Consider the following 57,267-nt stretch of genomic DNA (forward strand, 5'->3'; position numbering starts at 1 on the left):
AGTTGCGGCACTTCCAGACCTTGACGCCCTCGCGCGAGAAGACCTCGCCCTTCTCCACGCGCTCGGCCAGCTTGAGATAGCGCTCCTCGTGGTGCTTCTCGACCTCTCCCACCAAGGCGAACTTGGTGGCGATCTCGTCGAAGCCCTCCTCGCGGGCGGTGGCGGCAAAGCCGGCGTACATGTCGGTCCACTCGTAGTTCTCGCCGGCCGCGGCGTCGCGCAGGTTGGTCAGCGTGTCGGGCACGCCGCCGTCGTGCAGGTACTTGAACCACATCTTGGCGTGCTCGCGCTCGTTGCCGGAGGTCTCGGCAAAGATGGCAGAGATCTGCTCGTAGCCCTCCTTCTTGGCCTTGGAGGCGTAGTAGGAGTACTTGTTGGTTGCCTGGGACTCGCCGGCAAAGGCGGCCTCGAGGTTCTTCTTGGTCTGTGAGCTCTCAAAATCGACGGACATGGCCTCTCCTCTTCTCTTGCCTCCCGGTTGGCGGGAGGACGCGGGCGACGGCCGGTCGGCCGCCGAAGCGCCGGGCTAGGCCCGCCAGATGCCGCCCTCCTGCCGGCAGAACCCCTCTGCGGCAAGCTCAAGCAGCAACGCGCGGGCGTCCTTGGCGCCTATGGCTGTTCTACCCGCTTTTTGCTCCAACTGCGAGAGCTCTTTGGCCAGCGCGTCCTCGGGCGCGCCCCCGGCCGGGTCCGCGCGGTGGGTCAGCAGGAGGCGGACCATCTCGGCGCGCTTCTGGCGGTGCGACCCCTCAAAGCGCGACTGTCGCGCGTGGGCCTTGGCGCGCCGCGACGGGTTGGGGACGGTCCGCTTGAGGTAGGCGCCGTAGTCCAGCATGGCGTAGTACCAGGTGCGGGGGTCGTCGGGCTGCTCGGCAGAGGCGCCGGCAATGGCGTCGGCAACGTCAAAAGTTGACAAAGGGACTGTCCCTTTGTCAACTCCGTCGGGCGGGCAGGTGAGGTCGGCCAGGGCGGAGAGCTCGCGGTCAGTCACGCCGTCGCGGTCGGCGAGGAGCTCGTGGAGAAGGACGGTGCGGACGTTGGTCTCCAGGTAGACGCCGTGGAGGTTGAAGGCAAACGCGCGGATGCCGGCTGCCGTGGCAGGTCCTATGCCGGGCAGGGCCACGAGGTCGCGCTCGGCCACGGGCATCTGGCCGCCGGCCTCGCAGACGGCCTGCGCGGCACGGTGCACCGCCAGGGCACGACGGTTGTAGCCCAGGCCCTGCCACTCGTCCAGGACGTCGGCGGGCTCGGCGGCGGCCAGCGCGGCCGGGGTGGGAAAGCGCTCCAGCCAGCGCTGCCAGCGGTCGTCCACGCGGCTGACCTGCGTCTGCTGCAGCATGACCTCAGAGATCCAGATGGCGTACGGATCGCGCGTGCGCCGCCAGGGCAGGTCGCGGTAGAGCTCGCGACCGCGCTCCCTCACGGTGGCGCGGAAGGCGAGAAGCTCCTCGGGCGTGGGCGCAGTGGGAGTGGCGTCAGGCATGGGAGTCCTTCTCGTCGGGGGCACCGGCGGCACCCGGGACGGTGCTGCCCTCCTGCGGGCGGAGCAGCTCGAAGCCACCAGTGAACCGCGGGACGCAGCCCTCCTCCACCACCTGCCACAGCGTGACGGAGCCAAAGAAGGAGCGCAGCATGGCCTCAGCGTTGCACCAGATGGGGTTGAAGCCGCAGGCGCCGCGGCGCTCGCAGGGGCCGCCGTCCGCACCGGCAGCGTCACAGCCGCAGAGGGCGAGCGGGCCCTGGACGGCCTCCAGCAGGCGCAGGAGCGTGACCTCGCGCGGGTCAACGGCCAAGCGCATGCCCCCGTTGGCTCCGCGGCTATTCTCCACGATGCCAGCCAGGGCCAGGTCATGCTGGATGGAGCGGGCAAAGGAGTAGGGCACGCCGTTGGCGCGGGCGACCTCGCGGACGGAGACCACGCCTGCGGGGTCCGTGGCCAGCGTTGCAAGCATGCGCAGCGCGTAGTCCGTCTTTCGGGCTATCTCCATACGGCTATTCGTCCCAGTCCAGGATTTGCCAGCCACGCTTCTTGGCAATGGGGCGCAGCGTGGAGCCGGGGCAGACGGCAAAGGCCTCCTTGGCGCGGGACAGCAGGTCCACGTCGCTGTGGTGGTCGCCGTAGGCGTAGGCGAGCTCCCAGGCTCCCTGGCCGAGGTTCTTGTCGCACCACGCGGAGGCCGCGGCGTACTTCTGCGGGCCGGCAATGACGTCTCCCTGGACGCGGCCGGTGTAGCGGCCCTGGGCGTCCTTCTCCATCAGGGTGGCCACGGCGGCGTCCATGCCAAGCGTGCGGGCGGCCACGTCGGCCATGGCCTTGAACGTGGCCGAGACCAGCAGGGTCACGCAGCCCTCCTCACGGCGACGGTCGACCTCCTCGCGGGCCTGGCGGCGGTAGCGAGGCAGGAGGACCTCGTCGTGGAAGCGGTGCATGACCTCATCCACCGTGGAGGGGTCAAGGTCGGCCAGGGCGCCAAAGACCAGCTCGCGAGCCTCGCTCTGGCGATACGGCAGGTGCAGCTTGTAGCGCAGGCCCCACCAGCCCAGGTGGAGGGCGCGCGGGAGCCTCATGATGCCGTGGCGCAGCAGGTAGGTGGTGAACAGCGCACCGGACTGGCCGTCGACGATGGTGCCGTCGAAGTCAAAGATGGCGACCTTGCGCGGTGTCATATCGGTGGCCTGCTGCATGCCCGACCTTGTCTCTTGAGGGTGATGCCTCGTGCCGAAGCCCAAACGTTCTTATCATACCGCGCTGCGTGGGAGGGCGTTCTTCTCGGCGGCACGAGTTGACGGACCGGCCGCACTTTGCATGTGCTTGTGGACGGTGAGGCAACGGCCAGCGACCAAAGTCACATGCAAACGGCGGGACAGGCAGCGAGAAGGACGTCGCGGCAAAGAAAAAGGCTCCCATTTCTGGGAGCCTCAAACTGTGCAATGGCGGGATGTAAGGGACTCGAACCCTCGACCTCCGACGTGACAGGCCGGCGCTCTAACCAGCTGAGCTAACACCCCGTGCGCCTTGCGCAAGAGATATATTGCCAAAGACCGGGTACCCTTGTCCAGTACTTTTTTAAAAAAAGTTTCCGCTGTCAGAAGCATCTTCAAAAGCCGCAGGTAAACAGCCTAAAAGCGGTAAGAACAACTTCCCGCTAGCCCAGCGCCACGCTCGTGGTGGCGCCCGTGGAGTCCGTCACCTTGAGCGCGCTACCGTCCAGCGTGGCGCTCTGGATGTCTCCGGAGCCACCGGCCGCGTTGCCGTCGGCACCCATTACGTAGGCCGGCACGGAGCCGTCCGCGATCATGTAGCTCACCACGTCCCAGCCGCCGTCGCGATTCTCAGGCACCACGAGGGAGCCGTTGTAGAGCACCAGGCCGGTGGGCGTACCCTCGAGGTTGAAGACCACGGCGCCGTCGCGCGTGACGGAGTACGTGCCGCCGTCCTGCGAGATGGAGAAGGACTGGCCTTGGAAGGTGACGCTCTCCCCCACCGAGACCTCGACCTGCTGCTGCTCGTTGGCAATCTGCTCGGCCTGCGTGGGCTCGGCGTCCGGGCGGGCCGCCTGCTGCCGGTCGGACTCCTGGCCGCCGGTCAGAAGGCCGGTGATGAGCCTGACCAGCAGGGCAACAACCAGCAGGACGCCAATGGCCAGCAGGACGACCTTGAGGATGTTCTTGCCCGTGCGCTCCGGGCCCTCGGCAGCGTGCGACGCGTGGCTGCCGCCGTCGCGGCGGGCGCCGTTGGCCACGGCGGTGAGCTGCGGCGAGGAGTGGCGCTTGGCAAAGCGCCTCTGCGCGTTTGCGCGGGCGGCGTCGGCCGCCTCGGAGGCGTTCTCCCTGGTGGTAATGCGAGCGCCCTGGCCGGCGTGGATGGTGGTCAGGCGCTGGCCGTCCGCCGCGCTGGGCGCGTGGCCGGCCGACGGGCGCCCGGCCGCGGAGTGCGCCGCGTGTGAGGGCGCGCCGTGCCTGCCAAACTGGTTGATTGCCATGATGGAACTTCCTTCTCTCTCGCCGGTCTTGGCCGGGCTAGACCTCGCGGCGGGCCTCGATGGCGCGGCCGAGGGTCACCTCGTCAGCGTACTCCAGGTCTCCGCCAACGGGTAGGCCACTGGCGAGCCTGGTCACGCGCACGCCGAGGGGCCGGATGACGCGCGAGAGGTACGTTGCGGTGGTCTCTCCCTCGACGTCGGGGTTGGTGGCCAGAATGACCTCCTTGACCTCGCCGTCCGCCAGGCGCTGGAGCAGCTCGCGGACGTGGAGCTGCTCGGGGCCGATCTTGTCCATGGGGCTGATGACGCCGCCCAGCACGTGATAGAGGCCATGGTAGCTGCCCGTGCGCTCAATGGCCTGCACGTCGCGCGGCTCGGAGACCACGCAGATGGAGGCGCGGTCGCGCGAGGAGTCCGAGCAGACGTCGCACGTCTCGCGCGTGGCGTAGCTGAAGCAGACGGGGCAGAAGTGGACCTGCTGCTTGACCTCGAGGATGGCCTGCACCAGGCGGCGGGCCTCCTCGGCATCGGCCTCAAGCAGGTAGTACGCAATGCGCTGGGCAGACTTGGGGCCAATGCCCGGCAGCCTGCCCAGCTCGTCCAGCAGCCGCTGGAGCGCACGCCCGTCGTTTGGGGAGGGGCTCATCCTAGAAGAGCCCCGGGATGTTGAGACCGCCGGTCACGGCGCTCATCTGCTGGCCAGCCATGGTCTCGGCGGAGTCCAGGGCGTCGTTGACGGCGGCCAGGATCATGTCCTGGAGCATCTCAACGTCGTCCGGGTCGATGGCGGACGGGTCGATGGTGAGGGACTTGATGCGCATGTCTCCCGCGGCGGTGACCTTGACGGCGCCGCCGCCCGCGGTGGAGCTGACCTCAGTCTCGGCAGCCTTCTGCTGGGCCGCGAGCAGCTGCTCCTGCATCTTTCGGGCCTGCTGCATCATCTGGTTGCGGTTCATGCCGCCCATGTTGAATCCCTTGGACATGGCGTGGTTCCTTTCGTCTTTTTGACCGGCCGCGTGGCTGGCCGGCTGGTTGCTAGTCTTCCGCGTCAGCGTCGTCTTCGGGCTCGTCGGCAAAGCCGGGGTCCTCGTCCGCGCCGTTGTCATCATAGGAGAGCTCGGCCGCCGCGTCATCATCAGAGGTGGTCACCGCGGGCTCGACGCTTATGGACAGCGGCGCGCCAAACGCCTCGGTGAGCATGGAGGCAATGTCCGAGAACTCCGGGTGGGAGCTCACGTCCTCCACGACGCCGGCTGCGGGCTCGGGCTGATCGGACGGCGAGAAGGGCGCGGGCGTCGCGGCCGACGCTCCGCCGGAGGGACTTCCCTCAGCTGCTCGGCGCTCGGCGCTACGCGCCTCGCTCGCTTCGCGACTCGCGCCGAGGGAAGTCCCTCCGGCGGAGCTGACGGGTTGCGGGGCCGCAGCTACCGGCATGCCCGAGACCGCAGGCGGGGCCGTGGGGGACGCGGGCTGCCCGGCGTCCTCGGGGGCATACGCGGCGGCGTCATTGTCGGTGTAGGGGGGCACGTCGTCCCAGGGGGCGTCGTAGGTCGGGGCGGCAGGCTGGGGTGCCGCGGGGGCCGGGGCCTGGGCGGAAGCGGGCCTGGGTGCGGGCGGAGCGGGCGCCGGAGCCGGGGCGGGAGCGGCCGGACGGGGCGCAGGAGCCGCGGCGGCGCGGTCGGCGTTGGCAATGGTCTTGTTTGCCATGCTGGACTCAACAAAGACCAGCTGGCGATAGCCAAATGCCACGCGAACGCAGCCGTCCACGGTCTCGCGGACGTCGGCGCGCTCGAGCATCTTCGCTGCAAAGCGCGAGCCCTTGGGCAGCGAGACCACGAGCTTCTCGCCATCGTCAGAGACCGGACTGGAGCTCATGAGGAGCGAGCCCTTGGACGGCGCCTCGTGCACCAGGTTGTCGACGACGCGCTTCCAGGTGCGCTGCAGCTCCGCGGGGTCGGTCATGGCCGGACGGGCGGGTGCGGCGGCAGGCGCGCTCGCGCTTGCCGGCCTCTGGGGGCTTCCCCCAGCCGCTCGGCGCTCCGCGCTACGCGCTCCGCTCGCTGCGCGACTCGCGCTGGGGGAAGCCCCCAGAGGCCTGTCGGCAACGGAGATCGCAGCGGGTGCGGCCGGCTGCGGGGCTACCGCCTGCGGGACTGCGGCAGGCTGGACGGGCGCCGCAGGAGCAGGTGCGCTCGGAGCCGTCGCCGGGGCGGTCGCGGGGGTGCCTTGGTTGACCTGGGGGGTTGGCGCGGGCTGGGAGGGGGCCGCCACGGGCAGGCCGCTCTTCTTCAGGGTCTCCAGCTCGTGCTCGAGGTAGGCCACGCGGTCGGCGAGGGCGTCGAGGGTGAGGTCGGCCTCGGGGCGGGCAATGCGGGTGAAGGCGATCTCCAAGACCAGGCGCTGGTTGGTTGCGGTTCTCATCTCGCTGGAGGCGTCGCCCAGGACGGTGAGGATGCGGGAGAGCCGGTCTACGGAGCCGAAGGCGGCGGCCTCGGAGCGTAGGGCCTCAAAGTCCGCGCCGCGGGCGCTGACCACGTCGGTCGCGCAGGGCACGGCCGCCACGACGTAGACGTCCCTCATGCGGGCGGCGAGCTCCTTGGTGAACTGCAGGAGGTCGCGGCCGGAGCTCATGAGCTTCTCGACCTCGCCGAAGAGGGCAGGCACGTCTCGCTTGGCCAGAGCGTTGACCACGCCACCGAGGACCGAGCCGGAGACCTCGCCGAGGAAGTCCTGGGCCGCTGCCACGGAGATATTGCCGTTGCCAAAGACCGAGAGCTGCTCCAGGGAGGTCAGAGCGTCTCGCATGCCGCCGCGGGCGTGGCGAACGACCAGCTCGAGGGCCGCGTCGTCGTAGGTGAAGCCCTCCTCGCCGCAGACGTAGGCAAGGTGGGCCTGCATCTCGTCGTTGCCGATGCTGTGGAAGTCAAAGCGCTGCACGCGCGAGAGGATGGTCGCGAGGATCTTCTGCGGATCGGTGGTGCACATGATGAACACCACGTGCTCGGGCGGCTCCTCGAGGGTCTTGAGCAGGGCGTTGAAGGCCGCCGGGGTCAGCATGTGGACCTCGTCGATGATGTAGACCTTGCAGCGGCCCATGGTCGGCGCGTAGTTCACGCGGGAGAGGATCTCCTCGCGGACGTTGTCCACGCCAGTGCGGGAGGCGGCGTCCAGCTCGGCCACGTCCGGGTGCTCGCCGGCGGCGATGAGGCGGCACTGGTCGCAGGTGCCGTCCGGAAGCTGGCCGGGGCCTTTCTCGCACATGAGGGCCTTGGCGAGCAGGCGCGCCATGGTAGTCTTGCCCGTGCCGCGCGGGCCGCAGAAGAGGTAGGCGTGGCTGGTACGGCCCTCGACGACGGCGCGCTTGAGCGTCTCCACGACGTGCTTCTGACCAACTACCTGCTCAAACGTCTGCGGGCGGTACTTTGTGTAGAGCGATTCCATGCGGCCTCCAGGCGGTCTGTCTGCTGGAGAACCAGTATACCCGCGGGCGCGCGGCAGGCGGGAACGTCCACGCAGGCCGCACGAGGCCGGCGGGTGGCAGCGCAAAGGCGCGCGGGGGAACGTAAATCAATGGCAATTCGCTTTCGTGCGGACTCGCGGAGTGCGCGGGACGTCGTCAAGGCCCCAAACTTAGTGCAGAACGCAGCTTCGTGTGAGTAGTTTGGGCAAGGCCGGTGCAGAAGTGGGCTTCGTGCGAGCGCCTTTCCGGGGAGCGGTGACGCCCGTCGCGAAAGTTATGCATCCCAACCAACGCCCACCTGCGGTTTCCCGCCCGAAATATTCATTGCTTTCTTGATATAGCTTCCAAGGAGCGAAAAAGGCCTCGCACGAAGCGGACTTCCGCACCGGCAGAGCAAAATCACTCACACGAAGGTGACTTCTGCACCGGCCAGGCCGCAAGAAACGGGCCGGGGCCCCATCCGGAGCCCCGGCCCACCGGCAAGAGTCGCCGTCGTTCGAGGTCGAACGTCCTACTCCCGCTCCACCCTCTCGGCACGACGCTTGACGTGGTTGCGCCAACCGGTGAAGCCGATGAGGCCCAGGCCCACAAGGCTCACGCCCGTGCCGATCCAGCGAACGTAGTCGAGCTTCTGCGGGCCGTCCACCCACACGCTGCCGTGCATGGCACCGTTCATCACGTGGCTGTTTGCCGTGGTGTAGAGCAGCTTGTGTACCGCCTCGCGGGCGTAGTGGTACTCGGCGGGGTCGTTCTGGTCAAAGCTCCACTTGGCCAGGCTCTCCGCCTGCGCGAGCTTGGAGACGCCGCCGGCCTCGATCATCTGGCTCGCGTCCATGTAGGATCCGGCGCTGGAGGCAGAGTCGGTCACAATCCAGCCGCGGAAGCCCCACTCGTTGGCGAGCACGCCCGTGAGCAGCGCGTAGTTGCCGCCCGTCCACGTGGCGCCGATGCGGTTGAAGGCGCTCATCACGGCGGTGCACGCGGGGACCTCGCGCGTGGCGGTCTTGTAGGTGTCGCCGTCCTTCTGCAGGTAGCTCATCTCAACGTCGTCGACCTTGGTGCACATCTCAAACGGCGTGAGGTAGACCTCGCGGATGGCCTGCTCGTTTGCCCAGGTAGCCATGGACTTCTGACCAGCTGTATCGCCGCGGTGGTTCTCCTGGTCATTGAGGGCGAAGTGTTTGATGGTGGCGTAGAGGCCCTTGCTCGCCGCGCCGCGCACCTCAAGCGAGCCCACGACGCCAGAGAGGAAGCCATCCTCGGAGTAGTACTCGCCGTTGCGGCCGGTAAACGGCGTGCGGTGGATGTTCATCGAGGGGGCATACCAGCCGGCGGCGCCGCCAAGAATCGCCTCGTTGCCGACCATCTCGCCATAGCGCGAGTAGATGTCCTGGTTGTAGGTCATGGCAACGGTAACCGGCGTGCAGTACATCACGGAATCGCCCGAGACCATGCTGCCCGCGCCGCCGTAGATGAGGCCCGCGGCGGTGTCGGCGTCCACGTTGAACGGCTTCTGGACGCTCTTGAGGCCAGCGGTGCCGTAGCCGCCCACGCCAACGCTCAGGAAGTAGTCCTCGGGCGTGAGCTCGTCAAGAAGGTCGCTCCACTTGGGGTCGTCGTAGTCCAGGCCGCGCATGTCGATGAGCTCCAGGCCGTTCTTGGCGCCATAGACGGGCTTGTCGGTGATGCTCGCGCGGTCCACGGGGCTGCCGGACTCGGTGGAGTCAAGCTTGGCGAGAAGATCTGCGCTTGCCGTCTTGGTGTAGAGGAGCGCGGCGGGGTTGCCGTCGGCGTCAACGCCGTTGATCTCGTTGCCCCAAGTAGAGATCTGGCCGGCCATGGGCGTACCGTCGTGCGTGGGGAAGGTGCCCTCCCAGTCAGCACGGGTGAGGTAGGTCGCGTCGCCTGCGGCGGCGTCGAACTGGTTGGTGATGGCGACACCGGTCTTGGAGTCCATGGCGTAGGTGGTCACGTCGACGTCGGCGTTATCCGGGACGTAGGTCGCGACCAGCGCGGCATTGCCGCCGGCCTCGGCGCCCGCAGCGACGCCGCGAGCGGCCAGAATGTTGTTCTCGGCGGCGTGTGCGTTGGCGCCTGCGGCGATGTAGTAGGTGCCCGCGTCAAGGATGTAGGTCTTGGCACCGTTGGTGTCATAGGACTTGAGCTGCTCGCGGTCGAACTCGATGGTGAGGGTCTGGCTCTCGCCGGGCTCCAGGAGCTTGGTCTTGCCAAAGCCCACGAGCTCGACGGCGGCCTTCTCAACGCCGTTGGCGCGGTCGTAGTCGGTGTAGGGACTCTGGGCGTAGAGCTCCACGACGTCCTTGCCCGCACGGTCGCCGGTGTTCTTGACGGTCACCGTGGCGGTGCACTTCTCGCCGTTCCATGAGGTGGCAAAGTCGCTCCACTCAAAGGTGGTGTAGGAGAGGCCAAAGCCAAAGGGGTGCGTGACCTCGGCATCGTAGTCAAAGTCGCCAGCATTGCCCTGGCCGAGGACGGCGTCCTCGTAGCGGGTCTCGTAGTACTTGTAGCCGACGTAGATGCCCTCCTCGTAGGTGGCGTAGTTGTAGCCGGTGAGGTTGCCGGACTCGTCCACATACTCGTAGTCACCGTAGTTCTGTGCGGCAGGAGAGCCCAGCGGGTTGCCCGAGAAAGTGTCCGCCGTGCGACCGGACGGGTTGACGTCGCCCGCCAGGATGCCGGCGAAGGAGTCCATGCCGTAGGTGCCCAGCGACGGCACGAAGAGCACGGACTTGATGTTGGGCATGTTGCGCAGGAAGTCCAGGTCAAGCGCGGAGGCGGTGTTCACCACGAGCACCGTGTTGTCATAGTTGTCGTTGAGGTACTGCAAGATCTCCAGCTCGGTAGTGTCGGGCTCGAGGTAGGTCTTGGCCTGGTCGACGGGATTGCTCGCGTGGTTGTACATGGAGCGCGGCATGTCTCGGCCCTCGCCGGCCACGCGGCGAAGGACAAAGATGGGCGTGGTGCCCTGGGCGCCATCCAGCATACCGTTGTCGCCCAGGACGGAGAGCGGGCACTCGTTGATGGAGAAGTCTTCAGAGACGCCGAAGCTCTGGGAGCCGGAGCCCAGCTTGTAGTCCTTGCCGGCCCCCGTGGTATAGAAGTCAAGAAGCTCCTGGTTGACGTCCAGCCCATGGGCCTTGAGGGCGTCGGCGAGCTTGCTCAAGTCATCGCCACCCGAGCTCATAACCTGGCTCAGCATGCTTTGCGAGGACGCGAGGCTCTTGACGGACTCGCCAAAGAAGCTGAGCTTGGTGCCCTGAGCGAGCGGCAGGCTCTGGTCGTCGTTCTGGAGCATCGTGATGCCCTCGGCCGCAATTTGCTGGTCCAGCTCCTTCTGGGCGTCCTTGATGGTGTCCTTGGTGTAGTCGGCCTTGTTGTACTGCAGGTCAAGACCGTCGTCTGCGGCCTTGGAGTTGTCCCAATGCTGCTCGTAGCCGAGGATGTTATTGGCCATGCGGCCTACGGAGCTCATCGTACCCGGCAGCACGACGTTCATGACCACAAGCACGGCCACCAGCGCCACGGCCACCACAATCTTGACGGCACTCTTTATCACCCGCCCCACCTTGCGAGCGGTACTTATCTGCTTTGCCACTAGCCCTCCTTCCTTCACGGGCTTCTCGCCCAACTTATCGCTACGCTCAGGCTACGTTCAGGTGACAGCCGACGGGTGGCGGTGACAGAATCGGTAGCGGAGTCGGACAGAATCGGGGAGCCATGTTCAAGGTCTTGATAGTCGAGGACACGCCCGCCGAGGCAGACGTTCTTCGGGGCTTTCTTGCGCGCTATGCAGCCGAGAAGCGCCTGGAGCTTAACGTGGAGACCCTCGGCAGCGCGTTGGAGTTCATCGAGGCCAGGCGCGCGGCCGACCTCGTGCTCATGGACATCGACATGCCCGGCATCAACGGCATGGAGGCAGCGCAAATCATGCGCGGTTACGACGCCCAGACGCCGCTCATCTTTGTGACCAACCTGGCCCAGTACGCGGTGCGTGGCTACTCCGTGGACGCGCTGGACTTTGTGGTCAAGCCCGTGGAGTACCACGACTTTGCGATGCGCCTGGACCGCGCGGTGCGCATCATGACCAGAAACGCGCGCAGCACGATCGCCCTGCCTACGGAGGACGGAGTTGCCGTTGTTGCCCACTCCGACCTGCTGTTTGTTGACATGCTCAAGCATGACGTCTGTTACCACCTGGCCGATGGGCGCGTACTCAGGGAGCGCGGCACCATGCGCGCCACGGCGCAGAGGCTCGGCGAGGACGAGTTCGTGAAGGTGTCCAGCGGGTGCCTGGTCAACATGGGATGCGTCACGAGGATCGGCGCGGAATCCGTGACCGTGGCGGATGGGACGGAGCTCTTCTTCAGCAGGTCCCAGAAGAAGGCAGCGCTTGAGCGGCTGGCCAACTTCGTCGGCAGGAGCATCTGATGCCGGAGCTGGGAGCCGATGGGCTGGTAGCCCTGGTGTACGCGCTCTCCGCCGTGGTGACGCTGGGCAGCGTTGGCGGCGGCATCCTCATGTTCACGTGCCGGTTAGCGCGACGGGAGCGCTTTGGGGCGCGGATTGCCGCACTGGCCGCTGCGGTGGGGCTTCTCGCCGTGGCCGGAGCGGGGCTAGCGCCAGCCTTCACGGACGCGGATGGGGCCTCCTACCTGCTGCAGCTTGGGCTCTTCTCGGCGATGCTTGCGCTTTTGGTGGGCGTCGTAGCGTGGCTGTACAAGGCCACGCCGTGGACGGCGCTGTTCTGTTGCACGGCAGGATACGCGCTGCAGAACTTTGCGTCCGGACTGACGGAACTTTGCTGGCTGCTGGCGGGGGTGCCCGAGGCAGCCGACGGCTCGCTGGGGGCGCACCTGACGAGGTTTGCCATCAACGTTACCTGTATCCTTGCCGTCTACGTGCCGTTTTACCTGGCGTTTGTGCGCAAGCTCGGGCGAGAGGCACTGGAGCAGATAGAGAACCCGGCGCTGTTGGCCATCATGGCGGCAGTCATGCTCGGCGTCATTGGGTTTGACCTGCTCATCAAGTGCATTGGGGACTTTGGCTGGATCGAGGACTGGTGCATGGTGCCGCTGCGCGTGTCCCATGGGCTCATGTGCATCCTGACCTTTGCGCTTGAGTACGAGCTGCTGGTCAACAGGCGCCTGCAGATCGAACGGGAGGCCGAAGCGCGCGTGCATGCGGAGCGCGAGCGGCAGTATGAGCTCAGCCGCGCCAACATAGAGGCCATCAACGTCAAGTGCCACGACATCAAACACCAAATCAGAGCGCTGGCTGGCGGCGCCGTTGCGGACCCGCGGGCGCTGGCGGACCTCGCGCATGAGGTGGAGTTCTACGACTCTGCCGTGCGCACCGGCAACGAGGCTCTGGACACCATTCTCACGGAGAAGCGCCTGACCTGCACAAACGAGGGAATCACCCTGAGCTGCGTGGCGGATGGTGCCGCACTTGGCTTCATGCGAGACGCAGACATCTACTCCTTCTTTGGAAACGCCCTGGACAATGCCATCGAGGCCACGCGCGGGCTGGACGACATCGCAATGCGCAGCGTCAGCCTGGTGGTGAGGCAGGTTGCCGGTGTGGCCTCCATCCACGTGGAGAACCGTTATGCGCACGAGCCCGTGGTCAACGGGGAGGGAACGCTCCTTACCAGCAAAGACGACATCGCCAACCACGGCTTTGGGCTGCGGTCCATGCGGCTCACGGTGGAGGGGTACGGAGGCACGCTGGCCACTCTCGTGGACCGCGAGGGACGCACGTTCCACGTCAACGCAATGATTCCGTTGCCGTAAGGAGCTTGGGAACCTAACGTGCAGGCGGCTATTAGGGCTCGACTGGCAACTCGAAGCCCGAACCCTGTGCAGAACGCGCCTTCGTGTGAGTGATTTTCTGCGGCTTGTGCAGAAGTGGCCTTGGTGTGAGTGCCTTTCGGAGGCTTTGGCAGCAAGCCGTGGGAGTTTATGCAGCCGCCCGCATTGCGAGCTGCGGTTTCCCACGAAGATATACATTGCGTTATTGATATTTGCCCCCAAGGCCCGAAAAGGGACTCGCACCAAGCGCACTTCTGCACAGCCAAAGTCAAGACACTCGCACGAAGGGGAGTTCTGCACAGCGGGCGCCGCAAAAAGGGCTGGGACCCCATCTGGAGTCCCAGCCCATCGTGCCGCAGAGCGTCACATCGGTCAACAAGCGGCCAAAACCCTACTCCTTGCCCTCCTTGCGGCTGCGAATCCAGGTCGCAATGCGTCCGGCGGGCTTGCCGGCCTCACGCCAGCGGACCATACGGACGTGGCGGCGCCACAGGTAGAGGCCAAAGAGCGCGGCGACCACGACATCGAGCACGATGAAGAAGGTGAGCACGGTTCCACGCAGGCTCGGCACGGCGGCGTATTCAGTCGCGGAGCTATTGGCCACCATATAGAGCACGTTGTGCGTGGCACGACGCAGGGCCTGGTGGCCAGACGCAGTGCCGGTTGTGTCATTGGTCAAGTACAGGTCCTGCAGCAGGTTAAGGCTGAGGTCGTTGCCGGCACGCAGGCTGCGGTTGGGGTCAGACGTGCTGGCGGCCATGGTGCAGTCAGTGACGACGGCGCCACGGAAGCCCCACTCGCCACGCAGAACGTCCGTCAAAGCCGCTGAGCTCTCGGCCACGGGCGTGGTTCCCAGGCGGTTGTACGCGCTCATCATGCCCGTAGCGCCGCCATCCTTGACCACAATCTCAAACGCGCGAAGGTAGATCTCGCGGAGCGACTGCTCGTTTGCCCAGGTAACAAGGCCACCGTCGGCGCGGTGGGTCTCCTGGTCGTTGGCAATGAAGTGCTTGACGTAGGCATAGACGCCCTCGCTCTGCATCCCCGACACCTCCGCGGCGACCATCTTGCCCGTGAGCACCGGGTCCTCGCCCACATACTCGTAGTTACGGCCGCCGAAGGCGCTGCGATGCGTGTCGGCGCCCGGAGCATAAAGGCCACCAATGCCGTAGGCGTGCGCCTCCTGTCCAAAGAGTTGGCCCAGACGCTGCGCAAGCTCCACATTCCAGGTGTAGCCAAGCGTGCTCTGGCCAGTGAGTTGAGTGCCCTGCACGCCAGTCTGAAGGTTGTTGACGCCGTTGGGTCCGTCGCACTCCACGATTACGGGCTTCTCGACAGAAGGCACGCTGGTGGTCGCCCAGCCGGCGTTGCCCACGAGCCTCTCCATCTCGTCGAGGGTCACCTGGTCGAGAAGGTCATTCCACTTGGGGTCGTCGTAGTCAAGGCCACGCACGTCCTCCAGCGTCAGCCCGTTCTTCTTGCCGGTCACGATGTCCTCGACGTCGGCGTTCTCGAGCGGCGCCGGGCTCGTGAGGGCCTGAATCTGCTCGTCGGTAGCGTCCTTGACCGCCGCCGGGCGCTCGGTGGGCATGGTGCCCGCCCAGTCCGCGCGAGAGAGGTATGTCACGTCGTCGCCATAGGAAACGTCGTCAAAGCGGTTGACGGCAGTCTCGTCGTCGCTCGCGCGCTTGCCGTCGTTGGCGTCGTTGTAGATGACGTCGGCATCCACGTGCACGGTGCGGGAGTCGACCACGTTGTGGGAGTCAGTTTGAAGGTTGATGGCGTAGTCACCGGCTTCCAGCACGTAGGAGCCTCCCTCGGCCTTCACGCCCGTGTAGTCGTAGCTTGCTATGTCCTCCTTGGCAAAGCTGATGGTTAGCGCCTGGCTCTCGCCGGGCTCGAGCAGCTTGGTCTTCTGGAAGCCCGCGAGGACCACAGAGCTCTTCTCGATGCCGCCCTTGGTGTACGGGGCGCCCACGTAGATCTGCACCACCTGCTTGCCGGCGACGGAACCGGTGTTGGTGACGGTCACCTTGGCCGTAATGGTGGTGCCATCGTCCTCAACGTCGTCCAACTTCTGATCAAACGTGGTGTACGAGAGACCATAGCCAAACGGGTACTGCACCGTGGAGTCATAGTCGATGAAGCCGTCGGCAGCGGCGGTCTCAAAGTAACGGTACCCGACGTAGATGCCCTCCTGGTAGTCCACGAAGTAGAACGGGGTGGTGCCGGCGACGGCATCGCCTGTGCCTGCGAGTATAGCGGTGTTGGTGGTCGTCACGTTGTCGTAGGCGAACTCGCCAAAGTTGTAGTAGCTCGGCGCGCTCTCCTGCGCATACGGGAAGGTGTCAACGGTCTTGCCAGACGGGTTAACCTCGCCCGTCAGCACCTTGCCGATGGAGTTGCATCCCGTGGCGCCCGGCGTGCCCACCCAGATGGCGGCGTCGACAGCCTCGTTGTCAAGGAAGCCAAGCTCCATGGCATTGGGCGAGTTCAGCACCACAACCACCTTGGAGAAGTTCTTCTCGACCATGGCGAGAAGATCCTCCTCGTTAGGGGTGATCTCGAGGTAGTTGCGGCCCGCCTCGGATCCGGTGAAGTTCGCCATATCCATCGGCAGGTCGGTGCCCTCGCCGCCCTTGCGGGTCAGAACCACGAGCGCGGTATCGGAGTAGTCGCGAGCGGCATCGATAAGCGCCGGGTCGTAGTCGGACTGCGGCAGCTCATAGTTGTTGAAGTCAGTACCAACGAGTCCGTAAGAGATGGACTCGGGGGCGTTCTGGTCATAGAAGGCCTTGAGGTCCTCGTTGACCTGGATGCCGGCGTTGGCAAGGCCCTGGTAGAATGAGACGTTATTGGACTCGTTGCCAGCTCCGGATCCGGTTCCGCCATAGCTGAAGTTGTTACCGGCCGTGGAGCCAAAGACGTTGACCTTGGCTCCAGCGGCCAGCGGCAGCGCGCCATCGTCCTTGAGCAGCGTCACTGCCTCGGACTCGACCTCCTCCGTGATGGCAGCGGTCGCGGCGCTTGCGGACTTTGCCTGCTCGCTCGAGGTATCCGCCACCGATACGTACGGAGCCGCGAGGTCCGCGTGCGGGACCACCAGCACGTACCCCACGACCGAGAACGCCGCGACCAGCGCGACCAGCAGACACACGATGACCAATAGCGGCCTGTTGGCGCGACGCGGGGCGTGCGGCTTCTTCTCTCCTCCCATGTTCCTTCCTTCCCGGGCGCGACGCGCCCACTAGCCCAACGTAACTGCCCGCATCCTACGAACGGGCAACTCGCGTTTGGGAACGATGACTTAAAATGCGCCAAGAGGGACTTAGTTGACGGAGGGGATTCGCCTTTGTATCGAGCGCTCATCGTGGAGGACGACGCTTGCGCAGCCGACGTGCTGCGCAGCCACCTCGCGCGCTTTGCCGCCGAGAAGGGCACGGGCTTCTCCATTGAGATTCTTGGGAGCGCATTAGAGCTCCTTGAGGGCAACCACCCTGCCGACGTGATCTTTCTTGATATTGGCCTGCCCGGCATCAACGGCATGGAAGCCGCGGAGATCATTCGGCAGAAGGACCAGGTCACACCTCTCGTCTTTGTGACCGACCTCGCCCAGTACGCCGTGCGCGGGTACCAGGTGGACGCCGTCGACTTCATGGTGAAGCCCATCGCCTACGAGGACTTTTCCCTGCGGATGGGCCGCGTCATACGTGTCATGGCCAGAAACGACTCCGAGGCCGTGAGCCTCTCCACCGCAAGCGGCCTGCGCATGGTGCCCGCAAAGGACATCGTCTTCGTGGAGATTTTGAAGCATGACCTCTACTGGCACATTGCGGGCGAGGCGGAGCCGCTGCGCATGCGTGGCTCCATCAAGGAAACCGCCGAGCTGCTAGGCGAGGAGCGCTTCTGCCGAATCTCCGCAAGCCATATCGCCAATATGGGGCAGGTCAAGCGAGTCCGCGCCAACGAGCTGACCATGAGCGACGGCAGCGAGCTGAGCATCTCGCGGTCAAGAAAGGCGCAGGTGCTCGAGGCGCTGGCGCGCTACGCAGGGGCAAGCCAGTGATGGTTGCGGAGACCTCAGACATCGAACTCGTCGAGCTGGTGCTCCTCTGTGCCCTCGTTCGCGTCTACCTTGGAATGGGACTCTTCTCTCAGAAACTGCCCAAGAAGCCAGCGTTCTGGCCGAAGCTTGGGCTCGCGACGCTCGCTCTCGTCCTGCACTTTGCCCTCATGGTTGCCGCCTGCCTGGTTGCAGCACCAGAGGGCCCTTCGGCGGGATATGTGTTCCAGGCAGTCTTCTTCTCGCTTCTGCAGCCGCTTTTGATTTATGGTTTGATGTATTTGTATGACGTCTCCGTATGGACGGCATCCTTCTGCGCGACGGCCGGCTACACCATCCAGAACCTTGCCTCGGGTGCCATGGAGCTCGTCTCCTCCCTTGCGGCAACGATGGGCGCGGCACCGGCGACCATCTCATTCCACCTGGTCGTCAACTTCATTTGCATACCACTGACCTATGTACCTTGCTATCTCCTGTTCTCCCGCAGGCTCGAGCAACGCGGCCTTGAGACGGTGGAGAACCACGGCATGCTTGCCATGATGCCCGTTGTCTGCCTTGTGATAATTGGCTTCGACGTCTTGATCAAGTGCCTGGCGGCAGACGGCATAGCGCCCTGCTACTTTGTCGCCTTGCGCCTGCTGCACGGGCTTCTCTGCGTGGCGCTTCTGTGGGTCGAGTATCAAATGCTGTACCGAACGCACCTAGAGCAGGAACAGGCGACGACCGAGCGCCTGCTGGCAGAGCACGATCGGCAGCTGCGCCTTTCTCGAGAGAACGTGGAGGCCATCAACATCAAGTGCCACGATCTGCGCCATCAGATCCGCTCGCTCGCGCAGGGCGGCGCCGTGGTGAGCGGCGAGGCGCTGGCCGACCTCGCACACGACATCTCGATCTACGACTCGTCCGTCAAGACCGGCAACGAGGCGCTGGACACCATCCTCACCGAGAAGCGGCTGCTGTGCGAGAGCCGCAAGATCACGCTGACCTGCGTTGCGGACGGCGGCGCGCTGGCCTTCATGGCCGCAGCGGACATCTACGCGCTGTTCGGAAACGCGCTGGACAACGCCATAGAAGCGGTGACCACCCTCGACGACCAGGCAAAGCGCTCCATCACGCTTGTGGTGCGGCAGGTCATGGGGTGCGCAAGCGTCCACGTGGAGAACTATTGCGACGCGGCGCCCGCGTTCGTGGACGGAATGCCGCAGACCAGCAAGGCAGACCGCGCATCGCACGGCTTTGGCGTCAGGTCCATGCGGCAGACGGCCGAGCGCTACGGAGGCACCTTCTCCGCCAGCGCAGACGATGGAACCTTCCGACTGGACATCATGATTCCGCTCCCATAGGGGCCTCCCCGCGGCTCGTCCCGCAGGGCAGTTCGGCAGTCGCGATTGCCAACGTCGATACAAACTTCGTCTTGTATGTATCACTTTGGCTAGTTCCTGAGTAGCCGCCGCTATTTTCTTGGCGTTTTCCCAGTTGTTTCGGCTCGCAAATGCCGGTCTACTTGCAACTTCTCAAAAGTGATACATACAAGACGAAGTTTGCCGTCGGCGAGCTGCCCAAGGTCGCCCCGCCGACGGCAAATCACGGTCGAATCTGCCAGATTGCGCTATGCCGTACGCCCGCGAGCCTCCGCCAGCGCCTTGGAGAAGCTCGTCTCGCTGTGGCGAGCCCACATGACGTAGAGCGCAATGCTCGCCACGCAGGCCAGAGACACCAGCGCCCACATGTTGCCGTAGCCCACCGAGGTAATAAGCACGCCAGAGACGCCGCCGCCCAGGCCATAGCCGATGTCATATCCGCACAGGAAGGTGGAGTTGGCCGAACCGCGCGTCTCGTCGGTGGCGGTGTGGACGGCCATGGATTGCAGGGCCGGCTCCAGGCCGCCAAAGGCGTATCCGGCCAGCGCGCCAGAGACCAGGAAGGTCGCCACGTTGGGCACAAAGGCCAAAAGCAGCAGCGCGCAGATCATGGCCGCGTTGCCCGTGTAGACGAAGAAGGCCTCGCCGCGCTCGTCCACCAGCTTTCCCAGGAAGACGCGGACCAGCAGCAGGACCACGGACATGACCACAAAGTAGAGCGAGCCAGAGGGCAGCCCCTCGTTTGCCGCGTAGATGGCGACGAAGTTCTCAAGCGCGCCGAAGGTGAACATGAAGACCAGCATGGTGCAGGTTGCCGGCAGAGAGTCCCTGTTGACGAGGCCCTTCAGGCTGAGCGGGCGCTTCTCCACCTTCGGCTTGGGCGTGCGGATGAAGCAGAACAGCACCAGCGCCAGCACGGAGATTGCCGCCGCGGCCAGGTAGAGCACGTTGAAGCCAAAGCCCATGAGCTCGAGACCCAGCGCCGGAGCGATGGCGCTGGCCAGGGCCGTTGCCATGCCAAAGTAGCCCATGCCCTCGGCAAATCGCGGGCGGGCAATGACGTCGGAGGCGACGGTCGCCGTGGTGGAGTTGGAAAGCGAGAGCGCCGCGCCATGCACCATGCGGAACAGGATCGCCATGGAGAGCACGGGCACGCAGACGTAGCCCACCGGGGCCAAAGCCAGCAGGACCAGGCCCGCCACTAGCACCGCCCTGCGGGCGCCGTTGTCCAGCCACCAGCCCACAAAGGGCCTCACCACAACGGCCACCAGGCAGAAGAACGCCGCACACATGCCAGCCTGGGCCTCGGTACCGCCCAGACTCTGGATGTAGAACGGAAAGGTCGAGAGGCTCATGATGTGGTTGGTGAAGACGCACAGGTTGACCAGGATGATCAACACCAGGTCACGCGTCCACAGCTTGCACGGCGATTTCTGGCGAGAAGAACTTGCTTGCACGTTTGATTCCCTTCGACGAGACGGAACATGGCCGTCCGAGGAAGGTCGAGCGGCCCATCAATTGGACTTACGCCACAGGGCCACTCATTGACGCAGGTCATTATAGCCGTCCGCCCCGCAAATTGGGGACGTGTTGGGGGTGCGGACGAAAAGTTGGACGCCGACAGGCGTCCGGATTGGAGCCCGCAATGTACTCGAGCGACGAGAGGGACGCCATCCTGGGGCTCTGGCGCGAGTCCGGCCGGCCGGCCCACAGGTTCGCCAGGGAGTCGGGGCTCGCCTCCGCCGAGTCGATCAGGCGCTGGGCGTCCGGCGACCTGGGCGTCGGCTGGCACGCCCCCTATACTCTTGCCCAGAGGGCCGACGCCGCGCGCAGGGCGCTCGCCGGGGAGGACCCCGCCGAGGTCGCCGCGTCGATCGGCTGCCACCCGGAGACCGTGCGCGGCTGGGCCCGCGCCGCGGGGAGGGAGGGCGAGGTGTCGCTCGCGAACGGACGGGGCGCCCCGCGCGTGCCGCCGCCGGCCGACCCCGGGGACCTGGAGGCCCTCAGGGCCGAGAACCGGGCCCTGAGGCTGGAGCTCGCCAGGGCCGAGGCGGTGTTGGACGTCCTAAAAGGAGGCGGCCCGGGGCGGGGCCCGGACTCGCTGACGGCGGCGGAGAGGGCGCTGGTCGCCGACGCCCTTAGGCCCGGGTTCGGCCTGGAGGACGCCCTGCGCGCGGCCGGCGTGGCGCGCAGCACCTACTACTACCACCGCGCCCGCAGGGGCGCCCCCGACCGCCTGGCCGCCCTGAGGGCGCGGGTGCGCGCCCTGTTCGAGGCCGGGGGCGGGGCCTGGGGCTACCGCACGATATGGGCGAGGCTGCGCCTGGACCCCGACGAGCCCCTGGCGGTCTCCGAGAAGGTCGTGAGGCGCGTCATGCGCGAGGAGGGGCTCGAGGTGCGCTACCTGAGGCGCCGCAGGCGCTGGAGCAGCTATGCCGGCGAGGTCTCCGAGGCCCCTCCCAACCTGCCGCTGCGCCCCGACGGCACCCACGACTTCTCCGCCTCGCGCCCCAACGAGCTGTGGGTCACCGACGTCACCATGTTCACGATAGGGTCGGGGCGCTGCTGGCTGTCGCCGGTGGTCGACTGCTTCGACGGGGCGGTCGTGGCGTGGACCCTGTCGGAGTCCCCCGACGCCCGCATGGCCGACTCGATGCTGGAGGCGGCGGCCTCGACGCTCGCGGCCGGCGAGCGGCCCGTGGTCCACACCGACCGCGGCTGCCACTACAGGTGGCCGGGCTGGGCGGCGATATGCGAGCGCCACGGCCTGGTGCGCAGCATGTCGAGGAAGGGCCGCAGCCCCGACAACGCCGCGGCCGAGGGCTTCTTCGGCCGGCTCAAGCAGGAGTTCTACCACGGCAGGGACTGGTCCGGGGTGGGCTTCGAGGAGTTCCGGCGGCGCCTGGCGGGCTACCTCGCCTACTACAACTCGGGCAGGATCAAGCGGAGCCTGGGGTGGAGGAGCCCGGAGCAGTACCGCAGGGACCTGGGGTACTCTCTCCGTAGTGTCTAAGAAATTGTCCGCACCCCCGTTCGTTTTTGCGCAAATTTGAACACGTCCCCAATTTGCGGGACCGTTACTTGCTGAGCTTGGCCTTCACCAGGCCCACGATGGTGGGGATGACGCTCACGAGCACGATGCCGACAATGAGCAGCTCAAAGTGCTCCTGGACAAACGGGATGCCGCCAAAGAAGTATCCCAGCAGCGTGAACAGGGTGGACCAGGTGATGCCGCCCAGCACGTTGAAGATCACGAAGTTGCGCCAGTGCATGCCGCCCATGCCGGCAATGAACGGCACGAAGGTGCGGATGAACGGGAAGAACCGGCCCAGGAAGATGGCCAGGTGGCCCCACTTCTGCAGGAAGGCCTCGGACTTCTGGAGGCGCTCCGGCGTCATGGCCTTGACCTTGCCGGACTCGACGATCTTCTTGCCAAAGAAGTGGCCGATCATGAAGTTGCACTGGTCGCCAAGGATGGCGGCGGCCCAGGCAACGGCGAGAAGCGCCACGATGTTGAACCCGCCGCCCTGGGCAAAGAAGCCCGAGGCAAACAGCAGGGAGTCGCCAGGGAGGAACGGGAAGAAGACCACGCCCGTCTCGATGAAGATGATGAGGAAGACGCAGCCATAGGCCATGACCGGGCCGGCGGCGATCCAGCTTGCGATGGCGGCGCGCGGGTCGCGCAGCAGGTTCATGATGAAGTCGACGAAGCCCATTGATCTCCTTTGGCAGCGGCGCGGCCGGCGCGCCGGAAAGACACCCCCATACAGAACCGCCCTGCGACCAGGGCCGCAGGGCAGCAAAAAAGCGCGCTCGATGGGAACGGGCACCCGCCAGAGGCCCCTTATGGCTGCTGCCTCCCGGCCCTGACCAGGTTCGAGGTGTGACGTCGCCCGAACCCATCGAACGCGCTCTTGTCAAAGACTTTAGCAGACCGCCGCACCCAGCGGCTCGTGTCCACCAGAAAGCCATGGCCGCACGCGGCTCGCTGCACGCGGCTCGCTGCACGCGGCTCGCGGCTAGCTCCGCGTGGCCTCCAGCTCGCGGGAGAGCTCCTGGAAGCGGCTGGCGCTCATGGCCGTCGACGGCACGTAGGCGTAGCGGCGCCCGCCGAAGCCAGCCAGCAGGCCGTCGTCGTCGGCAGAAACGCTGCGCAGGTCAGAGAGGTCGTAGCGCTCCTCGGCACCGGACTCGTCGGCCACATAGACCGCGTCGCCGGTCACGACGACGTGACGGCGCGAGGAGGTTCCCTTGAAGCCCAGGCTGCTGTTGCGCGCGTACCGAAGCTGCATGTTGTGCCAGTTGGTGGAGACCGCCGTGGCCGCCATGGAAAGCACCAGAAGCACGATGGCAGGCGCCAGGTTGTTGGCGTCGGCAATGAGCACCACAATCATCAGGGCCAGGCACGCCATGGACACCGCAAACGACGCAATGCGCGCCTTCTGGCCGCCCAGGTACGACGCGGCCTTGGAAAGCGCCAACTCACCGTAGTCATAGGTGGCGGAGAAGCGCAGCCCTTCGTACTTCTCGTCATCAAACTTGTAAGAGGGCTCGGCGGATGCCGGGCGGGTCTTGCGGGCGGTCTTCTTCTTTGCCATGGGTCGGGCTCCTTGGGGGGGTCATGGAGGAATTGTCGGCGGCGGGCGGGCAGGTTTAGGCAAGCCGCCACCGGGCAACATACTAACCGTGCAGGGAGCGAGCGCACGTCGGAGTTCGCGAAACGCGTGCCCTCGCACTGTAGAGCGTTACAGCTTGGCAGCTGCCAAAGTGGAGGCCTCAGGGACTGTGTCCCCGGGGCCTCCGTCAATTTGAGCCGCTATATCAAGCAAGAAACCAGGCGAGAAGCACTACCTGCGGTGGGCACGGTAGTAGGCGATGAGCGCCTGGGTGCTGGCGTCCTGCTGGGCCAGGGCCTCGTCGTCGTGGAAGGCCGGCGTAATCTGCTTGGCAAGCTGCTTGCCCAGCTCGACGCCCCACTGGTCGTAGGAGTCAAGGCCCCAGACGGTACCCTCGACAAAGGTGATGTGCTCGTAGAGGGCAATGAGCTCGCCCAGGGCGTGCGGGGTCAGCTCGCAGCCAAAGACGGACGTGGTCGGGCGGTTGCCGTCAAAGACGCGGGCGGGGACCATCCACTCGGCCGTGCCCTCGGCGCGGACCTCGTCGGCCGTCTTGCCAAAGGCGAGGGCCTTGGTCTGCGCGAGGAAGTTGCCCAGGAAGAGCTCGTGGACGTCCTGGCCGTCGTCCTTGGTGGGGTTGGGCGTGTTCACGAAGGCGATGAAGTCGGCCGGGATGGCGCGGGTGCCCTGGTGAATGAGCTGGTAGAAGGCGTGCTGGCCGTTGGTGCCGGCCTCGCCCCAGAAGACCTCGCCGGTGGCGGAGGTCACGGGCGTGCCGTCCCAGCGAACGGACTTGCCGTTGGACTCCATGGTGAGCTGCTGCAGGTAGGCCGGGAAGCGGTGCAGGTACTGGTTGTACGGCAGGACGGCGTGGCTGCCCATGCCCCAGAAGTTGACGTACCAGACGTTCATGAGGCCCATGAGCGCGACGACGTTCTTCTCCAGCGGGGTGTTCTTGAAGTAGTGGTCCATGTCGTGGAAGCCGGCCAGGAACTCCTGGAAGCGCTCCGGACCAAAGGCGATGATCAGCGAGAGGCCCACGGCAGAGTCCACGGAGTAGCGGCCGCCGACCCAGTTCCAGAAGCCAAAGGCGTTCTCGGGGTCGATGCCAAAGTCGGCGACAAGGTCAAGGGCGGTGGAGACGGCCACAAAGTGCTTGCGAATGGCGTCGGCGTCCTGCTCGGCAGAGCCGTCAATGGCGCCGGCGGCGCGCAGGCTCTGGAGCATCCAGGTCTTGGCCTCGCGGGCGTTGGTCAGGGTCTCGAGCGTGGTGAAGGTCTTGGAGACGATGATGCACAGGGTGGTCTCCGGGTCCAGGCCGCGGACCTTCTCGGCCATGTCGTTGGGGTCGATGTTGGAGACGTAGCGGCAGTCGATGCCGGCGTCGGCCAGGGGCCTCAGGGCCTCGTAGACCATGACCGGGCCCAGGTCGGAGCCGCCGATGCCGATGCTCACGACGTGCTCGATGCGCTTGCCGGAAACGCCCTTCCACTCGCCGGAGCGGACCTTGTTGGCAAAGGCGTACATGCGGTCCAGCACCTCGTGGACGTCGGCCACGGTGTCCTGGCCGTCCACGACGAACTTGCCCTTGTCGGAGGCGGGGCGGCGCAGCGCGGTGTGCAGGACGGCGCGGTCCTCGGTGGTGTTGATGTGCTCGCCGGCATACATGGCGTCGCGGCGCTCCTCCAGCTTGACCGCGCGGGCCAGGTCGCAGAGAAGGTCCACGGTCTTCTGGTCAATCAGGTTCTTGGAGAGGTCAAAGTGCAGGTCGTCCATGTCAAAGGAGAACTTCTCCACGCGCTGGGCGTCCTTGGCGAACTCCTCCTTGAGGGTGAAGCCGTCAGCCATCTCCTTCTGGTGGGCGGCAAGGGCGGCCCACTCCGGGGTCTGGGTGGCGTCGATGGGTGCGGGGATGCAAGACATGTGCATGTCCTCCTTTGGATGGAGTACTTGGGACCGGGGCCCTTGCCGCAGGTGCGAAGAGGGTGCTCGGCCACATACCGGTTCCATTTTACGGCAACGGCTTTGTCCGGTGAACGGCTAATATGGCTCCGCGAGCGGGGGCACCTGCTTCAGACGGGCCCACATGACCTGCTTCTGGCGAGGGTTGCCGAGGGCCGCGGCAAAGCCGCCGAGGTTGAGGAAGCGCATGCCGCAGACGTGGGCGACCATGCCCGCAGGGAGAAGCGCCTCGTTGAGGTCCTCCAGGCCCGAGAGCTCCTCGGCGTAGGCGTCGCGGACGGCCTGCGTGGCGGTCTCGTCGCAGCAGATGAGGGTGGCCGGGTCGAGCGTGGCCACGGCAAGGCGCATGAGGTCCGGGGCGAGCGGCGCGCCGGCGGCGTCCACGGCGACGAGCGTCTCCCAGTCCTCGGGCGCGTAGCCCAGGGCCTTGAGCGACGCCTTGAGCGCGGCGCCGTCGGAACCAGAGAAGGGCTCGGCGCCGGCAGCCTCCTCGGGCGTGAGCTCGCCCTTTGCCAGCAGCACGGGAGAGAAGGCGTTGCCGCCCATGCGCACGCCGCGCTCCACGAGCGAGGCCACCTCCGACCTCGTCTTCTCCACGTACGCCTGGCGCCTCTGCTCGCGCTCCGATGCCATGGGGCCTCCGTTTTGCCTTGGGATGGGCCTTGGGCCGGACGGGCTTCTCGCCTGTCGGGGCGCCGCGGCCGCCGTTGATGTGTGTCCTCCAGTTTAGTTCGGGGTATAAGGCAGACAAGTAAAAACAGCGCGTGCGCGAAGGGAGCCGTCATGGCGAAGGCAATTACCGGTGCAGAGTTCGACCTTGTTCTCTCGGAGGCCAGAAAGCCCGTCCTGGTTGACTTCTGGGCACCTTGGTGCGGGCCGTGCCGCGCGCTGGGCCCCATCGTCGAGGAGGTCGGGCAGGATTTTGCCGACCGCATGGACGTCTACAAGTGCAACGTGGACGACGAGGATGAGCTGGCCGCGAGGTTCCGCATTGTTTCCATTCCCACGCTCATGCTCTTCAAGGACGGCCAGCCCGTGCATACTGTGGTCGGAAACATGTCCAAGCAGGCTCTGGTCGCAGAGATTGAGCCTTACCTCTAGGAGCTTCATGACCGCTAGCGATTCCAAGAGGGACGCTCGGGGCCTGGCCCAGGGCGTCCTTTCGTATGCACGCAAAAACGTCCGAACCATCGCGGTGCTGCTGGCCGCGCTGGCCTTTGTTTGGCTGCTGGAAGAGGTGTCCGAGGGAGAGATTATGACCCTGGACGCGCTGGCGTACCGGTTCTTTGTGGTCACGCTGCGCTCTGACGTGATGACCCCCATCATGGAGGGCTTCACCTCGCTTTCGTCCGTGGCCGTGATCTTGGTGATGGCGCTGGTGGTGGCCGCGTTTGCCCCGGGCAAGGCGCCGGGGCGCTGCGTCTGCGCCAATGTGGTGGGCGCGCTCGTGCTCAACCAGGTGCTCAAGTTCATCGTGCAGAGGCCGAGGCCGGACGGGTACCGGCTGGCGGTGGAGAGCGGCTACAGCTTTCCCTCGGGGCACTCGATGATCTCCATGGCGTTCTACGGGCTGCTCATCTGGATGATCTGGAAGTACGAGCGCGACGACGTGATGCGCCACGTGTGGTGCTGCCTGTTTGGGCTGATCATTGTGATGGTGGGCATCAGCCGCGTCTACCTGGGCGTTCACTATGCGTCCGACGTCATTGCCGGCTTCTGCGTCTCGTTGATCTGGCTGGTCTTCTTCACCAAGGTCATCGCCCCCGCCTTCATGGACGAGGAAAACGTCCAGCCACGGAGCTAGCCGGCGCAGAACTACCCTTCGTGTGAGTCATTCGGCAGCGCGTGTGCAGAAGTGGCCTTCGTGTGAGCCAGATTCCGCCGTTTTTGACGCACATCAAAATCTAAATGTATATTCTTGAGGCAAAGCGGCTGTTGGCTTAGACGGAGCCTGCATATAATCAGACGGCCCCGGTCCACGGCAGCCAAGAGGCACTCACACGAAGGCCACTTCTGCACACGCGCTGCCGAATGACTCACACGAAGGGCAGTTCTGTGCAGCAAATCCTCCTCTAACCAAGCCCCACCCACCCCAAGGCCCCGCACGTTATCCCCGCAAATTGGGGACGTGTTCGTTTTTGCGCAAATTTGAACACGTCCCCAACTTGCGCAAAAAAGGGACACCCTTGGCGGCTGGCTGGATGCGCCAAGGGTGTCCCTTTTACCAGGTAACTAACAGCGTCCCCGTGTCCTGGCGGGGTTAGAGCTCGATGATCTGGGCGTCGACGACGCGGCCGTCCTCGCAGAGGATGCGGCCCATGGAGGGCTTGCTGCCGCGCGGGTACGTGGGGCTGCCGGGGTTCATGACCAGCGTGCCCGTCCACTCGTCGCGCTCAACAAAGGGGCGGTGCGTGTGACCGCAGATGGCAACGTCGCACTTGAGCAGGTTGAGGTGCTGGCGATAGTGCACCACCTGCCACCTCAGCCCACTGGAGAAGAACACCTTGCGCGTCTTGACCTCGGGTCCGTACTCGTAGGCCCAGTCGTTGTTGCCCAGGCACATCTGCACGGGCGCGATCTTCTGCAGGGTACGGTAGTCCGCGCCGGAGCAGATGTCACCCGCGTGCACGATGACGTCCGCGCCCTGAAGCTGGTCCAGAAGGTCGGGCTCCAGGAAGCCGTGGGTGTCAGAGATGATGTCGTAGCGCATGAGAGCCAACAGCGGTCACCTACAGCCCGAGCGCGCGCTTGAGCGCAACGACGCGACGGCGCGAGACGGAGATCTTCTTGCCCTCGATGCCATTGATGCCCAGCTGTAGGATGCCGGAGGAGATGACCTCGACGTCCTCCACGTACTCAAGGTTGACGATGTAGCCGCGGTGCACGCGGAAGAACCCGTGCGGCGCGAGCTTCTGTTCAAGCTTGGCCAGGCTGATGGTGGAGAGGAACCTGTCCACGTCGGTGTAGATGCAGGAGTAGTCGTCCTTGGCCTCGATGTAGCGAATCTGGTCGATGGGCACCAGCACCTTGCGTCCGCTCTTGACCACCGGAATGCGCTCCACGGCTGAGTGGCTCTGCGGCTCCTCGGGCTTCATGCGGCCCTGGACCTTGTCCAGCGCCTGCGCAAGGCGCTCGGGCTCCACGGGCTTCATCAGGTAGTCAACGGCGTCCACGCCAAAGGCGTCAAGCGCGTACTCGCTGTAGGCCGTCACAAAGACGATGGCCGGCGGGTTCTTGAGCTTGTGCAGGGCCTCGGCCAGCTGCATGCCGGACGTCTTGGGCATCTGGATGTCCAGGAACATGACGTCCACCTTGCCGTCCATCAGGCGCTCCACGGCCTCGCGGGCGCTTGAGGCCTCCATGATGCCGTCGATGCGACCGGTCTCCTCGAGCAGGTAACGCAGCTCGGAGCGAGCGGGCGCCTCGTCGTCAACGATCATTGCGCGCATGTGCAAATCCCCCTGTTACGTCCGCTTGGGCGCGTGTTTCTACGCTCACGCCGATGCGGTCTGGTTCTTACGTGCTAGGTTGAGGCGAGCGCCCACGAGCTTGAGCGTGACGCAGGTGCCCTCACCAGGCTTGGACACGACCTCGACGCCCGAGCCAGCGTCAAAGAAGCGCTCAATGCGCTCGGCGACGTTGCGCAGGGCCATGCCCGTGCCCTTCTGCCCCGACGCGCCCATGGTAGCGGGCTTCTCGAGCAGACGATTTGCCACCTCCTGGGTCATTCCAAGACCATCGTCGGCGACGGCAATAAGAATATCATCACCGTCGGCCGCCACGTGAATGTCAATATTCAATGGGCCGGTGTCCCTCATGGCGTGGCGAACGGCGTTCTCCACGATGGGCTGCACCAGGAAGGACGGCACCGGCAGCGCCTCGCAGCCAGGCTCCACGTGCTCGCTCTCCACGATGCGGCTCTCGCCGAAGCGGGCCTTCTCGATGGTGAGGTAGCGACGGGTCTGCTCAAGCTCCTGCTCAAGCGGGATGAGCGTCTTCTCGGAGCTCTCCAGCGTGCGGCGGTAGAACATGGAGAAGGCGCGCAGCACGTCGCGGGCCTTCATGGGGTCCGTGCGGCAGAGAGACGCAATGGTGTTGAGCGTGTTGAACAGAAAGTGCGGGTTGATCTGCGCCTGCAGGGCCTTGACCTCGGCGCGGGCCGTGAGCTCGGCCTGCAGGTCAAGCTCGTAGGCAGAGAGCTGCGTGGAGAGAAGCGAGCCCAGGCCCTGGCCAATAGCCAGCTGCGTGCGGTCGATGTCCAGGTCACGAGCGTAGTAGAACTTGACCGTGCCCACGGCCTTGTCCTGCACCAGCAGGGGGACCACCACGCCGTAGGTGCGGTCGCCGCGGCGGCCGATGGGGCCAAGGCGGCGGATGTCCTTGCCATCCTCCTTGTCCACCGCAACAAAGGTCTCCATGCGCTTGCTCTCGAGCACCTCAAGGGTGGAGCGGGCGTTCTCGGAGCCGGCGACAAAGGCCGGGTCGACGGTTCCCGCGCAAGCCAGGACATGCGTCTTGTTGGTAATGGCTATGCCCGTGGCGTTTGTCTCGGGCAGGAGAAGCGCGCATATGGCCTGGGCGTTGTCGGCCGTGAGGCCGCCGCGCAGGTGCTCCAGCGTGCCCACCGCCACGCGCAGGGTACGCTCGGTTGCCTCGGAGCGGGAGTCGTCCGGGACCAGATTGACGGTGCCCACCAGCACAAAGCAAAGGGCCGCCACCACGCCAACGAAAATCGCCACGTAGACGTTGCCAACGGAGATTCCCCACGCCAGCACCAGCATAGATGCCCCAAGGACGGCGGCGAGAAGGGCGTTTGTCCCCCTGACCGACCGCTGGGTGGTTATTCTCATAGGTCTCCTCCAAGGTTGCCGGAGATGTCGGCAGAGATGCCGCCAGAGAGATCCGCCGGCGTGACTTTCTGCAGGATGGGAGCCACCTCGCCGGTCTTGAGGATGGCCGCCTTGAGGTAGCGGTCCTCCCAGAGCGAGGCCATGATGCCGGACCAGGCCATGGCAAACGAGAGGTAGCGTGCAGAGGCCGTGCGCGCGTACCGCTCCGCCTCGTGTCGGCCGCGCGTGAGAATGCGCAGGTAGGCAAGGCGGTCCGGACCCGTGAGCATGCGACGGTACGCCGTCTTGAAGACGCGCTGACGCACCTCGGGAAAGACCCACGGCGCCGGATAGGGCATGAGGGACTCGCGCGTTATGGTGCGCAGGTCTCGCCGCGCGTTGAGCGCCTCGAGCTTGCGGTACTCGTAGAGCCAGCGATAGGCGTCCTGCATGAAGAGCGAGGGGCCGCTGGCGGTCTCCTCGGGCGGCTGGCTGCGGACGCTCCAGGCGTTGTCAAACCAGACGTCAAGGCCAAAGGCGCGCAGGTCAAAGACATAGTCAAGGTCTTCTCCGCGCGTGATGTAGGGGTCAAACGGCACGCGGGCAAAGGCCTCCGCGTGAAGCGCGCAGCAGCCTCCGCACATGTGGTTTGACCGCGAGAAGCGCGTGGCCGAGAGCATGCGCTCCATGACCTTGGTGAACTCGCCCGCCTTTGACCAGTAGCGCTCCGACCAGGCCGTGCTCGGATGCGGCAGCGCGGAGCCGGACGCGTCCACAAAGTAGCCGCTCTTGGCGCTGATGTGCTGGCCCTGGCGGTTGAGCGAACCCAGGCCGTAGACCGCGTTGAGAAGAAAGTCCTGGTCAAGGACAACGTTGTCGTCATCAAGGAAGACCACCACGTCATGGCCCATGATGGCGGCCACCGCAAGGCCCAGGTTCTTGATGGCGCCGTAGCCGCGGAGGGCCACGGCCTCCCCCACCACGTTGGGCAGCATCCGCCCTACGGCGTTGGTGACATGGGCCGCCTCCTGCTGGCCAATGACCAGCGGGTTCAGGTCCTCGTGCGCGCGGCAGATGGAGTTCACGCGGGCGCGGGCGGACTCCTCACAGGACGGGGGCGCCACCACCAGAACGATGACCCTGATGATGCCGCGCACCTGCTCCAGCGACGAGAGGCACAGCTCAAGCTCCGGGAGCGGCTTGCCGATGGGCGTGGCGTAGTCATAGACGCCCGGCTTTCCCAGGCCGTCGGGCTGTGCGCCCTCGGTCCAGTACGACGGTATGACCACGACGGGGTTCACGTTTGCAGCCTTTCTGCTCTAGTACGCCAAGCCCATGCCGGGCAGGCGGAAGGTCTTGAGGCGCTCTCTGTAGGCGGCGCGGACATCCTCCTCAAAGGCCAGAGGCGCGTCTGCCCGACCCATGAGGTCCAGCAGATAGCGCGTGAAGTCAGGGTTGAGCGGGAGCAGCGGGCCAATGAGCCACGTTGCCATGAGGTTGTTCTTGCGGAAGCCCTCGAGCTTGGTGCCCTTGTTGAGGCCAAAGCCCACCTCGTCGTGGCAGAAGAAGCCCGTCTGATTGTGGCCCTCCACCTGGGTGAACTGGATCTTGAAGCCGACGACCTTGATGGACTGCTGGCCGGGAGCGGGCACAAAGTCGCCGATGACGACGTCGTGGTAGCGCTCCGGCATGTTGCGGTGGGTCACAAAGTCGAGGATGCCCAGGCCGCAGACCTCGGAGCCGTCGGGGTTCACGATCTTGCTTCCCAGGACCTCGGGCGCGCTGCCGGTGAAGAGCATGGGCACGCCGGCGTCCACCAGCTCGTTCAGGCGGTCGCGGTAGGGCATCAAAAGCTCAATGGTCTTCTCCTGCTGCGCCTCGGACATGCCGCAGAGAAGGACCAGCGAGGGCACGTGCTCCGCAAAGTACGGCACGTCATCATGGCTGGTCTCCACAAATGTGGCGTCAGGCAGGCAGGCGCGCAGGTACATGGCGTTGCCGTTGTCGCCGGCCTGGTTGGCGTACTCCGGATAGAGAACCTCGACGATGGTCTTGCCGGCGCTATCGGGCATCTGCGGCCTCCTTGATCTTCTGAGCCACAAGCGTGCGGCTCTTCTCCACGTCAGGCCCGTTGTAGATGTCAAAGGCCCAGAAGACGGAGTCGACGCCGCTGGGGTCCACGGCCGTGGCGGCCTGCTCGGGGGTCTCCACCATGGTGAGCTTGTCCGGGTCAATGCCGGCCAGGCGCAGGCGCGGCAGCAGGTCGGGGTTGGTAGCGCCCTGGACCACCACCTGCTTGATGCTGGGGTCCTTGAGGTACTCAAAGTCGGTCTGGTAGTACCAGCCTATGTACTCGGTCTCCTTGGGGTTGGCGGCCTTGTGCGCATCGGCCAGCATGACCACGACGGCCTTGCTGCCGGGCTCCTTGCGGATGGTGTCGAGCGCCACGGACGTGGCCGTGCTGTTCTCGCCCTTTGAGGCCACGGCCACCAGGCGCTTGCCGTCAGCCTCCTCCTCGGTGTAGCGAAGGGCCGTCACGTTGATGCCGCGCTCCAGCGAGGCACCAATGGCCTCGGCAGAAAGGCCCAGCTCACGGGCCACAACAACGGTGGAGAAGAGATTGTACAGGTTGGTGATGGAGTAGTTGCCATAGCGATAGGTGTGCGTGGGCGCGCCCTCGTGCGAGCGCTCGCAGACGGTGAAGGTATGGGCCTCGCGGTCAAGCGCGGTGAGCTCGTAGTCAGGCTCGGGGTTGGTGAAACCGCAGCTCTTGCATGTTGCATGGCCCAGGTGGCGCAGGTGGCAGTAGTCGTACTCAAGCTTGCCACCGCAGACGGGGCAGGCCGTGAGGTCGCAGACAATGCCCTGGGGCTCGGCGGTGTCGTCGGCCAGGCGGCCGATGGAGTAGTAGACGCGGTTGGCGTCCTGCGGCGCCAGGCGGCAGGAGATGAGGTCGTCCGCGTTGAGCACCAGCTTGGTCTTGGGGCTCACGTAGTGGCTCATCACGTTGAAGATGAAGTCCGGGTTGGCGTTGCGGCTGAAGGAGTCACGATAGAGGTTGGTCACCAGGATGACGTCGGGCGTCAGGTACGGCAGGACCTTGCGGAAGGAGAGCTCGTCCAGCTCCATGACGGCCATGTCCTTCTTGGCACCACCGGACATGGTTGCGTTCCTGATGAGCGTGGACTGGATGCCGTTTGCCACGTTGCCGCCAGCCCTGTTGTTGACCACCTCGTACCCGTTGTCAGCGAGAAGGTCGTTCAGCAGGTTGTTGGTGGTGGTCTTGCCGTTGGTGCCAGAGACGCACACCACGGTCTTGGGCCGCGGCACGTCGGCGAGGATCTGCGGGTCGACCTTCTCGGCAATCACGCCCGGGAGCTGGCCGCCGTTGCGGTGCGCTGCCGTGAGCGCGGCCTGGGTTGCCTTGGCGGCAGCCATGGCCAGCTGGTACCTGGGGCCGCGATGAGCATCAGCCATGTTCGTCCTTTCTTGCCGGCGCGGCCCGAGGGCCGTGGATAATCCATCAACTCTATCACGTTGGCATGCAGCCCCCGTGAGCGCTTCTCGCCTGACGTGCAGTCGCGGTTTGCATGTGCCTTTGGTCGGCGTGGCGCTCCGAAGCGTCCACTTTCACATGCAAACGGTGCCCTGGCGAGAAGAAAAACCGGGCCGGAAGCGGTTGGCTTCCGGCCCGGCCCGGGGGTGCGTCAGATCATGCAGCTAGCGCGCTTGCGTTGCTTACGCGTCGGCGTACATGGCCTTGAGCTTGAGAAGGTGCTGGTAGCGAGCCATGGCAGCCTCCTCGTTCTCCTTGAAGAGCTCCTGGGCGCGCTCGGGGAACTCGCGGGTGAGGCGGTTGTAGCGAGCCTCGTTCATCAGGAACTCCTGATAGCCGCCCGCCGGCTCCTTGGAGTCGAGGGAGAACTTCTTGCCCTCGGCGGCAGCCGGGTTGAAGCGATAGAGGTTCCAGTAGCCGCAGTCCACAGCCTTCTTCATCTCGAGCTGGCAGTTCTTCATGCCGCCCTTGATGGAGTGCATCTCGCAGGGGCTGTAGCCGATGATCAGGGACGGGCCGTCGTAGGCCTCGGCCTCCTGGATGGCCTTGAGCGTCTGGGCGGGGTTGGCACCCATGGCGACCTGGGCGACGTAGACGTAGCCGTAGGTCATGGCGATCTCAGCCAGGGTCTTCTTCTTGGTCACCTTGCCGGCGGCAGCAAACTGCGCGACCTGGCCGAGGTTAGAGGCCTTGGAGGCCTGGCCACCCGTGTTGGAGTAGACCTCGGTGTCAAAGACGAAGACGTTGACGTTGTGGTTGGAGGCAAGGACGTGGTCCAGGCCACCGAAGCCGATGTCGTAGGCCCAGCCGTCGCCGCCGAAGATCCAGAAGGACTTCTTGGTGAGGTAGGACTTGTCGGCCAGGACCGCCTTGGCGGCGTCGGAGCCGTTCTCCTCGAGCGCCTTGATGTACTCGGCAGCGGCGGTCTTGGAGCCCTCGGTGTCGTTGCGGTTGTCCAGCCAGGCCTGGGCGGCAGCCTTGAAGCCCTCGCTCACGCCGTCAGAGGCAATGAGGGCCTCGGTGTCGGAGACGAGCTTGTTCTGGACGGCCTTGTAGCCGACCTCGAAGCCAAGGCCGTGCTCGGCGTTGTCCTCGAAGAGGGAGTTGTTCCACGCCGGGCCGTGACCGCACTTGTTGACGGTGTACGGAGACGTAGCGGCCGGGTTGCCCCAAATGGAGGAGCAGCCGGTGGCGTTGGAGATGAACATGCGGTCGCCGCAGACCTGCGTGACGAGACGCGCGTAGCTGGTCTCGGCGCAGCCAGCGCAGGAGCCGGAGAACTCAAGCAGCGGCTGCTTGAACTGGGAGCCCTTGGTGTTGGCAGCGATGGCCTCGGGCTTCTCGGCAACCTTGGAGACGCAGTAGTCGAAGACGTCCTGCTCGGGCAGCTCGCCCTCGGTCGGGACCATGGTGAGGGCGTCCTTCGGGCAGGCGCTCACGCAGACGGAGCAGCCCATGCAGTCCAGCGGGGAGATGGCCAGGGTGAACTTCATGCCCTTGACCTTGGGGCCCATGGCGTCCAGGGTGCGCAGGTTCTCAGGCGCGGCAGCGACCTCCTCGTCGGTGAGGACGAACGGGCGGATCGTGGCGTGCGGGCACACGAAGGCGCAGCTGTTGCACTGGATGCACTTGGACTCGTCCCACTTCGGGACCATGACCGCGACGCCGCGCTTCTCGTAGGCAGAGGCACCCAGCTCCCACTGGCCGTCGACGTGCTCGGAGAAGGCGGAGACGGGCAGGGAATCGCCGTCCATGCGGTTGATGGGCTCGAGGAGCTCCTTGACCTGCTTGACGATGGCGGCACGACCCTCGAGCGTGAGCTCCTTGGGCTCGTCGGTGGCGGTGGCCCAGTCAGCGGGGACCTCGAACTTGTGGAAGGCGGTGGCGCCGGCGTCGATGGCCTTGTGGTTGGCGTCGACGATGGCCTGGCCCTTCTTCATGTAGGACTTGGTGGCCGCGTCCTTCATGTACTGGAGGGCCTCCTCGGCGGGCAGGACCTTGGCCAGGGCGAAGAAGGCAGACTGCAGCACGGTGTTGGTGCGCTTGCCCATGCCGACCTTGGCGGCCAGGTCAATGGCGTCGATGAGGTAGACGGTGATGTTGTTCTTGGCGATGTACTGCTTGGCCACGGCGGGCATGTGCTCCGCAAACTCCTCGTCGGACCACTGGCAGTTCACCAGGAAGGTGCCGCCCGGCTTGACGTCGCGGACCATCTTGAAGCCCTTGACGATGTAGGACGGGTTGTGGCAGGCCACGAAGTCGGCCTTGGTGACGTAGTACGGGGAGCGGATCGGGGAATCGCCGAAGCGCAGGTGAGAAACGGTCACGCCGCCAGTCTTCTTGGAGTCGTACTGGAAGTACGCCTGGACGTACTTGTCGGTGTGGTCGCCGATAATCTTGATGGAGTTCTTGTTGGCGCCAACGGTGCCGTCGCCGCCGAGGCCCCAGAACTTGCACTCGATGGTGCCGGGGGCAGCCGTGTTGGGAGCGTCCTCGGGCTCGGGCAGGGACAGGTTGGTGACGTCATCGACGATGCCGATGGTGAACTCGCGCTTGGGCTCGTCCTTCTTGAGCTCCTCGAAGACGGCGAAGGCAGACGCGGGAGGCGTGTCCTTGGAGCCGAGGCCGTAACGGCCGCCGGAGACGTGGATGTCGGTCTTGCCGGCCTCGTAGAGGGCGGAGACGACGTCCTGGTAGAGGGGCTCGCCAATGGAGCCGGGCTCCTTGGTGCGGTCCATGACGGCGATCTTCTTGACGGTCTCGGGGAGAACGTCGACGAAGTGCTTGATGGAGAACGGACGGAACAGGCGGACCTTCACGAGGCCGACCTTCTCGCCGTGGGCGTTGAGGTAGTCGATGACCTCCTCAAGGACGTCGCAGAAGGAGCCCATGCAGACGACGACGCGGTCGGCGTCGGGGGCGCCGTAGTAGTTGAACAGGCCGTAGTCGGTGCCGAGCTTCTCGTTGATCTTGCCCATGTACTTCTCGACGACGGCAGGCAGCTCGTCGTAGGCCTTGTTGCAGGCCTCACGGTGCTGGAAGAAGATGTCGCCGTTCTCGTGGGAGCCGCGGGCGTGCGGGTGCTCGGGGTTCAGCGCGTGATCGCGGAACTCCTGGACGGCCTCCATGTTGCACATGTCCTTGAGGTCCTCGTAGTCCCAGACGGCGACCTTCTGGATCTCGTGAGAAGTGCGGAAGCCATCAAAGAAGTTGAGGAACGGGACCTTGCCCTCGATGGCGGCGAGGTGAGCCACCGGAGAGAGGTCCATGACCTCCTGGACGTTGCCCTCGGCGAGCATGGCAAAGCCGGTCTGGCGGCAGGCCATGACGTCGGAGTGGTCGCCGAAGATGTTCAGAGCGTGGGAGGCGACGCAGCGGGCGGAAACGTGGAAGACGCCCGGCAGGCCCTCGCCCGCGATCTTGTACATGTTCGGGATCATCAGGAGCAGACCCTGAGAAGCCGTGTACGTGGTGGTCAGAGCGCCGGCGCCAAGGGAGCCGTGGACGGTGCCGGAGGCGCCAGCCTCAGACTCCATCTCGACGACGTTGACGGGCGTGCCGAAGATGTTCTTGCGGCCCTGAGCTGCCCACTGGTCGACGTGGTCGGCCATGGGGCTGGACGGCGTGATGGGGTAGATACCCGCAACCTCGGTGAACGCGTACGATACGTGCGCGGCCGCCTCGTTGCCGTCCATGGACTTGAACTTACGTCCCATATCCTCTCCTTCTTGAACTCCCTGGGCACCCCCATGGCCCCAGGCCGTTCTTGCTGGGCCCACGCAACCGATGGGTGGGCCGTCGCATTCAATCACACAGTCTACCCCGGCCGCAGTGGTATCGATACCAAGTTGTTGGGGCATTCCGCGACGTGGGCGTTTTTTCCCGCGGACGCGTTAACCTTGGCGAGAAGAACGCATGGTACGATACCTGCAAAACGCACCAATTAGGAGCCGCCGTGGCCACTCAGCTTCCCCCCAGACAGCGGGGACGTTCTTCTTGCCCAGGTAATGGGGACACCCTTGGGGGCGATGCCGCCCGTCGCCGAGACGAGCGCGCGGCAAGGCGGGCTTCTCGCCAGGCGGAGGCCGAGCGGCAGGCGAGGCTGCGCGGAAAGCTTGCGGCGGCGATGGTGGCGCTGGCCGTGATCGCGGGCGTTGGGGGCTCGTGCGCCCGCGGGGCGCGGGTTGCGCGCGAGGACGCCCTGGCGGCAGTGACCACGCAGGCGCGGCAGAGCGCGGGCGGCCTGGGCTGCGAGATGGTCCGCGGGGCGCGGGCGTTTGCGGCGGGCTACGTTCAGCCCACAAGCACGGCGACGTCCGAGTGGGCGGTCGGCAAGATGCCCTACCTTTACCAAATTGATGCCGCGTTTGCGGACGACCGATACAGTAACGGCCCCATCAGCCTGCAGGGATGCGGTCCGTTTGCGCTGGACATGGTCTACATTGACCTCACGGGAGACACATCCATGGGGCCTATTGAGATGGCTGCCTACGCCACCAGCAACGGATACTCGACCGATCGCAACGGCAGCGCATGGGCGCTCGTTGGCAGCGGCGCGGCGGGGCTGGGCCTCAAGAGCGAGGTGCTGGGCGCGTCCGCGAGCTCGCTGCGCGCGGCGCTCCAGGCCGGCAAGGACGCGATCTGCGTCATGGGGCCGGGCACGTTCACGCGCGTCGGGCACTTCATTGCGCTGGACGGGCTTGACGCCGACGGGCGGGCCATCGTGCACGACTCAAACAGCTACCTGCGCAGCCACCGGAGCTGGGACCTTAACCTCATCGTCAGCGAGATGAGCTGCGCCTGGGCGCTCTCCGTGGCGTAGGCCCGGGTCGGAGTTGAGGACGGGGCCAGGGCCGTGTCCGCAGGCTAGCGGCGCTTGTCCATGGACTCCAGAAGGCGGACGTAGTCCTTGGTCAGGCGCTCGCCGATGGAGCCGGCGGCATCGGTGGCGCAGATGATGCCGTGCTCGTCGGAGGCAAGAAACACCTCGGCAGGGGACGCGGCGCCGGAGGCAACGTCGTCAAGCAGGTCGGCCTGGCGAGAGAGCGGCAGACCGACGGTCTTGGCCAGGTCCTCTACCAGTGAAGATGCGCCAGAGAGGCTCTGACCTGGGGCAACGCCCGCAACCAGGCAGCCATCTCGGACGGCCCAGAGGGTCTCCGGCGCGACGCCCGTCTCGTCCGCCTCCTGCTGCGCGGCGGTTGCGCGGTCAACGAGGCCCGAGGCGGTCATGGCGGCAAGCGGCTCGTACGGGCCGACGGTCATGGCTGCCTGGCCCTCCTCGTCAACGATGAGCATGAGCACGCCGTTGGGGTTTTCTGCCGAACCCTCGCGCAGGGTCCACTCAACGTGCTGCTTTGCCCACGCGATGAGCTGGGGAGAGACGGGCTCGTCGTCCAGAACGCGACGGCTCAGCGCGCGCAGGTGACGGTTCTCGAGCGGCAGGCGGCCGGACGCCAGGCGCCAGCGGCACACCAACGCCGGGGTCCCAAGCTTGAAATTCCTCATCTCGGCACTGCCGACGTTCACGTCACCCATGGTCTTCTCCCCTTCTGCGGACGGCCTCTGTAGCGTACCCCATCGGGAAGCGGCTGAAACCGGCGGCGCCGGGCGTCAGAGCGCGGAAGGCAGCCAGTCGAGCAGAGCCGCGAGCGGGCCGAGGCGGACATCCGCAAGGGACTGATCAAGTTCGGGAGCACTTGGCGGCATAACGGCGCAAACCGTCGCATCAGCCTCGTGAGCTGCGCGAATGCCAAACGGCGAGTCCTCGACCACAAGCGTGCGGCACGGGTTGACGCCCAGCCGGCGCATGGCCGCAAGGTAGATGTCGGGCGCCGGTTTGTTTGCAGCGCAGTCCTCTCCGGAAAGCGTCGCGTCAAAGGCGCTGGCCAAATTCAGCTGCTCAAGAAAGCCATCGATGACCCAGCGCGGGCCAGCAGAGGCGAGGCCGGTTTTGAGGCCCAGAGCGCGACACGCCTGAAGGACCTCGCGCATGCGGGGAACGCACAGCTGGGCATAGGGCACCGGATCGTTGGCAAAGCGAGAGCGAAACCGCCGGTAGAGAGCCTCGCGTTTAGCCGGGTCATCGGGCACTGCGGTTTTCCAGATGACCTCGTTGTTTGAGCCGTAAAAGCTGGGAAACGCAGAGTCGTCAATGCCAACCTCAGCAAAGAACTCGCGCCGGCGGCGGTCGTAGAAGGGCTCGGTATCAACCAGAACGCCGTCTTTGTCAAAGATGATTGCCTCGTAGCGCACAGGACCTCCCCTTTTGCTTAATTTGCAAGGCTCGTATGCGCAGCCGGGGCGCCTTCTGGCCCAAAGTCTGCACAGAAGTGGCCTTCGTGTGAGCGATTTGGCTTCGGCTGCGCAGAAGTGCCCTTCGTGCGAGCCCCTTTCTGGGGGCCTTACCCGAAGACCTCAAGCAGTATGCATTTCCGGTAGAGCGTAACTGGCCTTATGCCTGAAAATATTCATTGCCAAATTTATATGGCTTTAAAACCCAAGAACCAGGCTCACACCAAGGCCACTTCTGCGCAGCCGAAGCCAAATCGCTCACACGAAGGCCCGTTCTGCACAAGGCATAAGCCAGCGGCGCCCGCGGCAGACACCCAAACGCCCGCCGCGGCGCCGCGGGCAGCTATTTCTCGAGCTGCTTGGCAAGCATGATGGAAAGAATTGCCTCGTCAGTGGTGGCAAAACCCTCGCGGACGAGCTTACCCGTGTGGCTGATGGTGTCCTCGGCGTCTTCAAAGACAATGCCCTCAAGACTGGACGGCTGAATGTCTGCCAGCGCCAGCGTCGAGGAGGTAATGGCAGCGTTGGTACCTGCGGCAATCTTCAGCGCGCACGTGGCCTTGGCGCCATCGCAGATCATTCCCTGGAGCGTGGCGAGCATGTTGTTGATTGCGCACTTTATCTCAGGAAGGTTACCTCCCTGCAGGTAGGTCATGCCACAGCAAGAGCCTGTGCCGCCCGCAATACCGCTTCCGCACAGGGGAGAAAGGCGCCCCATGTACTCCTTGATGTGCATGACCACCAAGAACGACATGACAAGCGCGCGAGCAAGGTCCTCGTCGGAGGAACCCAGGGCGCGTCCCAGCTCGATGATGGGAAGACTGCTGGCCAGGCCCTGGTTTCCGGAGCCCGCGCACGTCATGACGGAAAGCGGACACCCGCCCATGCGGGCATCGGAGGCGGCGGCCGTGGCAGAAATCAGACGCAGGGAGAGGTTGTTGAGCAGCACGCCGCGCGCATTTGACCCGGCGCTCATGCGGCGGCCGACCTCCAGGCCGTAGCTGTTACGCAGGCCCTCCTCGCTCACGCGAGTGTTCATCGGCACGCAATCAAGCACAAACTTGATGTCCTCAAAGGGCACGGTGGTCGCAAACTCGTAGATGCCGTCCACGGTGAGGCCGGTGCCGCCGTCGGCATCGCCGGCGCCGACGGAGATGGGCTTGTCCACCAGGATCTCGCCGTTCTTCTCCACGCGCACGACGTTGGTGTGGTCGCGGCAGACAATGACGCGGGAGGTGTCCGTTCCATCCGTAAGCAGGGCCTCAATGTAGAGCGCCTCTGGCGTGGCCTTCTGCTCGACGTGCACCACGTGGGCCTCTACCAGCTCCTTTGCAGCCGCCAGCTGCTCAGGCGAGAAGCCCTGCAGCACCTCGAGCCGCTTCTCGGACTGCTTGACCACGGCGCCAAGCGCAGCAGCGATCTCAATGCCCACCATGCCGGTCCCGGGGATGCCCACGCCCAGCGCGTTCTTGATGATGTTGGCGGACAGCTTGAGCCGCACGTCGGTGGCGTCGGCGCCCAGCTGCTCGGCCGCAAGAGAGACGGCAAACGCCACGGCCACAGGCTCGGTGCACCCCTCGGCCGGAACGACCTCCTTCTTGAGGAGCCCGATGTAGTCGACCATGTTGATCCTCCCAGTCTAGGCGGACAGCTCTACCAGCGCCTCAAGCGCCGCCTCATAAATATCCGTCGCTTTGGATATATTCTCAAGCATAACGTGCTCGTCGACGCCGTGCGCTCCGGTGTGAGTGCCTGGAAGTTTGGGGCCAAACGCCACCAGCGCGGGCAAGAGGCTGGCGTAGGTGCCACCCGCCATGACCGACGTCGTTCCCGGCTCTCCCGTCACCCGCTCGTACGCGGCGAGAAGCGCCTGCACGCAGGGGTCGTCCTCCGGGACCAGATGCAGCTGCTTGCTCATGGCCACCCTCACGTCCCAGCGAGCCCCCAAGGCCCCTCGCAGCCGAGAAACAACCTCGTCCTCGCTAATGCCAGAGCCAAAGCGCACGTCAAGCTCAATGCGCACGCGCCGTCCCTGCGCCTCAAGAACGCCTAGGTTAACGGACGTGTGTCCAAACTCATCGTCGGGCACGTCAATGCCAAGCGCCGCGCCAGTCAGGTCTCGACAGAACAGCTGCTCAAACAGGCAGATGACGTCGCCGCTGACCTCGGGCGTGCCCGCAAGCTCGCGAAGCAGCTTGCAGATGGCGTTTTGCCCCCGCTCCGGCGTTGAGCCATGCGCGCTTTTTCCGCTGGTCAGCATCATTGTGCCGTCAGGCAGCGTGGCCCGCGCGGAATCCGGCACCACGTTTGCAGCGGTGCCGCCGCTGATGCTCAAACCCACGGGCAGGTCGACGTCATCGCAGGTCAGCACCAAGTGAAGCCGCGCCTTCTCGCCGCGCACAAGGGGAAACGTCGCATCAGGCACAAACCCCAGGGAAGGCAGCTCGCAGCCCGAATCAACGTACTCGCGCAGGTCAGACATGCCGGTTTCTTCATCTGTTCCAAAGATGATGCGAATCCTGCAGGGAAGCCCGGTGGCCGCCCTCGCACGCTCCCACAGCTCCCCCACGAGCTCGATCATGACCGCGGCACCAATCTTGTTGTCCATGCAGCCGCGGCCGTAGAGCATGCCGTCCTCGACCTGCGCCCCGTACGGGTCGCGCGTCCAGCCGGCACCAGCGGGAACAACGTCCAGGTGCACGGGAAACGCCACCAGCGGGCCGTCCTCCCCCACCTCGGCAATCCCAACCTTCTGTCCCAGCCGAGAAGTTCGCATTCCCCTGGACTCGCACTCCAAGAGAGCCCGGCAAAGCGCCAACTCGCACCCCTCGCCGTACGGGGCCCCAGGCGCGGGCGCGGCGTGCTCCGTGTTGATGCGCACCAGGTCGCGCAGTAGCGAGAGAATCCTCTCGTCGCGAAGCTCCTGCGAAAGGGCCCAGCACGGACGAGGGGCGGCCATGCTACTCGCCGTCCTTTGCGTTGGCCGCGGCGTCGGCGCGGCAGGCCTCGGCGCCCGAGGGGTCGCCGTCCTTCTTGGGGGTGAAGACGAGCTCGCAGATGTCGTCGCCGCGACCGATCTGGTTGGCAAAGTGCAGGTTGACGCCAGCGCAGTCGGCACGGGCAAAGTCGCTGTAGCAGGCAAGGCGGCAAAGCTCGGCCACACGCTCGGCGGGCAGCCCCATGGCCTTCCAGGTGTGCGCAAGCGGGCAGAAGTGGAACTTCAGCACGCCGCGCTCGTCGGACTTCTCGGCGAGCTCCATCTCAAAGACGTCCTGGCCGTTGCTGCCGTAGAGCATCTCGGCCATCTTGCCGGGGTTGCCCTCGCAGACGCCGTACTTCTTGCCGCGGCCAAGGCCAAACTTGTAGATGGTGTCCTCGCAGAACTCGTCCGGATCGATGCCGTGCTTCTCGGCCTCCTCGAGCATGAGGGCAAACCACTGGGCGCGGGTGCCGTTGGCGCCGCGGACGTCGGTCAGAAACTCGTCGCGAGTAAAGGTCTGCTTGTCAGACATATCTATCCTCTCCATAAAACAAAGCGCAGGTAACGCTTGTTGTTTTGTGTCAATCAGACGAGAAGGGCCCGGCCGCTCCCAGCGTGGCCGGGCCCAGGGAAGGCACTGCCTAGAGGGCAAAGACGCCGAGGAAGGCGCCGATGATGGAGGCGCAGATGAGGATGATCAGGCAGCGGGTGATCGTCCACTTCTTGCGCTTGATGCCCCAGAAGACAAAGAACACTGCGGCCAGGGGAAGCAGGCCAGGGGCGATTGCGTCCAGGGTCGTCTGCAGCTGGACGGTCTTGTCGCCAAAGGTCCAGGCAAGCGGGGTGCTGACCTTCACGATGCTGGCGGACAGGGCGCCCATCATGAACATGCCCACGATAGAGGCGCAGTCGATGATCTTGTTGATGATGCCGCCGGAGAGGATCTTCTGGATGGACTCCTTGCCCAGCTTGTAGCCAAGGCCAAAGAGGAAGCGGGCCTCGCAGAACGTGATGACGGCAAAGGCGATGGGGAAGACCACGCCCACGGCGTTGCCGGTGGTGGCAAAAGAGGCGCCCAGGGCAAAGAGGATGGTCTGGATGGTGCCGAAGTCAAGGGTGTCGCCGATGCCAGCAAGCGGGCCCATGAGGCCGGTCTTGATGCCGGTGATCATCTCGTCAGGGATGTCGGAGCCCATGGCCTTCTGCTCCTCCATGGCGAGCACGGTGCCGTGGATGAGGCAGCCCCAGTTGGCCTGCGTGTTGAAGAAGCCCAGGTGGCGCTTGATGGCGGCCTCGAGGTCCTCGTCATTGGGGTAGAGCTTGCGGAGCACGGGGGCAAAAGAGGAGGCAACGGCCAGGGCCTGCATACGCTCGAAGGAGTTGGAAAGCTCGGCCGTCCAGATCCAGCGCAGGAACACGCCGTTGACGTCCTTCTCGGACAGCAGGCGCTCCTGCTCCTTCTTCTCGCCGTCCAGGTCCTTGGCAAAGTTCAGGCCGTCGAAGGCCTTCTCGTCGCCCATGAACATGATGAGAAGGGCCATGCAGATGCCAAAGATGGCGGCAGCCATGGTCGGGATCTGCAGGTACTTGACCAGGAAGAAGCCGATGATGAAGAGCGGCAGGTACTTCATCTTGCCGATCATGAAGATCGTGGTGGCAAAGCCCAGGGCGGGCAGCATGCCGCCCATGACGTTGAAGCCGGTGAGCAGCCACGCGGGCATGACGTTCAGCATGGCGGTCACGAAGTCGGCACCAAAGTAGTTGATGACGAACATCAGCGGGAAGCGAATGATGAATCCCAGGATGAACGGGTAGGTGGTGGCGCAGCGCCAGACCTTCTTGACGTCGGCCTCATCGGCGGCCTTGTCGGCCCAGTGGACAAACACGGCGTTGACGGTACGGCGCAGGTTGTTCACGAAGACGCCGAGGACGCCCAGCGGCACGGCGATGGAGACGGCCACCTCAGGGGTCACGCCGGTCTGGATGGCGATGGGCACGGCAATAAGCGCGGCAAAGACTCGGTCGGACGGGATGTTGCCGCCGGCGGCGACCATGCCCAGGTAGACCATCTCGATGCTGCCGCCGGTGATGAGGCCGGTCTCGAGGTTGCCGGTGAGCGCGCCCAGGACGGTGCCCACCACGATGGGGGACTTGAGCGTCTGGATCCACGAGTATCCCGCGAGGGACGCGGCAAACCAGAACCACAGTCCGCCGACAAGGGCGAAGAACAGGTTGAGTTGCATGGTTGCTCCTTAGGAGTTGTACTTCTTGAGGGCGTCGGCGAGGGTCATTCCGGCCTCCTCGGGGACGACCTGCAGGGTGATCTGGCATCCGGCGTCGGCCATGTGCGTGAGGTCTGCGACGTCGGCGTCGTTGAGCGCGACGGCCTGGAAGACAATCTTTCGGCCAGCCTCGGCGGGCACGCCGCCCAGCTGCAGGTTCTTGAGCTCAAGACCGGCATCCATGGCCTTGCGGGCCATCTGGATGCTCTTGAAGAGCAGAAAGACGTTGCCGGAGCCCAGGTCGTCTGCCTGGTAGGCGCGGGCGGTGTCCTCGGCGGACTTGATGTCAACGTCGACGCCGCTCGGAGCGGCCATCTTGTAGATGTCCACCATGAAGCTGTCCTGGGCCAGGACGTCGTCAACGATCAAGATCATCTGCGCCGCGGCGATCTTGGACCACTTGGTGATGACCTGGCCGTGGATGAGACGGTGGTCAACGCGCGCAAACGTGATGTTGGGCATAAAACCTTCTTGTCTTGCGCCGGCTACTTGCCGAGCAGCTGGTTGATGTTCTTGACGCCCTGGACAGCCGCCTCCTGGCAGGAGGCCTGAAGCTCCTCGGCCGAGCTGGCGGTGTCTCGCGACGAGAGCGCCTCGATGAACATGGGAAGGTTCACCCCAGACAGCACCCGGTAGCTCCTCTCGCGCAAGTTCATGCTCGCGACGTTGCACGGGCTGCCGCCAAGAAGGTCGGTCAGCACGAGGACGCCGTCCCCGGTGTCCACGCGGTCAAGCGCGGCGAGAAACGCAGCGTTGAGGTCGTTGACGTTGTCCTCGCGGCGCAGGGAGAGCGTCTCCACCTGCGTCACGGGTCCCGTGATGAGCTCGGCCGCGTCCACGATCCCCTCGCTGAGCGCGCCGTGCGTCATGACGATGATTCCGACCATGAATCCCTCCCCTGGGTCAGGTCCTTGTGACTCTTGTGTCAAACGGATGGTGAGCTGCTGTGCACCGCATCTCGAGCCGCATTTTTCTGACGCGCCGCTCGACTGTCAACGAGGACCGGCCAGCGGTCGATTTTGCCGATTTTCTGGCTTGTAACCGTTGAGGACGAGCGGCTGGTATATGCTTAAGTGTTCCTAATTTGCTCTAAATGGACGGTTTTCTCGCTTTAGCACAATTTGCCTACTCGGTTACGCCCTATTGTTTTCTTCGGTTTTGCGCAATATACTGGTTTTGTGCAAAGTCGAGGATGGAAGGGAGAACCGCACTTGAAGGTCAAGAACGCACCTCTCAAACCCGAGGATTATTTCCCAAGACTATCTGACCGGATGTTACCGAGTCTCCTCAATTCCTACAAAATTCTTGAGTTCGAGGGCGTGCGCGGCTGCGGCAAAACCTACACGTGCCTGTCCGTCGCGCAGACCATCACTCATGCAGACGAGAAGACCATCGTGCTGCCGCTCATTCAGTCAGACCCCCGCCTGGCCATATCGGGAGCCCGGCCACACGTCATCGACGAGTGGCAGACCGTGCCGGAGCTCCAGGAGCTTGCCTACCGCGAGGCCGAGGCCACGGGAAGCCTGCTTCTCACCACCTCGCTGCGCCCCGGGTCTCCAGAGCCTTACGTGAGGTCCCACGCAAGCGCCGCCGCCCACATCCGCATGCGGACGCTCTCCCTCTTTGAGCTCGGCCTCTCAAACGCAAGCGTCTCGCTTGCCGGACTTCTGGATGGGCGCTTTGACCCCATGGCCAAGAACGTGTCCATAGGGACCATCGCCTCATATATATGTAAGGGAGGCTGGCCGTTTGCCAGAGAGACCGACCCCGCACGGGCCTTGGAGCTGGCTGGCCGTCACGTCAGGGACATCGTGGCCACAGACGTGACCGCAATGGGCAAGAAGCCCTCCACGGCACAGGATGTCCTTGCCTCGACGGCCGGGTGCGAGGGCGACTTCACCTACGCCCGCATCGCACAGGCCATGGAAGCCCACGGCGCCAAGCCGCCCTCAAGGAACACCCTCACTGCCTACCTGGGAGTTCTGGAGCGGCTCTACCTTGTAGAGCGCCTTAATGGCTGGGCGGCTCCAGTCCGCGCCACCTCGCGCGTCAAGGTCAAGCCCCGCTACCTGCCCTGCGACCCAAGCGTCGGCGTCTTTGCCTGCGGGCTGAACGAGAGAGGCCTGCTCAGGGACGCCTCGGTCTTCTCGCGAGCGCTGAAGTCGATGGCACTCAGAGACCTTCTGGTCTATGCCGGCGCGCTGGAGCCCGGAGTTGAGCCACAGGTGCGCTACTACGCGGACTCCGACGGGCTTGAGGTTGACTTTGTTCTTCTCCTGGCGGACGGCCGCTGGGCGGCAATTAACGTCGAGATTGGAGAGGCGCAGGTCAAGGACTCAATCAAGCGGCTCCAGCGTCTCTGCAAGAAAGTGCGCAATGGCGGCACCTTGGGTGAGCCGGCCTTCTGCGCCGTCATTCTTGCCAGCACTGACCGGCCTCGCAGGGACGCGGCCACGGGCACGTTCGTCTTTTCTCTCACAACCTTTGGCGCATAGGAGAACCCATGGCTTTGCAGCATCAAGGCGGCAGCCCTACCTATAGGCCGTTTGAGAAGGAGGACCTTGAGGTCGCGGCGGAGCTGTTCTACCAGCAGTGGGGCACGGAGGCCGGAGAGCGGCTGGGCAGGCTGGATGCACAGGTCAACCTGTGCAACTATCTCATGGACGCAGACTGGGGCCTTGTCGCCGAGGGTGCGGGCGGCGAGCTTCTGGGCGTTCTTCTCGCAGAGACCGGCTCCCAGCCGGCCGCCACACTCGGCGCATGGCGCACCAGGCGAGAAGAGCTTCTTGCCCAGGTTGCACCAGGCGCCACCTTTGGCCGCGAGGTCTGCCGGGTTGAGGCCGAGGAGCTAGCGCTCTCGCAGCGGTTCCGCGCCGCGGCGGACGCGAGTGGACGCCCGGAGGCAGCGGCGGAGTTCAAGCTCCTGATTGTGAGCCCGGCTGCCCGCGGGCTGGGCGTCGGCGGCGGCCTCGTGAGCCGTGGCGAGGACCATCTTGCGCAGACGGGAGCCACTGGTTATTACCTCATCACGGACGACACCTGTGACGTGGGGTTTTACGACCACTTAGGCCTTTCTCGCCTGGTGGCGGAAGCCTCGGCGGCGGAGCCCGGAATCAATCTTTATGTCTATGGCAAGGAGCTCTAGATGCCTGAAGTCACAAGCGCCGGCCCCGTGCGCGGGCGCTTTGCCCCCACGCCGTCCGGACGCATGCACCTGGGCAACGTCTTCTCGGCCCTGATGGCGTGGCTGTCCGTGCGCAGCGTGGGCGGAACGCTGGTCCTGCGCATCGAGGACCTCGACCCGCGCGCCCAGCGCCGCGAGGTGGCCGAGCTCCTCATGCGCGACCTCGAGTGGCTGGGCCTCACCTGGGACGAGGGTCCGTACTTTCAGAGCGAGCGCACGGCCATCTACCGGGCTGCCGTTGACAAGCTGACCGCCCAGGGGCTCACGTACCCGTGCTTTTGCACCCGCGCGGAGCTCCATGCGGCAAGCGCGCCGCACGCGTCCGACGGCACCTACCTCTACCAGGGAACTTGTCGCAATCTGAGCGCCGAGGAGATTTCGAGAAGAGCAGCCCTCCGGCCGCCGGCGACGCGCCTCAAGGTGCCGCCGGCAAACGACCCGGCAGGCACCGTCACCTGGACTGACCTGGCCTTTGGCCCTCAAACCGAGGTGCTGGCCCAGGAATGCGGGGACTTTCTCGTGCGGCGCAGCGACGGCGTCTTTGCCTACCAGTTGGCCGTCGTGGTCGACGACTGCCTGATGGGCGTCAACCAGGTTGTTCGCGGATCAGACCTGCTGGGATCCTCCGCGAGACAGACCTACCTGGCACGCCTGCTGGGCTACGAGCCGCCGACGTTTGGCCACGTCCCCCTGCTGGTGGCACCTGACGGGCGGCGCCTCTCCAAGAGGGACCGCGACCTTGATTTGGGTGGCCTGCGCGAGGCGGGCCTGAGCCCCAGCGGAATCATCGGCGCGCTTGCCTCGATGGCCGGCCTCGTGCCCGCAGGCACCGTGGCCACGCCCGAGGAGCTCATCCCCGCGTTCAGCTGGCAGAAGCTGGCCGACCGGATTGCCTCCAAGGGAGAAGACATCGTGGTCACGGACGGTTTTCTGGCAGAGGGTTCAAGCTAACCCTTGTGGCCGCGGGCATTTGTGAGGTATGATTCCAAAGCACCAAATTTGGAGAGCTGACCGAGAGGCCGAAGGTGCTCGCCTGCTAAGCGAGTATTCCCCCTAAGGGAATCTGGGGTTCGAATCCCCAGCTCTCCGCCAGATTGTTCAACCCGCCCTGCCAGCCAGGGCGGGTTTTCTTTTGTTGATGAGCCGCCTATCTGCAGCGCTACCATTCGCTATCACACTTCCTTCATATTTAGAAATCCTCATTGACAGATGGAGGAAGTAACGGCATTATAAATAACCGCACGCGGCGTTACCTCAGCTGGATAGAGGACCTGACTACGAATCAGGGCGTCATAGGTTCGAATCCTATACGCCGCACCACGCAAACTAAGAGGCTCCTTCGGGAGCCTCTTTTTTTGTTGCCTTTCGGCAGGCGATAAGCACGCGCCCCCTCGCAAACGCCCCTACCCTACCGGCCGGTAATGAATGCCCGAGGTATCTCCCACCCCCATGTACGCGTAGGGCACGCCCTGCGCATCGCAACGGTCCATGAGGTCAACCAGGGCATTCTCCTCTCCACTGGCAAACTCCGTCAGGGCGGCCGCGGCATCGCCGCCAGGACGCCCCAGCGTCGCGGCCAGCCCCTCAAGCGCCGCCACGTCAAAGATCATCCTCGCCGTGTGCGAAGACTCCCCGTACGCAATGAAACAGCTCTTACCGGCAACGATCTCCTCAAGCGCCAACGCTCCAGACTCCTGAGAGCCAACCCGCATCACACGCACGTCCCCCGCCGACTCAAACCGAGCAACCTCCCGCATAGTGCCCCTTCCGTCTTCCCATTTTGGGATATTCTATCACAAGAATAGAACGCTTGTTCTTGTCTACTGGCCAGGTTCTTCAGGGCGCAGGTTCGGCTGCTCCAACTCTGCTGGCGTAGAATCATCAGTCAAAGTGGCGTAAAACGCTCAGTCAGGTTGGCGTAAAATCATCAGTCAAATTGGCGTAAAACGCTTAGTGACGCAGGTAGAGAGGCATTTTTATGACTGTCGGCACATTGGCTCCCAAAGGCTACAGGCCTCGACTCATAGAGCCGAAGCTGGACTCTCTGATGCAGGCGTTTGGCTGCGTTGAAATCAACGGTCCAAAGTGGTGCGGCAAGACTTGGACGGCCATGACCCGAGCCGCCAGCATGACTAGACTTGATTCCCCCTCTGACCGCGACGCCGCTCGTCTCGATCCGTCCCTCGCCCTCATTGGTCAGAAGCCCCATCTTGTTGATGAGTGGCAGGAGGTCCCCGAAGTCTGGGATGCCGCCCGCCGCGCCGTTGATGCATCAGGAAACGAGCGCGGAATGCTGCTGCTCACGGGCTCAACGGCATTGAACCCCAGTGATCGTCCAAAAGTCCACCATTCGGGCACGGGGCGCATCGCACGTCTCTCAATGCTGCCCATGACCCTCTTTGAGACCGGTGATTCATGCGGCGAGGTGTCTCTCGCCCCCCTGTTTGAAGGCAAGCCCCTCAGCCCGACCCGTCGCGAGACCGGTCTTCAAGAGGTAGCTAGCTGGTGTTGCAGAGGCGGCTGGCCCGCAAACCTTGGCATCAATGACGCCTCTGCGCAAGAGACCGCAGCTCAGTACATTCAGTCCTTAACCGACGTCAACGTCATGGAGGATGGGCGCTCTCCAGAGACTGCAATGGCGCTGATGAGTGCCCTTGCGCTCAATCTCAGCCAGGCGGCAACCATTAAGACCTTGTCAAAAGACATGGGTGCGGAGAATGCCCTCAGCCAGAACACCATCAACGAGTACCTTGAGCTACTGAATCGTCTTAAGGTTACCGAGCAGCTAAATGGTTGGGAGCCACCGATGCGCTCCAAGGCACGCGTTCGCATCAAGCCAAAGAGGTACTTCTGCGATCCGTCTCTTGCCGCGGCCCTTCTGGGCGCCACGCCCGACCGCCTTATGCGCGACACCCAGACACTCGGAATGCTCTTCGAGAACCTGGTCATTCGCGACCTGCGCGTCTTCCTCTCAACCTATAGGGGCCTTGGCAGCACCCTGCACTACTACCGCGACGAGAAGGGCCTCGAGGTGGACGTCATTGTTGAACACGCTGGTCGTTGGGCCGGCATCGAGGTCAAGCTCAGTGACACCAAGGCCGATGACGCCGCTCGCAACCTCCTTGCTCTGAAGAGGAAAGTCACCTCAAACCCTGCGGCCCAAAACGCAGAACCTGCCTTCCTGGCGGTAATCGTAGGCAGAGGCGCGCTCGCCTACACTCGCGATGACGGCGTCATGGTCATCCCTGCCGCAACGTTGACGGCGTAGGGCGGCCGAGTCACGCCCCACGCCGTCAACGTTACTTGCCAGCTCAAACTCAATGGCACCTGTCGTAGTAGACCTTCACGTCTTCAAATTGTTGGAAATACTCAAGCCGTGCCCTCACCGCTTGGGCAACGTTACGTCTCATTCGTTCGCCCACCGATTCTTCATTAGGAAACTCGCTGCTTCGATAGACAAAAGATATCTATTCAACAGGCAAATACCTAACAAGAGCCGCCACGTTTGGCAAACCAGCTATAGAAAAGAGGGATCTAAAGCGAGGCGTGCAAAAAAAATTGCTTCGATTTCCGATGTGCATAAACGACTGCAGCCAATTGACGTTCTCTGAGTCTATTTCGTTCTTCCCGAGTTTCGAAACATCTGCGCACACAACGAGCGACTCTATTGCGCACTCAGGAAGAGCGCGGATTTTGGCGAAATGCTTACCCTTCTTTCACTGGTCATTCCACGCGAGAACGTGAGAGCGCTACGAATCGGCCTCAATTCCCTCCTTGAGGATTATTGCGGGCGCGCTCCCAAAGAAGTTCTGTCGGCACTCAGCGGAGCAGCCTCAAAACTCACTTCTGCCGATACCTGAGCAATCGCCGTTTGCATGTGAAGTTGAACGGTGGCCGCCGACTGAACGACCACTTTCACATGCAAACAGCGGGGAGTACACAGGGCGGCCGAATAATCGGTCGGAAATTCGTTGAAGTATCAGAGAAACCGCAGGTCACACGGCAACGGATTCGTGGAACTCGGGCGTTTCCTACCGTTTTTTTGATAGGCAACGCCCGGCCGACGGAGATGACGGCCACGGCAACAAAAAAAAACGGCGCCCGCACGAGGATGTGCGGGCGCCGTTGGCGTTGCGGGTCTGGCGAAAAGTGCAGCTACTAGGACCTGCGAATCATCTCGGTTACGAGGGCGGCCACCTGGGCGGCCTGGGCGGGGTTGACGCGCTCGATGACGTCGGCCGGGGTGCCGGAGAGCGCCTTCATGCCGCTGGGGTCAACACCGGTGATGGTGATGGAGCGCACGTGGGCGCGCATAGACGGCGTGGCGTCGGTACTGCCCCACTCGTGCTCCGCCTGGGCAAGACCAATGTGCAGGTCAGCGGCGGTGCGGGCGAGGCTCCTCACCATGCGGCGGTCCGCTCGGCGAGAATTGATGATGCCCTCGCGCGTGAACACGGTGAGCTCGCCGGCGCCGACGGCATCAATGTTGATCACAAACGCGCCGCGGATCTGCTTGCGGTGCTGGGCCAGGAAGGCCTTCATGCCCGCGTGGCCGAGGCCGCTGGCGCCCAGGCCCACGAACCAGATGTCGTGGCAGAGAAGAGCGTCGTCGTTCATGGCCAGTACGGCGTCGCGCAGGTCCTCGTCGGTGGGGGCTGCGGCGCCGGAGTCCGCGGGGTTCTCGCCGGCAGGGGCGTCTGCGGCGGAGACAAACTCGGGGGCCGCGCCGGGCGTGCCGGCCACGGCAGCCTCGGCGGCGGCGTCGGCAGGGGCGGCCTCGTCCTCGACGAGCCTCAAGCCGGCGCGGGTGGTGGCGCCGCCCTTCCAGCCGCCGTCCTCGTCGCCCCAGTTCTCGTCATCGGTGATGCCGAGCCAATCCTCGCGCTGGTCGTCGGCCTCGGCGGCGCCCTTGTGACCAAACGGCAGGTTGATCTTGGGCAGCTTGAAGCCGCCAAAGCGGTGCTTGCCCTGGGCGGGCTTGCCCTGGGCAGCGTCAAAGCTGCCGGCGGAGATGGTGCCAAAGGACTGCGCGGGGGCCGCAGGCTGCTGCGGTGCGGGAGCCGGAGCGGGCACTGCGGACGGGCGACGGACCGTGGACGGCTGAGCGGGAGCCTGGGTCACAACCTGGCCGCGCGGGTCCGTGGCAAACGGGTCCATGGACTCCTCGCCCGGGTTGGGCAGATCAAACAGGGAGGCGCGGCGCGCGGGGTTGGGAGCCTGCGGGCGGAAGCTGGTGTGGCCCCACTCCGGGTCCTCGGGAGCGGCCGGGCGCTGGCGCTGCGCGGGAGCCGTGGGCTGGGTGGCGTCGGCGTCGCCCATGGCGGTGAGACCCGCGGCATCGCCGTCGCCGGCCTGCGCGGGCTCGGCGTCAGAGACGAGGTTGAAGCGGCCGGTGGCCGTGAGGTCCTCGCCCGTCACGACGGGGACCTCTGCCGTGGCGCCGAGCTCGGGCTCCGCCGGAGCGGCCGGAGCGGCGGCCGTCACATCGGCCTCGACCGGCTGGAAGCTCGCGGTCTGGCCGGCGCCGGCGGCCTCGGCGGCCTCGGCGGCCTGCTCTGCGGCTGTGGCGGCAACCTCCTCGGCAGGCACCTGCTCCATGACGTCGGTCTTGTACTCAATCTGGCAGTCCTCGGGGAGCATGCCCAAGCTGCGAAGGACGTCGGCGCCGTGGCGCACGCCCTCAACGGGCACGGGACGCCACTGGGGCTCGGCGGGAACGAACGGGGCCGCGGCAACCGTGGCGCCGGCGTCGGGCGCGCCCTGGGCAGCGGCCGCAAAGTCCGCGGGATTCTCGCCAGCAGCGCCGTCTACGGCGGAGGCGTCGTCATAGGAGGAGACGGCGTCAAAGGCGGGCTCGGCGGGCACCCAGTCGGCGGGGTCCTCGTTTGCGGGGTAGGCGCTCTGCTCGCCGGAGGGGCGGACGTTCTCAAGGATGCCCAGCATGGCGGCCACGCCGGTCTTGTTGTCGTTTGCGCCCTCGGTGCTGAGCGTGAAGAGCTCCACAATGCCGGTAACGGCAAGGAGCAGAAGCGGCAGCGCAGCGATGAGGCCGACGACCCACAGGATGCGGCGGAAGACCTCGGGCAGGAAGGCCATGATCTGGAAGAGGGTAGCCACGGCCACGGCCAGCACGCACCACTTGCTGAAGCGCCAGGCCATGGGCAGGTACGGCGCGAGGGGCGTGGAGTAGACGGGGTTCTCGTGCGGGGTGTCGTAGTGGGCGACGATGACGATGGGGCGGACGCCCTTCTGGACCAGCGGGCCCTCGCCCTTGTGGAAGGCAACCACGTTCTGGCTGCGCGCGGAGGGGCCGAGCTTCTCCACAAAGTCATTGCCCAGGTAGCGAGCCACAAAGGCCGCCATGGGGAGCGCCACCAGCACAAAGCCGATGACGGTCAGCGGCACGGCGCCAATGCCCACCAGCAGCATGCCCACAAAGAGCATGGCAAACAAAATCTGATCCATGACGCCGCCAAAGGCCTTGGCGTCAAACTCCTCGATGGAAGGCTCCACGCCGTGTCGGCGCATGATGTCCGCGATGGTCTGTGCGGCCTGGTACTCCTCCTGGCTGTTTGCCGGAGCAATCCCGACGTTCTGGTCGAGCTGGTCCAGGTAGTCATGTGTCATGGCCATGCTGTGCGTCCTTTTGGTAAGTCTCTGATGCGTTTGGTGCGTTGCTGCATACAATCTAGACAGTATACGGCTTATGGTGCAGATTCGTTGAAAACTCGCAGATGCCTGGCGCAGGCGGTGAGTCGCGGGCGCAGGGGCGTTATCCCGGGAGGTCAGATGGGCAGCAAAGAGATGACCAAGGACGACGAGAAGGTCGAGCGCATAGCCTCGTTGGCTGCGTACTTCATGCAGGCGAGAAGTGCCGTCAGCTCCGAGGCAATCCATACGAGGTTTTATCCATCACTGAGCGTCGACAGCTTCAACAAGGCGTTCTCGCGCGACCGTGCCGACCTTGCCATCTGCGGCCTGGTGCTGAAGAAGTGCGGCTCAGGTGACTCGCGCGCACTCTGGAAGGTTGACGAGGAGACTTCCTACGCGGACTCCACCGCACTCTCTCCGACCGACGCCTTTGCGTTTGCCCTGGCCTGCCAGCCGCTCCTTCGCACCGAGGGCTTCCCGCTCTCCACCGACCTGGACTTTGCGCTCAAAAAAATCTACAACTACTTTGACTCCGAGGCCGTCAGCTTTGCAAGCGGCCACAAGGACTCGCGCGAGGAGAGGGTCCTGCGCACGAGCATGGCCACCGGCAAGGCGTTTGAGATGGAATACGAGGATGCAAAGGGGCAGGTCAGCACCCGTGTGATTGCCCCTTATGGCACGTTCTCGTTCCGCGAGCGGCTCTACGTGGTTGGCCCGCAGGTGGAGCGGGACGGGACGGTGGTGCTGGACAGCGTGCGCACGTATCGCTTTGAGCGCATCCTGAAGGCCAAGCTCACCTCCATTGCGTTTGAGGTACCGCGCGACTTTGACATCAGTGACCACCGCAAGCTGCCGTTTCAGATGGGCGAGCCGGTCTGTGAGGGGCACTTTGACGTGCCCGAGGCGGCGAGGGCGGAGGTCCTGAAGGCCGGCGCGCGGCTTGCCGACGGCCAGGGTGAGCTCGTGGCCGCGGTGAGCAGCCTTGAGGACGCCGCAGCGTGGGCCATCTCGGTCGGCGCTCGTCCCACGGCACCAGAGGAGCTGGTCACGGCATGGAGGAAGCAGCTTGAGGGGGCGGTCCGCAATGGCTAGGGCTGGTCGTACGGGTGGCGTGGACGCGGCACGAGAGATCGTGAGCGTCATTGGCGCGCTCAGCACCGAGGGTGACGAGGTCAACCCGGGCGCCATTGCTTCTCGCATGGGCAAGACGCCCGAGGAGGCCAGCAAGTTCATGGACATGCTGCTCTACCTGGGCACGGATGATGTCGGGCTCAAGCTTTGCGCCGAGTTTGACGATGACGATACCCCCTATTTTGTGGACTCCGCCGCAGGAAGGCCGCTGCGCCTGACCAAGGCGGAGACCCTTGCCGTCCAGGCGGCGCTTGCCTGGATGGGCACCCCGGAGGACGACCCGCTGGCAGCGACGGTCAACCGGGCCCTGGGGGCACCGGACTTTGCCGGCAAGACGGTGCACAGGATGCTTGCGCCGGCAGGCTCGGCCGAGGTCGACGCCACCAGGAGCGCCTGTGCACATGCCATCGCACGCAAGCTTGACCTGCGCATTGTCTACCGGAAGTCCGGCGCCTCGACCGACGAGGTGCGCCTGGTGCAAGACGCAAGGCTTCGGCAGGAGGACGGCAGCTGGTACCTAACTGGCACGGACCCCAGCCGCGGTGCCAGGCGGGACTTCAAGCTGGAGCGCATCTCCTCGGTTGAGGCTGTTGCGCGCGCGGAGGAGGCGGTCGAGCCTGCCGGCCCCGCGAGCGAGCCGCGGCGAGTCACGCTGGTGTTTGACTCGGAGCACTGGCTGGAGCTTCTCCCCTGGCACGACCTTGAGGTGACAAGGCGGGCAGACGGCACCCTCATGGCAAAGACGGCCTGGTACGGGGGCATGTGGCTGCCCAGGATGATTGCCGCCTGCGGCGGCCACGTCACCTGCGACGACCCCATGCTCGCAGCCGCCGTCCACGGCCTTGCGGCCGCAGAGCTGAGGCAGTAGGGCCAAAATAACGCGAAGAGGGACCCCGCTGGCCCTGGTCGGCCCCGGCTTACCCCTGACTCTGCCGCCAGAACTCTATGTAGCGTCGGACGTTGGCGGAGTCCAACATCTGCACGTTCTTGCTGGGCAGGCTCTTGATGAACGTCTTGCCGTAGCGCTTGGTGGCCAGGCGCGAGTCGGCCAGCACCAGGACGCCGGAGTCGCTCGCGCTCCTGA

Annotated in this window: 47 protein-coding genes, 3 tRNA genes and 1 other RNA gene (2 of these 51 only partly in view); 16 read left to right on the plus strand and 35 right to left on the minus strand. The window is 64.9% G+C overall.

The window, feature by feature from the left end:
- The 10 genes from rbr to DXV50_RS08275 form a co-directional block, all read right to left on the minus strand.
- A protein-coding gene (gene rbr / locus DXV50_RS08230; RefSeq protein ID WP_117205736.1) for a rubrerythrin crosses the window boundary here: on the minus strand, positions 1–451 show its 5' portion. It extends 95 nt beyond the left edge of the window; the window shows 451 of its 546 coding nt (coding positions 1–451); the start codon lies at positions 449–451; its stop codon lies beyond the left edge, outside the window.
- A gap of 75 nt (positions 452–526) precedes the next feature.
- Positions 527–1,483 (minus strand): HhH-GPD family protein, encoded by a 957-nt coding sequence (locus tag DXV50_RS08235; RefSeq protein WP_117205737.1) that lies wholly within the window; start codon positions 1,481–1,483, stop codon positions 527–529.
- Entirely contained in the window at positions 1,476–1,988 is a 513-nt protein-coding gene (locus tag DXV50_RS08240; RefSeq protein WP_117205738.1) for an RrF2 family transcriptional regulator, read from the minus strand. The genes DXV50_RS08235 and DXV50_RS08240 overlap by 8 nt, the downstream gene beginning before the upstream one ends.
- 4 nt (positions 1,989–1,992) lie before the next feature.
- Complete coding sequence (locus DXV50_RS08245; RefSeq protein ID WP_117205739.1) at positions 1,993–2,685, minus strand: HAD family hydrolase; 693 nt, start codon at positions 2,683–2,685, stop codon at positions 1,993–1,995.
- A 247-nt stretch (positions 2,686–2,932) separates the two neighbouring features.
- Positions 2,933–3,009, minus strand: a tRNA-Asp gene (locus tag DXV50_RS08250).
- A 137-nt stretch (positions 3,010–3,146) separates the two neighbouring features.
- Entirely contained in the window at positions 3,147–3,983 is an 837-nt protein-coding gene (locus tag DXV50_RS08255) for a hypothetical protein (RefSeq protein ID WP_117205740.1), read from the minus strand.
- A gap of 37 nt (positions 3,984–4,020) precedes the next feature.
- The gene (gene recR / locus DXV50_RS08260; protein ID WP_117205741.1) at positions 4,021–4,629 is read right to left on the minus strand and encodes a recombination mediator RecR; all 609 of its coding nucleotides are present in this window, start codon (positions 4,627–4,629) and stop codon (positions 4,021–4,023) included.
- 1 nt (position 4,630) lies between these two features.
- Entirely contained in the window at positions 4,631–4,966 is a 336-nt protein-coding gene (locus tag DXV50_RS08265; RefSeq protein WP_174233353.1) for a YbaB/EbfC family nucleoid-associated protein, read from the minus strand.
- A gap of 52 nt (positions 4,967–5,018) precedes the next feature.
- On the minus strand, positions 5,019–7,424 hold the full coding sequence (gene dnaX / locus DXV50_RS08270; protein WP_117205742.1) for a DNA polymerase III subunit gamma/tau: 2,406 nt from the start codon (positions 7,422–7,424) through the stop codon (positions 5,019–5,021).
- Between the two features lie 530 nt (positions 7,425–7,954).
- On the minus strand, positions 7,955–11,059 hold the full coding sequence (locus tag DXV50_RS08275) for a glycoside hydrolase family 3 C-terminal domain-containing protein (RefSeq protein WP_117205743.1): 3,105 nt from the start codon (positions 11,057–11,059) through the stop codon (positions 7,955–7,957).
- Positions 11,060–11,181: 122 nt separating this feature from the next.
- On the opposite strand from DXV50_RS08275, the gene DXV50_RS08280 reads away from it, so the two are divergent.
- Positions 11,182–11,892 (plus strand): LytR/AlgR family response regulator transcription factor, encoded by a 711-nt coding sequence (locus DXV50_RS08280; RefSeq protein WP_117205744.1) that lies wholly within the window; start codon positions 11,182–11,184, stop codon positions 11,890–11,892.
- Positions 11,892–13,256 (plus strand): ATP-binding protein, encoded by a 1,365-nt coding sequence (locus DXV50_RS08285; protein ID WP_117205745.1) that lies wholly within the window; start codon positions 11,892–11,894, stop codon positions 13,254–13,256. The genes DXV50_RS08280 and DXV50_RS08285 overlap by 1 nt, the downstream gene beginning before the upstream one ends.
- 409 nt (positions 13,257–13,665) lie before the next feature.
- Here the strand turns inward: DXV50_RS08285 and DXV50_RS08290 are convergent, their stop codons facing one another.
- Positions 13,666–16,491: a beta-glucosidase gene (locus DXV50_RS08290; protein ID WP_147556704.1), complete on the minus strand. Its 2,826-nt coding sequence runs from the start codon at positions 16,489–16,491 to the stop codon at positions 13,666–13,668.
- A 135-nt stretch (positions 16,492–16,626) separates the two neighbouring features.
- Between DXV50_RS08290 and DXV50_RS08295 the strand changes: the two genes are divergently transcribed.
- Both DXV50_RS08295 and DXV50_RS08300 read left to right on the plus strand, forming a co-directional pair.
- Positions 16,627–17,340 (plus strand): LytR/AlgR family response regulator transcription factor, encoded by a 714-nt coding sequence (locus DXV50_RS08295; protein ID WP_160118239.1) that lies wholly within the window; start codon positions 16,627–16,629, stop codon positions 17,338–17,340.
- A complete protein-coding gene (locus tag DXV50_RS08300) occupies positions 17,340–18,680 on the plus strand; it encodes an ATP-binding protein (RefSeq protein WP_117205748.1) in 1,341 nt (446 codons plus the stop codon). Before DXV50_RS08295 ends, DXV50_RS08300 begins: the two co-directional genes overlap by 1 nt.
- Before the next feature lie 266 nt (positions 18,681–18,946).
- On the opposite strand, the gene DXV50_RS08305 is transcribed toward DXV50_RS08300, so the two are convergent.
- On the minus strand, positions 18,947–20,155 hold the full coding sequence (locus tag DXV50_RS08305; RefSeq protein WP_147556705.1) for an MFS transporter: 1,209 nt from the start codon (positions 20,153–20,155) through the stop codon (positions 18,947–18,949).
- A 188-nt stretch (positions 20,156–20,343) separates the two neighbouring features.
- On the opposite strand from DXV50_RS08305, the gene DXV50_RS08310 reads away from it, so the two are divergent.
- Positions 20,344–21,711, plus strand: coding sequence for an IS3 family transposase (locus tag DXV50_RS08310; RefSeq protein WP_117204237.1), 1,368 nt, complete (start codon positions 20,344–20,346; stop codon positions 21,709–21,711).
- Between the two features lie 64 nt (positions 21,712–21,775).
- On the opposite strand, the gene DXV50_RS08315 is transcribed toward DXV50_RS08310, so the two are convergent.
- The 5 genes from DXV50_RS08315 to DXV50_RS08335 all read right to left on the minus strand — a co-directional run bounded on the left by DXV50_RS08315 (position 21,776) and on the right by DXV50_RS08335 (position 25,909).
- Positions 21,776–22,414: a VTT domain-containing protein gene (locus tag DXV50_RS08315; RefSeq protein WP_117205750.1), complete on the minus strand. Its 639-nt coding sequence runs from the start codon at positions 22,412–22,414 to the stop codon at positions 21,776–21,778.
- Between the two features lie 94 nt (positions 22,415–22,508).
- Positions 22,509–22,604, minus strand: an RNA gene (gene ffs, locus DXV50_RS08320) — signal recognition particle sRNA small type.
- A 113-nt stretch (positions 22,605–22,717) separates the two neighbouring features.
- Entirely contained in the window at positions 22,718–23,296 is a 579-nt protein-coding gene (locus tag DXV50_RS08325) for a hypothetical protein (protein ID WP_117205751.1), read from the minus strand.
- A 249-nt stretch (positions 23,297–23,545) separates the two neighbouring features.
- Entirely contained in the window at positions 23,546–25,237 is a 1,692-nt protein-coding gene (gene pgi, locus DXV50_RS08330) for a glucose-6-phosphate isomerase (RefSeq protein ID WP_117205752.1), read from the minus strand.
- Positions 25,238–25,354: 117 nt separating this feature from the next.
- On the minus strand, positions 25,355–25,909 hold the full coding sequence (locus DXV50_RS08335) for a hypothetical protein (protein ID WP_117205753.1): 555 nt from the start codon (positions 25,907–25,909) through the stop codon (positions 25,355–25,357).
- Between the two features lie 150 nt (positions 25,910–26,059).
- Here DXV50_RS08335 and trxA point away from each other — a divergent pair, with 150 nt between their 5' ends.
- Both trxA and DXV50_RS08345 read left to right on the plus strand, forming a co-directional pair.
- On the plus strand, positions 26,060–26,377 hold the full coding sequence (gene trxA / locus DXV50_RS08340) for a thioredoxin (protein ID WP_117205754.1): 318 nt from the start codon (positions 26,060–26,062) through the stop codon (positions 26,375–26,377).
- Between the two features lie 7 nt (positions 26,378–26,384).
- The gene (locus DXV50_RS08345; RefSeq protein ID WP_117205755.1) at positions 26,385–27,080 is read left to right on the plus strand and encodes a phosphatase PAP2 family protein; all 696 of its coding nucleotides are present in this window, start codon (positions 26,385–26,387) and stop codon (positions 27,078–27,080) included.
- A 456-nt stretch (positions 27,081–27,536) separates the two neighbouring features.
- Here DXV50_RS08345 and DXV50_RS08350 read toward each other — a convergent pair whose 3' ends face one another.
- From DXV50_RS08350 to nifJ, 7 genes are all read right to left on the minus strand, one after another.
- Positions 27,537–27,986, minus strand: coding sequence for a metallophosphoesterase family protein (locus DXV50_RS08350; protein ID WP_117206029.1), 450 nt, complete (start codon positions 27,984–27,986; stop codon positions 27,537–27,539).
- A gap of 19 nt (positions 27,987–28,005) precedes the next feature.
- The gene (locus DXV50_RS08355; RefSeq protein WP_117205756.1) at positions 28,006–28,725 is read right to left on the minus strand and encodes a LytR/AlgR family response regulator transcription factor; all 720 of its coding nucleotides are present in this window, start codon (positions 28,723–28,725) and stop codon (positions 28,006–28,008) included.
- Positions 28,726–28,770: 45 nt separating this feature from the next.
- A complete protein-coding gene (locus DXV50_RS08360; RefSeq protein ID WP_117205757.1) occupies positions 28,771–30,126 on the minus strand; it encodes a sensor histidine kinase in 1,356 nt (451 codons plus the stop codon).
- A complete protein-coding gene (locus DXV50_RS08365) occupies positions 30,123–31,406 on the minus strand; it encodes a glycosyltransferase family 2 protein (RefSeq protein WP_198666449.1) in 1,284 nt (427 codons plus the stop codon). Before DXV50_RS08365 ends, DXV50_RS08360 begins: the two co-directional genes overlap by 4 nt.
- A gap of 18 nt (positions 31,407–31,424) precedes the next feature.
- The gene (locus DXV50_RS08370) at positions 31,425–32,177 is read right to left on the minus strand and encodes a glutamine amidotransferase (RefSeq protein ID WP_117205758.1); all 753 of its coding nucleotides are present in this window, start codon (positions 32,175–32,177) and stop codon (positions 31,425–31,427) included.
- Positions 32,167–33,582 carry a MurT ligase domain-containing protein gene (locus DXV50_RS08375; RefSeq protein ID WP_117205759.1) on the minus strand — a complete coding sequence of 472 codons (1,416 nt, stop codon included), beginning with the start codon at positions 33,580–33,582 and terminating at the stop codon, positions 32,167–32,169. The genes DXV50_RS08370 and DXV50_RS08375 overlap by 11 nt, the downstream gene beginning before the upstream one ends.
- 261 nt (positions 33,583–33,843) lie before the next feature.
- Entirely contained in the window at positions 33,844–37,377 is a 3,534-nt protein-coding gene (gene nifJ, locus DXV50_RS08380; RefSeq protein ID WP_117205760.1) for a pyruvate:ferredoxin (flavodoxin) oxidoreductase, read from the minus strand.
- Positions 37,378–37,616: 239 nt separating this feature from the next.
- On the opposite strand from nifJ, the gene DXV50_RS08385 reads away from it, so the two are divergent.
- Entirely contained in the window at positions 37,617–38,483 is an 867-nt protein-coding gene (locus DXV50_RS08385) for a C39 family peptidase (RefSeq protein ID WP_147556706.1), read from the plus strand.
- 44 nt (positions 38,484–38,527) lie between these two features.
- Here DXV50_RS08385 and DXV50_RS08390 read toward each other — a convergent pair whose 3' ends face one another.
- The 8 genes from DXV50_RS08390 to DXV50_RS08425 all read right to left on the minus strand — a co-directional run bounded on the left by DXV50_RS08390 (position 38,528) and on the right by DXV50_RS08425 (position 46,104).
- Positions 38,528–39,199 carry a hypothetical protein gene (locus DXV50_RS08390; protein WP_232817493.1) on the minus strand — a complete coding sequence of 224 codons (672 nt, stop codon included), beginning with the start codon at positions 39,197–39,199 and terminating at the stop codon, positions 38,528–38,530.
- 75 nt (positions 39,200–39,274) lie between these two features.
- Positions 39,275–39,916 carry an HAD family hydrolase gene (locus tag DXV50_RS08395; protein ID WP_157966995.1) on the minus strand — a complete coding sequence of 214 codons (642 nt, stop codon included), beginning with the start codon at positions 39,914–39,916 and terminating at the stop codon, positions 39,275–39,277.
- 382 nt (positions 39,917–40,298) lie between these two features.
- Positions 40,299–41,579 carry an L-cysteine desulfidase family protein gene (locus tag DXV50_RS08400; RefSeq protein ID WP_117205763.1) on the minus strand — a complete coding sequence of 427 codons (1,281 nt, stop codon included), beginning with the start codon at positions 41,577–41,579 and terminating at the stop codon, positions 40,299–40,301.
- A 15-nt stretch (positions 41,580–41,594) separates the two neighbouring features.
- On the minus strand, positions 41,595–42,914 hold the full coding sequence (locus DXV50_RS08405; RefSeq protein WP_117205764.1) for a M20/M25/M40 family metallo-hydrolase: 1,320 nt from the start codon (positions 42,912–42,914) through the stop codon (positions 41,595–41,597).
- 1 nt (position 42,915) lies between these two features.
- Positions 42,916–43,467 carry an L-2-amino-thiazoline-4-carboxylic acid hydrolase gene (locus DXV50_RS08410; RefSeq protein WP_117205765.1) on the minus strand — a complete coding sequence of 184 codons (552 nt, stop codon included), beginning with the start codon at positions 43,465–43,467 and terminating at the stop codon, positions 42,916–42,918.
- Between the two features lie 109 nt (positions 43,468–43,576).
- Positions 43,577–45,178, minus strand: coding sequence for a PTS system mannose/fructose/sorbose family transporter subunit IID (locus DXV50_RS09745; protein WP_198666450.1), 1,602 nt, complete (start codon positions 45,176–45,178; stop codon positions 43,577–43,579).
- Between the two features lie 9 nt (positions 45,179–45,187).
- A complete protein-coding gene (locus DXV50_RS08420) occupies positions 45,188–45,679 on the minus strand; it encodes a PTS sugar transporter subunit IIB (protein ID WP_117205766.1) in 492 nt (163 codons plus the stop codon).
- A gap of 23 nt (positions 45,680–45,702) precedes the next feature.
- Positions 45,703–46,104 (minus strand): PTS sugar transporter subunit IIA, encoded by a 402-nt coding sequence (locus tag DXV50_RS08425; RefSeq protein ID WP_117205767.1) that lies wholly within the window; start codon positions 46,102–46,104, stop codon positions 45,703–45,705.
- 384 nt (positions 46,105–46,488) lie between these two features.
- Here DXV50_RS08425 and DXV50_RS08430 point away from each other — a divergent pair, with 384 nt between their 5' ends.
- The 5 genes from DXV50_RS08430 (at position 46,489) to DXV50_RS08450 (ending at position 49,721) form a co-directional block, all read left to right on the plus strand.
- A complete protein-coding gene (locus DXV50_RS08430) occupies positions 46,489–47,712 on the plus strand; it encodes an ATP-binding protein (protein WP_117205768.1) in 1,224 nt (407 codons plus the stop codon).
- 8 nt (positions 47,713–47,720) lie between these two features.
- Positions 47,721–48,362 carry a hypothetical protein gene (locus DXV50_RS08435; protein WP_117205769.1) on the plus strand — a complete coding sequence of 214 codons (642 nt, stop codon included), beginning with the start codon at positions 47,721–47,723 and terminating at the stop codon, positions 48,360–48,362.
- The gene (gene gluQRS / locus DXV50_RS08440; RefSeq protein WP_117205770.1) at positions 48,363–49,352 is read left to right on the plus strand and encodes a tRNA glutamyl-Q(34) synthetase GluQRS; all 990 of its coding nucleotides are present in this window, start codon (positions 48,363–48,365) and stop codon (positions 49,350–49,352) included.
- Positions 49,353–49,402: 50 nt separating this feature from the next.
- Positions 49,403–49,493 (plus strand) — tRNA-Ser (locus tag DXV50_RS08445).
- Positions 49,494–49,644: 151 nt separating this feature from the next.
- Positions 49,645–49,721, plus strand: a tRNA-Arg gene (locus DXV50_RS08450).
- Between the two features lie 83 nt (positions 49,722–49,804).
- Here DXV50_RS08450 and DXV50_RS08455 read toward each other — a convergent pair.
- The gene (locus DXV50_RS08455; RefSeq protein ID WP_147556707.1) at positions 49,805–50,083 is read right to left on the minus strand and encodes a hypothetical protein; all 279 of its coding nucleotides are present in this window, start codon (positions 50,081–50,083) and stop codon (positions 49,805–49,807) included.
- Between the two features lie 296 nt (positions 50,084–50,379).
- On the opposite strand from DXV50_RS08455, the gene DXV50_RS08460 reads away from it, so the two are divergent.
- A complete protein-coding gene (locus tag DXV50_RS08460; protein ID WP_117205772.1) occupies positions 50,380–51,669 on the plus strand; it encodes an ATP-binding protein in 1,290 nt (429 codons plus the stop codon).
- Positions 51,670–52,559: 890 nt separating this feature from the next.
- On the opposite strand, the gene DXV50_RS08465 is transcribed toward DXV50_RS08460, so the two are convergent.
- Complete coding sequence (locus DXV50_RS08465; protein ID WP_147556708.1) at positions 52,560–55,034, minus strand: M28 family peptidase; 2,475 nt, start codon at positions 55,032–55,034, stop codon at positions 52,560–52,562.
- A gap of 156 nt (positions 55,035–55,190) precedes the next feature.
- Between DXV50_RS08465 and DXV50_RS08470 the strand changes: the two genes are divergently transcribed.
- A complete protein-coding gene (locus tag DXV50_RS08470) occupies positions 55,191–56,144 on the plus strand; it encodes a helix-turn-helix transcriptional regulator (protein ID WP_157966996.1) in 954 nt (317 codons plus the stop codon).
- Positions 56,137–57,051: a helix-turn-helix transcriptional regulator gene (locus tag DXV50_RS08475; protein WP_117205775.1), complete on the plus strand. Its 915-nt coding sequence runs from the start codon at positions 56,137–56,139 to the stop codon at positions 57,049–57,051. Before DXV50_RS08470 ends, DXV50_RS08475 begins: the two co-directional genes overlap by 8 nt.
- 49 nt (positions 57,052–57,100) lie before the next feature.
- On the opposite strand, the gene DXV50_RS08480 is transcribed toward DXV50_RS08475, so the two are convergent.
- Positions 57,101–57,267, minus strand: partial view of a helicase C-terminal domain-containing protein gene (locus DXV50_RS08480; RefSeq protein ID WP_117205776.1) — the end only. It continues 2,761 nt past the right edge of the window; 167 of the gene's 2,928 nt are visible here — the last part of the coding sequence; its start codon lies off the right edge, out of view; its stop codon occupies positions 57,101–57,103.

Origin of the sequence: Paratractidigestivibacter faecalis, assembly GCF_003416765.1 — a bacterium.
GTDB classification, from domain to species: domain Bacteria; phylum Actinomycetota; class Coriobacteriia; order Coriobacteriales; family Atopobiaceae; genus Paratractidigestivibacter; species Paratractidigestivibacter faecalis.

Excerpts from the sequence above, each read along its gene's own strand:
- DXV50_RS08405 (WP_117205764.1), bottom strand. The coding sequence starts at position 42,914 with ATGGCCGCCCCTCGTCCGTGCTGGGCCCTTTCGCAGGAGCTTCGCGAC.
- DXV50_RS08345 (WP_117205755.1), top strand. The coding sequence starts at position 26,385 with ATGACCGCTAGCGATTCCAAGAGGGACGCTCGGGGCCTGGCCCAGGGC.
- DXV50_RS08435 (WP_117205769.1), top strand. The coding sequence starts at position 47,721 with ATGGCTTTGCAGCATCAAGGCGGCAGCCCTACCTATAGGCCGTTTGAG.
- DXV50_RS08300 (WP_117205748.1), top strand. The coding sequence starts at position 17,340 with ATGGTTGCGGAGACCTCAGACATCGAACTCGTCGAGCTGGTGCTCCTC.
- DXV50_RS08245 (WP_117205739.1), bottom strand. The coding sequence starts at position 2,685 with ATGCAGCAGGCCACCGATATGACACCGCGCAAGGTCGCCATCTTTGAC.
- DXV50_RS08475 (WP_117205775.1), top strand. The coding sequence starts at position 56,137 with ATGGCTAGGGCTGGTCGTACGGGTGGCGTGGACGCGGCACGAGAGATC.
- DXV50_RS08470 (WP_157966996.1), top strand. The coding sequence starts at position 55,191 with ATGGGCAGCAAAGAGATGACCAAGGACGACGAGAAGGTCGAGCGCATA.
- DXV50_RS08255 (WP_117205740.1), bottom strand. The coding sequence starts at position 3,983 with ATGGCAATCAACCAGTTTGGCAGGCACGGCGCGCCCTCACACGCGGCG.
- DXV50_RS09745 (WP_198666450.1), bottom strand. The coding sequence starts at position 45,178 with ATGCAACTCAACCTGTTCTTCGCCCTTGTCGGCGGACTGTGGTTCTGG.
- pgi (WP_117205752.1), bottom strand. The coding sequence starts at position 25,237 with ATGTCTTGCATCCCCGCACCCATCGACGCCACCCAGACCCCGGAGTGG.
- DXV50_RS08410 (WP_117205765.1), bottom strand. The coding sequence starts at position 43,467 with ATGTCTGACAAGCAGACCTTTACTCGCGACGAGTTTCTGACCGACGTC.
- DXV50_RS08265 (WP_174233353.1), bottom strand. The coding sequence starts at position 4,966 with ATGTCCAAGGGATTCAACATGGGCGGCATGAACCGCAACCAGATGATG.
- DXV50_RS08370 (WP_117205758.1), bottom strand. The coding sequence starts at position 32,177 with ATGCCCGATAGCGCCGGCAAGACCATCGTCGAGGTTCTCTATCCGGAG.
- DXV50_RS08430 (WP_117205768.1), top strand. The coding sequence starts at position 46,489 with ATGTTACCGAGTCTCCTCAATTCCTACAAAATTCTTGAGTTCGAGGGC.
- DXV50_RS08390 (WP_232817493.1), bottom strand. The coding sequence starts at position 39,199 with ATGGGTGACGTGAACGTCGGCAGTGCCGAGATGAGGAATTTCAAGCTT.
- DXV50_RS08280 (WP_117205744.1), top strand. The coding sequence starts at position 11,182 with ATGTTCAAGGTCTTGATAGTCGAGGACACGCCCGCCGAGGCAGACGTT.
- DXV50_RS08400 (WP_117205763.1), bottom strand. The coding sequence starts at position 41,579 with ATGGTCGACTACATCGGGCTCCTCAAGAAGGAGGTCGTTCCGGCCGAG.
- DXV50_RS08335 (WP_117205753.1), bottom strand. The coding sequence starts at position 25,909 with ATGGCATCGGAGCGCGAGCAGAGGCGCCAGGCGTACGTGGAGAAGACG.
- DXV50_RS08360 (WP_117205757.1), bottom strand. The coding sequence starts at position 30,126 with ATGAGAATAACCACCCAGCGGTCGGTCAGGGGGACAAACGCCCTTCTC.
- gluQRS (WP_117205770.1), top strand. The coding sequence starts at position 48,363 with ATGCCTGAAGTCACAAGCGCCGGCCCCGTGCGCGGGCGCTTTGCCCCC.
- DXV50_RS08240 (WP_117205738.1), bottom strand. The coding sequence starts at position 1,988 with ATGGAGATAGCCCGAAAGACGGACTACGCGCTGCGCATGCTTGCAACG.
- DXV50_RS08325 (WP_117205751.1), bottom strand. The coding sequence starts at position 23,296 with ATGGCAAAGAAGAAGACCGCCCGCAAGACCCGCCCGGCATCCGCCGAG.
- DXV50_RS08425 (WP_117205767.1), bottom strand. The coding sequence starts at position 46,104 with ATGGTCGGAATCATCGTCATGACGCACGGCGCGCTCAGCGAGGGGATC.
- trxA (WP_117205754.1), top strand. The coding sequence starts at position 26,060 with ATGGCGAAGGCAATTACCGGTGCAGAGTTCGACCTTGTTCTCTCGGAG.
- DXV50_RS08310 (WP_117204237.1), top strand. The coding sequence starts at position 20,344 with ATGTACTCGAGCGACGAGAGGGACGCCATCCTGGGGCTCTGGCGCGAG.
- DXV50_RS08355 (WP_117205756.1), bottom strand. The coding sequence starts at position 28,725 with ATGCGCGCAATGATCGTTGACGACGAGGCGCCCGCTCGCTCCGAGCTG.
- recR (WP_117205741.1), bottom strand. The coding sequence starts at position 4,629 with ATGAGCCCCTCCCCAAACGACGGGCGTGCGCTCCAGCGGCTGCTGGAC.
- DXV50_RS08465 (WP_147556708.1), bottom strand. The coding sequence starts at position 55,034 with ATGGCCATGACACATGACTACCTGGACCAGCTCGACCAGAACGTCGGG.
- dnaX (WP_117205742.1), bottom strand. The coding sequence starts at position 7,424 with ATGGAATCGCTCTACACAAAGTACCGCCCGCAGACGTTTGAGCAGGTA.
- DXV50_RS08290 (WP_147556704.1), bottom strand. The coding sequence starts at position 16,491 with ATGGGAGGAGAGAAGAAGCCGCACGCCCCGCGTCGCGCCAACAGGCCG.
- DXV50_RS08420 (WP_117205766.1), bottom strand. The coding sequence starts at position 45,679 with ATGCCCAACATCACGTTTGCGCGCGTTGACCACCGTCTCATCCACGGC.
- DXV50_RS08285 (WP_117205745.1), top strand. The coding sequence starts at position 11,892 with ATGCCGGAGCTGGGAGCCGATGGGCTGGTAGCCCTGGTGTACGCGCTC.
- nifJ (WP_117205760.1), bottom strand. The coding sequence starts at position 37,377 with ATGGGACGTAAGTTCAAGTCCATGGACGGCAACGAGGCGGCCGCGCAC.
- DXV50_RS08375 (WP_117205759.1), bottom strand. The coding sequence starts at position 33,582 with ATGGCTGATGCTCATCGCGGCCCCAGGTACCAGCTGGCCATGGCTGCC.
- DXV50_RS08235 (WP_117205737.1), bottom strand. The coding sequence starts at position 1,483 with ATGCCTGACGCCACTCCCACTGCGCCCACGCCCGAGGAGCTTCTCGCC.
- DXV50_RS08460 (WP_117205772.1), top strand. The coding sequence starts at position 50,380 with ATGACTGTCGGCACATTGGCTCCCAAAGGCTACAGGCCTCGACTCATA.
- DXV50_RS08350 (WP_117206029.1), bottom strand. The coding sequence starts at position 27,986 with ATGCGCTACGACATCATCTCTGACACCCACGGCTTCCTGGAGCCCGAC.
- DXV50_RS08315 (WP_117205750.1), bottom strand. The coding sequence starts at position 22,414 with ATGGGCTTCGTCGACTTCATCATGAACCTGCTGCGCGACCCGCGCGCC.